At 69.9% G+C, this 56,172-nt stretch carries 55 protein-coding genes and 1 tRNA gene (1 of these 56 only partly in view); 25 read left to right on the forward strand and 31 right to left on the reverse strand.

All coding sequences use genetic code 11. The annotated features are described in order from the left end of the window. Positions 1-167: 167 nt before the first annotated feature. On the forward strand, positions 168-1,994 hold the full coding sequence (locus tag AB6V29_RS10870) for a long-chain fatty acid--CoA ligase (protein WP_369358595.1): 1,827 nt from the start codon (positions 168-170) through the stop codon (positions 1,992-1,994). A 490-nt stretch (positions 1,995-2,484) separates the two neighbouring features. On the opposite strand, the gene def is transcribed toward AB6V29_RS10870, so the two are convergent. The 3 genes from def to AB6V29_RS10885 are packed head-to-tail and all read right to left on the reverse strand — an operon-like array spanning position 2,485 to position 8,868. Further along, the gene (gene def, locus AB6V29_RS10875) at positions 2,485-2,976 is read right to left on the reverse strand and encodes a peptide deformylase (protein ID WP_369358596.1); all 492 of its coding nucleotides are present in this window, start codon (positions 2,974-2,976) and stop codon (positions 2,485-2,487) included. Beyond that, positions 2,973-5,414: a MinD/ParA family protein gene (locus AB6V29_RS10880; protein WP_369358597.1), complete on the reverse strand. Its 2,442-nt coding sequence runs from the start codon at positions 5,412-5,414 to the stop codon at positions 2,973-2,975. The genes def and AB6V29_RS10880 overlap by 4 nt, the downstream gene beginning before the upstream one ends. A 46-nt stretch (positions 5,415-5,460) precedes the next feature. Further along, on the reverse strand, positions 5,461-8,868 hold the full coding sequence (locus AB6V29_RS10885) for a pyruvate carboxylase (RefSeq protein WP_369358599.1): 3,408 nt from the start codon (positions 8,866-8,868) through the stop codon (positions 5,461-5,463). Between the two features lie 68 nt (positions 8,869-8,936). Here AB6V29_RS10885 and AB6V29_RS10890 point away from each other — a divergent pair, with 68 nt between their 5' ends. Beyond that, on the forward strand, positions 8,937-9,749 hold the full coding sequence (locus AB6V29_RS10890) for a ParA family protein (protein ID WP_055835478.1): 813 nt from the start codon (positions 8,937-8,939) through the stop codon (positions 9,747-9,749). Positions 9,750-9,965: 216 nt separating this feature from the next. Here the strand turns inward: AB6V29_RS10890 and AB6V29_RS10895 are convergent, their stop codons facing one another. The 3 genes from AB6V29_RS10895 to AB6V29_RS10905 form a co-directional block, all read right to left on the reverse strand. Then, positions 9,966-10,511: a MerR family transcriptional regulator gene (locus AB6V29_RS10895; protein ID WP_210076368.1), complete on the reverse strand. Its 546-nt coding sequence runs from the start codon at positions 10,509-10,511 to the stop codon at positions 9,966-9,968. A 95-nt stretch (positions 10,512-10,606) separates the two neighbouring features. Further along, positions 10,607-11,293, reverse strand: a complete 687-nt coding sequence (locus AB6V29_RS10900) for a MerR family transcriptional regulator (protein ID WP_210076370.1) — start codon at positions 11,291-11,293, stop codon at positions 10,607-10,609. Then, a complete protein-coding gene (locus AB6V29_RS10905) occupies positions 11,293-11,781 on the reverse strand; it encodes an FHA domain-containing protein (RefSeq protein ID WP_210076372.1) in 489 nt (162 codons plus the stop codon). The genes AB6V29_RS10900 and AB6V29_RS10905 overlap by 1 nt, the downstream gene beginning before the upstream one ends. 295 nt (positions 11,782-12,076) lie before the next feature. Between AB6V29_RS10905 and AB6V29_RS10910 the strand changes: the two genes are divergently transcribed. After that, positions 12,077-12,718, forward strand: a complete 642-nt coding sequence (locus AB6V29_RS10910; protein ID WP_369358602.1) for a copper resistance CopC family protein — start codon at positions 12,077-12,079, stop codon at positions 12,716-12,718. Between the two features lie 9 nt (positions 12,719-12,727). Further along, positions 12,728-14,125, forward strand: coding sequence for a dihydrolipoyl dehydrogenase (gene lpdA, locus AB6V29_RS10915; protein ID WP_210076375.1), 1,398 nt, complete (start codon positions 12,728-12,730; stop codon positions 14,123-14,125). A gap of 246 nt (positions 14,126-14,371) precedes the next feature. Here the strand turns inward: lpdA and AB6V29_RS10920 are convergent, their stop codons facing one another. Next, the gene (locus AB6V29_RS10920) at positions 14,372-15,016 is read right to left on the reverse strand and encodes a CYTH domain-containing protein (protein ID WP_369358604.1); all 645 of its coding nucleotides are present in this window, start codon (positions 15,014-15,016) and stop codon (positions 14,372-14,374) included. Then, positions 15,013-15,240: a response regulator gene (locus AB6V29_RS10925; RefSeq protein WP_267786713.1), complete on the reverse strand. Its 228-nt coding sequence runs from the start codon at positions 15,238-15,240 to the stop codon at positions 15,013-15,015. Before AB6V29_RS10925 ends, AB6V29_RS10920 begins: the two co-directional genes overlap by 4 nt. Positions 15,241-15,308: 68 nt before the next feature. Between AB6V29_RS10925 and AB6V29_RS10930 the strand changes: the two genes are divergently transcribed. Continuing rightward, positions 15,309-16,064, forward strand: coding sequence for a glutamine amidotransferase (locus tag AB6V29_RS10930; RefSeq protein WP_369358607.1), 756 nt, complete (start codon positions 15,309-15,311; stop codon positions 16,062-16,064). Between the two features lie 10 nt (positions 16,065-16,074). On the opposite strand, the gene AB6V29_RS10935 is transcribed toward AB6V29_RS10930, so the two are convergent. From AB6V29_RS10935 to AB6V29_RS10960, 6 genes are all read right to left on the reverse strand, one after another. Next, on the reverse strand, positions 16,075-16,806 hold the full coding sequence (locus AB6V29_RS10935) for an NAD(P)H-hydrate epimerase (RefSeq protein ID WP_307316212.1): 732 nt from the start codon (positions 16,804-16,806) through the stop codon (positions 16,075-16,077). After that, complete coding sequence (locus AB6V29_RS10940; RefSeq protein WP_267786709.1) at positions 16,799-17,869, reverse strand: YihY/virulence factor BrkB family protein; 1,071 nt, start codon at positions 17,867-17,869, stop codon at positions 16,799-16,801. The genes AB6V29_RS10935 and AB6V29_RS10940 overlap by 8 nt, the downstream gene beginning before the upstream one ends. Positions 17,870-17,936: 67 nt before the next feature. Then, on the reverse strand, positions 17,937-18,410 hold the full coding sequence (locus AB6V29_RS10945; protein ID WP_369358611.1) for a prepilin peptidase: 474 nt from the start codon (positions 18,408-18,410) through the stop codon (positions 17,937-17,939). A 9-nt stretch (positions 18,411-18,419) separates the two neighbouring features. Then, positions 18,420-18,716 (reverse strand): DUF1905 domain-containing protein, encoded by a 297-nt coding sequence (locus AB6V29_RS10950; RefSeq protein ID WP_369358612.1) that lies wholly within the window; start codon positions 18,714-18,716, stop codon positions 18,420-18,422. A gap of 90 nt (positions 18,717-18,806) precedes the next feature. Next, entirely contained in the window at positions 18,807-19,205 is a 399-nt protein-coding gene (locus AB6V29_RS10955) for a DUF2809 domain-containing protein (protein WP_369358613.1), read from the reverse strand. Between the two features lie 41 nt (positions 19,206-19,246). Next, positions 19,247-19,813 (reverse strand): mismatch-specific DNA-glycosylase, encoded by a 567-nt coding sequence (locus tag AB6V29_RS10960; RefSeq protein WP_369358615.1) that lies wholly within the window; start codon positions 19,811-19,813, stop codon positions 19,247-19,249. Positions 19,814-19,870: 57 nt separating this feature from the next. On the opposite strand from AB6V29_RS10960, the gene AB6V29_RS10965 reads away from it, so the two are divergent. Then, positions 19,871-20,662: an alpha/beta fold hydrolase gene (locus AB6V29_RS10965; RefSeq protein ID WP_369358618.1), complete on the forward strand. Its 792-nt coding sequence runs from the start codon at positions 19,871-19,873 to the stop codon at positions 20,660-20,662. 330 nt (positions 20,663-20,992) lie between these two features. Here the strand turns inward: AB6V29_RS10965 and AB6V29_RS10970 are convergent, their stop codons facing one another. Then, positions 20,993-22,990, reverse strand: a complete 1,998-nt coding sequence (locus tag AB6V29_RS10970) for an ArnT family glycosyltransferase (RefSeq protein ID WP_369358620.1) — start codon at positions 22,988-22,990, stop codon at positions 20,993-20,995. 92 nt (positions 22,991-23,082) lie between these two features. Beyond that, on the reverse strand, positions 23,083-24,714 hold the full coding sequence (locus tag AB6V29_RS10975) for a cellulase family glycosylhydrolase (RefSeq protein WP_369358867.1): 1,632 nt from the start codon (positions 24,712-24,714) through the stop codon (positions 23,083-23,085). Positions 24,715-24,937: 223 nt separating this feature from the next. Between AB6V29_RS10975 and AB6V29_RS10980 the strand changes: the two genes are divergently transcribed. From AB6V29_RS10980 to AB6V29_RS10995, 4 genes are all read left to right on the forward strand, one after another. Further along, the gene (locus AB6V29_RS10980; protein WP_369358622.1) at positions 24,938-26,914 is read left to right on the forward strand and encodes an ArnT family glycosyltransferase; all 1,977 of its coding nucleotides are present in this window, start codon (positions 24,938-24,940) and stop codon (positions 26,912-26,914) included. Between the two features lie 117 nt (positions 26,915-27,031). Further along, positions 27,032-28,507: a DUF3375 domain-containing protein gene (locus tag AB6V29_RS10985; RefSeq protein ID WP_267786702.1), complete on the forward strand. Its 1,476-nt coding sequence runs from the start codon at positions 27,032-27,034 to the stop codon at positions 28,505-28,507. After that, on the forward strand, positions 28,500-29,240 hold the full coding sequence (locus AB6V29_RS10990) for a DUF4194 domain-containing protein (protein ID WP_369358626.1): 741 nt from the start codon (positions 28,500-28,502) through the stop codon (positions 29,238-29,240). Before AB6V29_RS10985 ends, AB6V29_RS10990 begins: the two co-directional genes overlap by 8 nt. Further along, the gene (locus tag AB6V29_RS10995) at positions 29,237-32,587 is read left to right on the forward strand and encodes an ATP-binding protein (protein WP_369358627.1); all 3,351 of its coding nucleotides are present in this window, start codon (positions 29,237-29,239) and stop codon (positions 32,585-32,587) included. Before AB6V29_RS10990 ends, AB6V29_RS10995 begins: the two co-directional genes overlap by 4 nt. 82 nt (positions 32,588-32,669) lie before the next feature. On the opposite strand, the gene AB6V29_RS11000 is transcribed toward AB6V29_RS10995, so the two are convergent. The 6 genes from AB6V29_RS11000 to AB6V29_RS11025 all read right to left on the reverse strand — a co-directional run bounded on the left by AB6V29_RS11000 (position 32,670) and on the right by AB6V29_RS11025 (position 35,829). Then, positions 32,670-33,449: a hypothetical protein gene (locus tag AB6V29_RS11000; RefSeq protein ID WP_267786698.1), complete on the reverse strand. Its 780-nt coding sequence runs from the start codon at positions 33,447-33,449 to the stop codon at positions 32,670-32,672. Positions 33,450-33,451: 2 nt separating this feature from the next. Beyond that, complete coding sequence (locus AB6V29_RS11005) at positions 33,452-33,820, reverse strand: hypothetical protein (RefSeq protein WP_369358630.1); 369 nt, start codon at positions 33,818-33,820, stop codon at positions 33,452-33,454. Positions 33,821-33,855: 35 nt separating this feature from the next. Continuing rightward, positions 33,856-34,620 (reverse strand): hypothetical protein, encoded by a 765-nt coding sequence (locus AB6V29_RS11010; RefSeq protein WP_369358631.1) that lies wholly within the window; start codon positions 34,618-34,620, stop codon positions 33,856-33,858. Continuing rightward, the gene (locus AB6V29_RS11015) at positions 34,620-34,916 is read right to left on the reverse strand and encodes a hypothetical protein (RefSeq protein WP_094733593.1); all 297 of its coding nucleotides are present in this window, start codon (positions 34,914-34,916) and stop codon (positions 34,620-34,622) included. Before AB6V29_RS11015 ends, AB6V29_RS11010 begins: the two co-directional genes overlap by 1 nt. Continuing rightward, complete coding sequence (locus tag AB6V29_RS11020; RefSeq protein ID WP_369358633.1) at positions 34,913-35,152, reverse strand: SAV_915 family protein; 240 nt, start codon at positions 35,150-35,152, stop codon at positions 34,913-34,915. Before AB6V29_RS11020 ends, AB6V29_RS11015 begins: the two co-directional genes overlap by 4 nt. A gap of 260 nt (positions 35,153-35,412) precedes the next feature. Continuing rightward, positions 35,413-35,829, reverse strand: a complete 417-nt coding sequence (locus AB6V29_RS11025) for a hypothetical protein (RefSeq protein WP_267786695.1) — start codon at positions 35,827-35,829, stop codon at positions 35,413-35,415. Positions 35,830-35,848: 19 nt separating this feature from the next. Between AB6V29_RS11025 and AB6V29_RS11030 the strand changes: the two genes are divergently transcribed. Both AB6V29_RS11030 and AB6V29_RS11035 read left to right on the forward strand, forming a co-directional pair. Beyond that, positions 35,849-37,291, forward strand: coding sequence for a PLP-dependent aminotransferase family protein (locus AB6V29_RS11030; RefSeq protein ID WP_369358635.1), 1,443 nt, complete (start codon positions 35,849-35,851; stop codon positions 37,289-37,291). A gap of 112 nt (positions 37,292-37,403) precedes the next feature. Then, the gene (locus AB6V29_RS11035) at positions 37,404-39,182 is read left to right on the forward strand and encodes a Na+/H+ antiporter (RefSeq protein ID WP_267786693.1); all 1,779 of its coding nucleotides are present in this window, start codon (positions 37,404-37,406) and stop codon (positions 39,180-39,182) included. 29 nt (positions 39,183-39,211) lie between these two features. On the opposite strand, the gene AB6V29_RS11040 is transcribed toward AB6V29_RS11035, so the two are convergent. Beyond that, the gene (locus tag AB6V29_RS11040; protein ID WP_267786692.1) at positions 39,212-39,514 is read right to left on the reverse strand and encodes a hypothetical protein; all 303 of its coding nucleotides are present in this window, start codon (positions 39,512-39,514) and stop codon (positions 39,212-39,214) included. A gap of 123 nt (positions 39,515-39,637) precedes the next feature. Here AB6V29_RS11040 and AB6V29_RS11045 point away from each other — a divergent pair, with 123 nt between their 5' ends. The 5 genes from AB6V29_RS11045 to AB6V29_RS11065 are packed head-to-tail and all read left to right on the forward strand — an operon-like array spanning position 39,638 to position 42,755. Then, complete coding sequence (locus AB6V29_RS11045) at positions 39,638-40,033, forward strand: YbaB/EbfC family nucleoid-associated protein (RefSeq protein WP_369358639.1); 396 nt, start codon at positions 39,638-39,640, stop codon at positions 40,031-40,033. Next, positions 40,030-40,347, forward strand: coding sequence for a hypothetical protein (locus tag AB6V29_RS11050; protein ID WP_369358640.1), 318 nt, complete (start codon positions 40,030-40,032; stop codon positions 40,345-40,347). The genes AB6V29_RS11045 and AB6V29_RS11050 overlap by 4 nt, the downstream gene beginning before the upstream one ends. Beyond that, positions 40,344-41,639: a polymorphic toxin type 15 domain-containing protein gene (locus tag AB6V29_RS11055; RefSeq protein ID WP_369358642.1), complete on the forward strand. Its 1,296-nt coding sequence runs from the start codon at positions 40,344-40,346 to the stop codon at positions 41,637-41,639. The genes AB6V29_RS11050 and AB6V29_RS11055 overlap by 4 nt, the downstream gene beginning before the upstream one ends. A gap of 10 nt (positions 41,640-41,649) precedes the next feature. Then, positions 41,650-42,216, forward strand: a complete 567-nt coding sequence (locus tag AB6V29_RS11060; protein ID WP_170210601.1) for a GAD-like domain-containing protein — start codon at positions 41,650-41,652, stop codon at positions 42,214-42,216. Then, positions 42,213-42,755: a hypothetical protein gene (locus tag AB6V29_RS11065; RefSeq protein WP_369358645.1), complete on the forward strand. Its 543-nt coding sequence runs from the start codon at positions 42,213-42,215 to the stop codon at positions 42,753-42,755. The genes AB6V29_RS11060 and AB6V29_RS11065 overlap by 4 nt, the downstream gene beginning before the upstream one ends. 221 nt (positions 42,756-42,976) lie before the next feature. Here AB6V29_RS11065 and AB6V29_RS11070 read toward each other — a convergent pair whose 3' ends face one another. Further along, positions 42,977-43,372 carry a barstar family protein gene (locus tag AB6V29_RS11070; protein ID WP_267786685.1) on the reverse strand — a complete coding sequence of 132 codons (396 nt, stop codon included), beginning with the start codon at positions 43,370-43,372 and terminating at the stop codon, positions 42,977-42,979. Between the two features lie 509 nt (positions 43,373-43,881). On the opposite strand from AB6V29_RS11070, the gene AB6V29_RS11075 reads away from it, so the two are divergent. Further along, positions 43,882-44,094 carry an alternative tryptophan synthase beta-subunit gene (locus AB6V29_RS11075; protein ID WP_369358648.1) on the forward strand — a complete coding sequence of 71 codons (213 nt, stop codon included), beginning with the start codon at positions 43,882-43,884 and terminating at the stop codon, positions 44,092-44,094. 217 nt (positions 44,095-44,311) lie between these two features. Here AB6V29_RS11075 and AB6V29_RS11080 read toward each other — a convergent pair whose 3' ends face one another. Next, positions 44,312-44,974 (reverse strand): response regulator, encoded by a 663-nt coding sequence (locus tag AB6V29_RS11080; RefSeq protein WP_369358650.1) that lies wholly within the window; start codon positions 44,972-44,974, stop codon positions 44,312-44,314. Then, positions 44,971-46,179: a sensor histidine kinase gene (locus AB6V29_RS11085; protein ID WP_369358653.1), complete on the reverse strand. Its 1,209-nt coding sequence runs from the start codon at positions 46,177-46,179 to the stop codon at positions 44,971-44,973. Before AB6V29_RS11085 ends, AB6V29_RS11080 begins: the two co-directional genes overlap by 4 nt. Positions 46,180-46,311: 132 nt before the next feature. Between AB6V29_RS11085 and AB6V29_RS11090 the strand changes: the two genes are divergently transcribed. The 3 genes from AB6V29_RS11090 to AB6V29_RS11100 all read left to right on the forward strand — a co-directional run bounded on the left by AB6V29_RS11090 (position 46,312) and on the right by AB6V29_RS11100 (position 50,068). After that, positions 46,312-47,019 carry an ABC transporter ATP-binding protein gene (locus AB6V29_RS11090; RefSeq protein WP_369358656.1) on the forward strand — a complete coding sequence of 236 codons (708 nt, stop codon included), beginning with the start codon at positions 46,312-46,314 and terminating at the stop codon, positions 47,017-47,019. Next, on the forward strand, positions 47,016-48,308 hold the full coding sequence (locus AB6V29_RS11095; protein WP_369358657.1) for an ABC transporter permease: 1,293 nt from the start codon (positions 47,016-47,018) through the stop codon (positions 48,306-48,308). Before AB6V29_RS11090 ends, AB6V29_RS11095 begins: the two co-directional genes overlap by 4 nt. A gap of 92 nt (positions 48,309-48,400) precedes the next feature. Continuing rightward, entirely contained in the window at positions 48,401-50,068 is a 1,668-nt protein-coding gene (locus AB6V29_RS11100) for an FAD-binding dehydrogenase (protein WP_369358659.1), read from the forward strand. Here the strand turns inward: AB6V29_RS11100 and AB6V29_RS11105 are convergent. Then, positions 50,025-50,975, reverse strand: a complete 951-nt coding sequence (locus AB6V29_RS11105) for a LysR family transcriptional regulator (RefSeq protein WP_369358661.1) — start codon at positions 50,973-50,975, stop codon at positions 50,025-50,027. The genes AB6V29_RS11100 and AB6V29_RS11105 overlap by 44 nt on opposite strands. A 119-nt stretch (positions 50,976-51,094) precedes the next feature. Here AB6V29_RS11105 and AB6V29_RS11110 point away from each other — a divergent pair, with 119 nt between their 5' ends. Next, positions 51,095-52,057 (forward strand): NADP-dependent oxidoreductase, encoded by a 963-nt coding sequence (locus tag AB6V29_RS11110; protein WP_369358663.1) that lies wholly within the window; start codon positions 51,095-51,097, stop codon positions 52,055-52,057. Positions 52,058-52,060: 3 nt separating this feature from the next. Here the strand turns inward: AB6V29_RS11110 and AB6V29_RS11115 are convergent, their stop codons facing one another. Both AB6V29_RS11115 and AB6V29_RS11120 read right to left on the reverse strand, forming a co-directional pair. Continuing rightward, positions 52,061-52,996: an alpha/beta fold hydrolase gene (locus tag AB6V29_RS11115; protein WP_369358664.1), complete on the reverse strand. Its 936-nt coding sequence runs from the start codon at positions 52,994-52,996 to the stop codon at positions 52,061-52,063. A gap of 157 nt (positions 52,997-53,153) precedes the next feature. Further along, a complete protein-coding gene (locus tag AB6V29_RS11120; protein WP_267789386.1) occupies positions 53,154-54,233 on the reverse strand; it encodes an acyl-CoA desaturase in 1,080 nt (359 codons plus the stop codon). A gap of 341 nt (positions 54,234-54,574) precedes the next feature. Between AB6V29_RS11120 and AB6V29_RS11125 the strand changes: the two genes are divergently transcribed. After that, positions 54,575-54,727, forward strand: coding sequence for a hypothetical protein (locus tag AB6V29_RS11125; protein WP_369358665.1), 153 nt, complete (start codon positions 54,575-54,577; stop codon positions 54,725-54,727). A gap of 34 nt (positions 54,728-54,761) precedes the next feature. Here the strand turns inward: AB6V29_RS11125 and AB6V29_RS11130 are convergent, their stop codons facing one another. Together AB6V29_RS11130 and AB6V29_RS11135 are read right to left on the reverse strand one after the other, a co-directional pair. Further along, the gene (locus AB6V29_RS11130) at positions 54,762-54,920 is read right to left on the reverse strand and encodes a hypothetical protein (RefSeq protein ID WP_369358666.1); all 159 of its coding nucleotides are present in this window, start codon (positions 54,918-54,920) and stop codon (positions 54,762-54,764) included. A gap of 96 nt (positions 54,921-55,016) precedes the next feature. After that, a tRNA-Pro gene (locus AB6V29_RS11135) sits at positions 55,017-55,090 on the reverse strand. A gap of 123 nt (positions 55,091-55,213) precedes the next feature. On the opposite strand from AB6V29_RS11135, the gene AB6V29_RS11140 reads away from it, so the two are divergent. Next, a complete protein-coding gene (locus AB6V29_RS11140; protein ID WP_369358668.1) occupies positions 55,214-55,792 on the forward strand; it encodes a GNAT family N-acetyltransferase in 579 nt (192 codons plus the stop codon). 42 nt (positions 55,793-55,834) lie between these two features. Then, positions 55,835-56,172: the 5' portion of an RNA-binding S4 domain-containing protein gene (locus AB6V29_RS11145; RefSeq protein WP_369358669.1), read on the forward strand. It continues 46 nt past the right edge of the window; 338 of the gene's 384 nt are visible here — the first part of the coding sequence; the start codon lies at positions 55,835-55,837; its stop codon lies beyond the right edge, outside the window.

The raw sequence follows: 56,172 nt of genomic DNA on the forward strand, positions 1-56,172 counted from the left end.
CCCCCCCTTCCCCCGGCCCCCGCCGGCCCCCCCCGGCAGCAGCTCCCCCTCCCCCCCCCCCCCCCCCCACCCCCCCCCCCCCCCCCCCCCCCCCCCCGGGGCGAGCACGTCGATGCGGATAGACTCGTCCCACAGCTCGACGTTCTTCCGGTGCCAAAGGAGTTGCCGTGATCCAGTTCGATCAACCCGCCCTCATCCCCGCAGACCCCGACGCCAACGCGTCCGACCTGCTCGCCGACCGCGTCCGCGCCACCCCCGACCGGCCGCTGTTCGCGGTTCCCGACCGAGACGGATGGCGAGACGTCACCGCCGTCGCGTTCGAACGGCAGGTCATCGCCCTCGCGAAAGGCTTCGTCGCCGCCGGCATCCAGCCCGGCGAGAAGGTGGGGTTCATCGCCCGCACCACCTACGACTGGACCCTGATCGACTTCGCGCTGTTCTACGCCGGCGCCATCATGGTCCCGGTCTACGAGACCAGCTCGCCGTCGCAGATCTCGTGGATCCTGTCGGATTCCGGTGCGATCGCCGTGGTCCTGGAGTCCACGGAACACGCCGAACGTCTCGACGAGGTCCGCAGCGACCTCCCCCTCGTCCGCGAGGTCTGGGCGATGCACTCGGGAGCCCTCGACGCGCTCGTCTCGGGCGGCACGCACATCACCGACGAAGAGATCGAGCGCCGCCGCCACCTGGCGAAGGCCTCCGACGTCGCCACCCTCATCTACACCTCGGGCTCCACCGGCCGTCCGAAGGGCTGCGTGCTCGTCCACAGCAACTTCGTCGAGCTGGCGCGCAACTCCGCCAAGTCGCTGCACGAGGTCGTCGAGACCCCCGGCGCCTCGACCCTGCTGTTCATCACGACGGCGCACGTGTTCGCGCGTTTCATCTCGCTGCTCAACGTGCACGCGGGCGTGAAGACAGGACATCAGCCCGATACGAAGCAGCTCCTCCCGGCGCTCGGCAGCTTCCGCCCCACCTTCCTCCTCGCGGTCCCCCGCGTGTTCGAGAAGGTCTACAACTCCGCCGAGCAGAAGGCCGAGGCCGGCGGCAAGGGCAGGATCTTCCGCGCCGCCGCCGACGCCGCGATCGAGCACTCCCAGCGCCTGCAGGACGGAAAGTCGATTCCCCTGCTGCTCAAGATCAAGTTCGCGCTCTTCGACAAGCTGGTCTACTCCAAGCTGCGGGATGCCATGGGTGGCAACATCGTCTATGCGGTGTCGGGATCGGCCCCTCTCGGCCCCCGCCTGGGTCACTTCTTCCGCAGCCTCGGCGTCGTGATCCTCGAGGGCTACGGCCTCACCGAGACCACCGCCCCGGCCACGGTGAACCTCGCCACGAAGTCGAAGATCGGCACCGTCGGTCCCGTTCTGCCGGGTGTCGGCATCCGTCTCGCCGATGACGGCGAGATCCAGGTGCGCGGTATCAACGTGTTCCGCGAGTACTGGCAGAACCCCGAGGCGACGGCCGACGCCTTCGACGGCGAGTGGTTCAAGACCGGCGACATCGGCGCCTTCGACAGCGACGGATTCCTCGCCATCACGGGCCGCAAGAAAGAGATCATCGTCACCGCGGGCGGCAAGAACGTCGCTCCCGCCGCTCTCGAGGACCCGATCCGTGCGAACCCGATCGTCGGTCAGGTCGTGGTCGTGGGCGACCACAAACCGTTCATCGCGGCCCTGGTCACGCTCGACACCGAGATGCTCCCGACCTGGCTGGCCAACAACGGCCTGCCCGCCGACATGCCACTCGCCGAGGCGGCCGAGAACGACAAGGTGCGCGCCGAGGTGCAGGGCGCGATCGACCGCGCCAACACGCGGGTCTCGCGCGCGGAGTCGATCCGCAAGTTCACGATCCTGCCCACCGAGTGGACCGAGGCCAGCGGGCACCTGACGCCGAAGATGAGCATCAAGCGCAACGTCATCGTCGCCGACTTCGCCGACGCCATCGAGGACATCTACGCCGTGCCGGTGAACACGACCAACGTGTCGCTCCCCTGAGACGCGCGACGACGACGGCCCGGTCCCCCCGAGGGGCCGGGCCGTCGCGTATCCCCTCTCACGACGTCAGCGATCCGCACAACCTCAGCCCGGCACACAGCAAACCCACGGAAGTTGCGCAAATCGCGGAGAGTACGCCGACGCCGGCCACACCTCGGCGACCCGCACAACCTCGGCGACCAGCACAACCTCAGCGATCCGCACAACCTCAGCCCGGCGCACCGGAAACCCACGGAGGTTACGCAAATCGCCGAGGGTACGCCGACGCCAGCCGCACCTCAGCGACTCGCACAACCTCAGCGATCCGCACAACCTCAGCCCGGCACACAGGAAACCCACGGAAGTTACGCAAATCGCCGAACGTACGCCGACGCCGGCCACACCCCAGCGACCCGCAAAACCTCAACAATCAGCACGACTACGGCTCGACATGGCCGAGAACGGCGGAGGTTGCGCGAATCCCGGGGGAAGCGCGTGACCCGGCTCCGAATCAGAACCAGTCGCTCTCGCGCACCTGGCGCATTGCCTGGCGACGCGTCTCGGCGGACAGGCGCGAGAGGTACAGCATGCCGTCGAGGTGATCGGTCTCGTGCTGCAGGGCCTGGGCGAGCAGCCCCTCGCCCTCGAGCACGACCTCGTTGCCGTCGAGGTCCATTCCGACGACCTTGGCCCACGGATAACGCAGCGCATCGTGCCAGAGACCCGGCACCGAGAGGCACCCCTCCCCCACCGGCTCCGGCTCTCCGCGCGTCTCGACGAGCACGGGGTTGAGCACGTAGCCGATGTCGCCATCGATGTTGTAGCTGAAAGCGCGCAGACCCACGCCGATCTGCGGCGCCGCGACCCCCGCGCGCCCGGGCAGCTCGACCGTGTCGATCAGGTCTTGGACGAGGGCACGGATGCCGTCGTCGATCTGCTCGATGGGCGCACTGGGCGCGCGCAGGACGGGGTCGCCGAACAGGCGGATCGGGCGAACGCTCATGCCGCGACCGCCGGGGCACGCAGGCCCTCGACGACGGCGGCGGCGAGCTCGCGCGCGGCCTGTCGGGTCGAGGGCTGCAGGTCGCGGAAGGTGATGGCGCTGCCCGCAGCGATACGTGCGTCGTAGGGCATGCGGATCACGGTGCGCACACGCGAGCGGAAGTGTGCCTCGAGCTCGCTCTCGCGCACCAGCGGCGTGCCGGGGCGGGAGTTGTTCAGCACGACGACCGCATCGCGGACGCGCGCCGCGTAGCCGTTGGTCTCGAGCCACGTGAGCGTCTCGGACGCGAGGCGCGCCTCGTCGACCGACAGGCCCGCCACGATGACCAGGGTGTCGGCCAGTTCGAGTGTCGCGCCCATGACCGAATGCACGATCCCCGTGCCCGTGTCGGTGAGGACGATCGAGTAGTAGTGCGCGGCGACGTCGGCGACCTGGCGGTAGTCGTCGTCGCTGAAGGCCTCGGACACCCGCGGATCGGAATCGGATGCCAGCACGTCGAGGCGCGTGGCGTCGCGAGCGACGATCGACGAGACGTCGTTGTAGCCGACCATCTCGTCGTGCGAACGGACGAGGTCGCGGACCGTGCGTCCGTTCGGACGGCCGACGCGGTCTGCGAGCGTCCCGCGATCGGGATTGGCGTCGACCGCGATGATGCGGTCGTCGCGCGCGTCGGCGAGGGCCATGCCCAGGAGCGAGGTGACGGTGGTCTTACCCACACCGCCCTTGCGCGAGAGCACCGGCACGAACCGCGCGCCGCCCGCGAGAGGCGTAGCGATCCGGCGGTCGAGATCCTTGCGTTGACGGGCGCGACGACCGTCGCCGAGGTTGATGCGGTGACGCGAGACCGAGTACACCAGCTGCTGCCAGAGGCCCTCGGGCTCGGGACGCGCGATCTGACGCGGATCGAGCAGACGGTCGGCGGTGAGCAGGTCGGAGCTTTCGCGCGCGTCGTCGATCTGACCGATGCGCTTCGAGGTCAGTGTGACCTCCGGAGCGGGCGTGCGCACGCGCTCCAGCGAGTGGGCGCGATCGACGCGGGCGGCCTCGTCGGCGGCACGGGCGGCATCATCGGCCTGGTGGGCGCTGCGGCGCGTGAGCGGAATCGTTCCGATGACGCCCGTCGCGGCGCGCTCTGCGCGCGTGGTCGGCGCCGCTGCGGGGGCGACGACGGTCTGAGGCTCCGCCCCGGCAGAGTCGGCTTCGACCTCGGCGCTAGCCGGCGGTGCGGGCTGCGACTCGGCGGTGACCGGCGGGAGGGACGCGTCGACGGACTGTCGGGTGGGCTCGGGCGTATCTGCCACGGTCTCGGTCTCCTCGACCTCTGCGTCGTCTGCGTCGTCGGCGTCGTCGGCGTCGTCGTCGAAGGGTACGGTCGCGGCGAGCTCGGTCTCCTCGACAGCGACCTCTTCCGGCTCCGCGGGTGCGGGCACCGCGTCTTGCGGCCTCGCTTCTTCCGAGTCAATCTCCTCGGTGTCGCCGTGCTCAGGCTCGCCGACGGCCGCGGGGACCCACGGCGCGTGCGTGAGCGGCTCCGAGGTGTCCGCCGACACGTCGGACTCAACGTGCGTCTCGGGCTCGCGTTCATCGGCCGGTGCGTGGTCCGGCTCGAGGTCTTCCCCACCCCGGGACGCCGCATCCAGGGCTCCCCCCGTCTCGGCGGCATCGGCTTCGGTCACGAGGTCGTCGACGATCTCGGCATCGGCAAGGTCTTCGGCCCGCGGGTCGGACTCGGCTGCCCCGGCCAGGTCGTCTTGCGCCTGGTCGATTGGCGAGAGCAGGTCCTCACCCGGGAGGGCGTCAGCGGCGGTCGGGGCGTCGACGTCATCGTCCTCGTCGACGCCCACGGGCTCGTCGCCGGAGGCAAGCTCCTCGGCCTCTTCCGACGAGAAGGTCTCGCCCGAGCGGTCCTGGTCTTCGTCGATCTCGCGCGATTGCGCGGACGGCTCCGCCGCGGCATCCGCTGCGGTCTCGTCACCGACTCCTTCCGCGACGGCCGGGGGCTCGGCATCCGGCATCTCGTGCTCCGAGGCGTCGCGGGGCGACTCGTCGACGATCTCCGCATCGTGCACGTCGTCGTCGGAGAGCGGCTCCGTCGTTGCGTCCGTGTCATGCGGCTCGAGGATGATGTCGCCGGTCGGGAGCTGCTCGACGTGCGGGTCGTGCACGATCTCGGCGTGGTCGTCGATGCCGGCGGGTACGGCGGAGGGAACGCGCGGGGCGTCGAGGGCGGCGAGATCGGCCTCGTCGAGGGGGATCTCGTCTTCGATCACATCGTCATCGAGGTCGTCGTCGTCGCTGGCCACGGGCAGGTCGACATTGACCTGAGCGATGTGCCCGCCGAGGATCGTGATGCTGGCCGTGTCGAGATTCCCGCTCTCCTCGAGCACGCCGTGCTCGGCGTTCTCGTCGGGGTTCGCGTCGGTGCGGTCGGGGGTCACTGCAGTCTCCAAACGGGAAGAGGGCGCGAAAGCGCCCCCTTCTAGGTTACTGCGCTTGGCGGATTACCAGCAAAAGATCTCCTGCTTCCACCTGTTGTGTGGTACCGATGGCGACACGTTCGACCACGCCGTCGACGGTCGCGGTGATGGCCGCTTCCATCTTCATCGCCTCGATCGAGGCCACCGCCTGACCGGCCGAGACGCGGTCCCCCGCCGTCACCTTCATCGTCACGACGCCCGAGAACGGCGCTGCCATCTGCCCGGGTTTCGAGGTGTCGGCCTTCTCGGCCTGGCGGGCTTCGACGTCGATCGAACGATCGCGCACGAAGACCGGGCGCAGCTGGCCGTTCAGCGTCGTCATCACCGTGCGCATGCCCTTGTCGTCGGCCTCGCCGACGGCCTCGAGCCCCACGAACAACTGCACACCCCGCTCGATCTCGACGGTGTGCTCTCCGCCGGACTGAAGACCGTAGAGATAATCGGCCGTATCGAGCACGCTGAGATCGCCGTACGTCTCGCGGGTCTGCTCGAAGGTGCGTGTCGGGCCGGGGAAGAGCAGCCGGTTCAGACGCGCGCGTCTCTCGGAGGACTCCCCCGCCAGGGCGGCCTGGTCGTCGTCGGTGAGCGGCGTCGTGCCGGTCTTGGCATCCCGCCCGGCGAGAACCTTCGAACGGAAGGGCTCGGGCCACCCGCCCGGCAGGTCGCCGAGCTCGCCCGCCATGAACGAGACGACCGAGTCGGGCACGTCGTACTTCTCGGGGTGCTGCTCGAAATCGTCGGGGTCGGCCCTGACGGCGGCGAGGTGCAGGGCGAGGTCGCCCACGACCTTCGAAGAGGGTGTGACCTTCGGCACGCGGCCGAGGATGCGGTTCGCCGCGGCGTACATGTCCTCGATGAGCTCGAAGTCGTCGGCGAGCCCGAGCGCGATCGCCTGCTGGCGCAGGTTCGACAGCTGCCCGCCCGGGATCTCGTGCCGGTACACGCGTCCGGTAGGACCGGCCAGTCCCGATTCGAACGGACGGTACAGGTGACGCACCGCCTCCCAGTACGGTTCGAGGTCGCTCACGGCCGCGAGGTCGAGACCGGTGTCGCGATCGGTGTGCGCGAGGGCCGCGACCAAGGCCGACAGAGACGGCTGGCTGGTGGTTCCCGCCATGGGTGCCGACGCCGCGTCCACGGCATCCGCTCCCGCAGCCGACGCGGCCAACAGGGTCGCGAGCTGCCCGCCCGCGGTGTCGTGGGTGTGCACGTGGACCGGCAGGTCGAACCTCTCGCGCAGAGCCGAGACGAGCTTGGCCGCGGCCGTGGGGCGGAGCAGCCCCGCCATGTCCTTGATCGCGAGCACGTGGGCGCCCGCATCGACGATCTGCTCGGCCAGACGAAGGTAGTAGTCGAGCGTGTAGAGATCCTCGGCGGGATCGAGAAGGTCGCCGGTGTAGCAGACGGCCACCTCGGCGACGGCGGTGCCGGTGCGCAGAACCGCGTCGATCGCCGGGCGCATCTGAGACACGTCGTTGAGCGCATCGAAGATGCGGAAGATGTCGACACCGGATGCCGCGGCCTCGGCCACGAACGCATCGGTGACCTCCGTGGGGTACGGGGTATAGCCGACGGTGTTGCGGCCGCGCAGGAGCATCTGGATGGCGACGTTCGGCAGTGCCTCGCGGAGAGCGTCGAGGCGCTCCCACGGGTCTTCACCGAGGAAGCGAAGGGCGACGTCGTAGGTCGCTCCGCCCCAGGCTTCAACGGAGAGGAGTCCGGGCGTCAGGCGTGCGACGTAGGGGGCGACGCGCGCGAGGTCGCGGGTACGCACGCGCGTGGCGAGCAGTGACTGGTGCGCGTCGCGGAACGTCGTCTCGGTGACCGCGAGAGCGGTCTGCTCGCGCAGCGCCTTCGCGAAGCCGGCGGGTCCGAGCTCCCGCAATCGCTGGCGCGAGCCGGCGGGCGCCGCGGCGGCCGGGTCGAGCGTGGGAAGCTTCGCGCCCGGATCGATCGAGAGCGGGTTCTCACCGTTGGGGCGGTTGACGGTGGTGTCGACCAGCCACGAGAGGATCTTCGTTCCGCGGTCCTTCGACTCGCGGCCCTTCAACAGCTCGGGGCGTTCGTCGATGAACGAGGTGCTCAGGTCGCCGGCGACGAAGGCGGGGTCGTCGAGCACGGCCTGCAGGAACGGGATGTTCGTGGAGACACCTCGGATGCGGAACTCGGCGAGGGCCCGACGGGCGCGCGACACGGCGGCCTCGAAGTCGCGGCCGCGACACGTGAGCTTCGACAGCATCGAGTCGAAGTGCGGGCTCACCTGCGAACCGGCGGCTGTCGTGCCTCCGTCGAGACGGATGCCGGCCCCACCGGGCGACCGGTAGGTCGTGATCTTCCCGGTGTCGGGGCGGAATCCCTGGGTGGGGTCCTCGGTGGTGATGCGGCACTGCAACGCCGCGCCGCGCAGGCGGATGTCCTCTTGCTGGAGATGCAGGTCGGAGAGGGTGGCTCCGGCAGCGATGCGCATCTGCGACTGCACGAGGTCGACGTCGGTCACTTCTTCGGTGACCGTGTGCTCGACCTGGATGCGCGGGTTCATCTCGATGAAGACGACCTCCCCGGTGCGCGGGCCCGCGGTCTCGAGCAGGAACTCCACCGTTCCCGCGTTCTGATAGCCGATCGAGCGCGCGAACGCGACGGCGTAGCGATGCAGGTCGTCACGGACCGACGGGTCGAGGTTCGGCGCGGGCGCGATCTCGATGACCTTCTGGTGGCGCCGCTGCACCGAGCAGTCGCGCTCGAACAGGTGCACGGTCTCTCCCGCGGCATCCGCGAGGATCTGCACCTCCACGTGACGCGGACGCTGGACAGCCTGCTCGAGGAACATGCGCGGGTCGCCGAAAGCGCTCTGCGCCTCGCGCATGGCCTCGGCCAGGGCCGGGGCGAGCTCGCCCTTGGATTCCACGCGGCGCATGCCGCGCCCGCCCCCGCCGGCGACGGCCTTCGCGAACACGGGGAACCCGATGTCGTCGGCCTGAGCGAGCAGTTCGTCGATGTCGTCCGACGCCGGGGTGGAGCGCAGCACCGGAACGCCCGCCGAGATCGCGTGCTCCTTCGCCGTTACCTTGTTGCCGGCCATCGCGAGCACTTCGGCGGGAGGACCGATGAAGGTGATGCCGTGAGCGGCCGCCTTCTCGGCGAGCTCCGGGTTCTCGGACAGGAAGCCGTAACCCGGGTAGATGGCATCCGCCCCGCATTCGCGGGCGACGCGGATGATCTCGTCGACGTCGAGGTAGGCGCGGACCGGGTGGCCGCGCTCGCCGATCTGGTAGGCCTCGTCGGCCTTCAGGCGGTGGAGCGAGGCACGATCTTCGTACGGATAGACCGCGACGGTGCGGGCGCCGACCTCGTATGCCGCGCGGAAGGCGCGGATCGCGATCTCCCCGCGATTTGCGACCAGGATCTTCGAGAACATGCGCACCTCACGTCAAGCTGGCGGAGCTGAATGTGCTCACAGCCTAGGGGACGGTAACGTGGACTCTCGTGCACGTACTCTCCGTCAGCTCTCTCAAAGGCGGGGTCGGCAAGACGACCGTGACACTCGGGCTGGCTTCCGCAGCCTTCGCACGTGGCGTTCGCACTCTCGTCGTCGACCTCGACCCTCAGTCCGACGTGTCGACCGGGATGGACATCCAAGTCGCCGGTCGGCTCAACATCGCCGATGTCCTGGCCAACCCCAAAGAGAAGGTCGTCCGACAGGCGATCACCTCCAGCGGGTGGGCGAAGGTTCATCCGGGCACGATCGACGTGCTCATCGGCAGCCCCTCGGCCATCAACTTCGACGGTCCGCATCCCAGTGTCCGCGACGTCTGGAAGCTCGAAGAGGCTCTGGCGACCATCGAGGCCGACTACGACCTGGTGCTGATCGACTGCGCGCCGTCGCTGAACGCCCTCACGCGCACCGCGTGGGCCGCGAGCGACCGCGTCGTCGTGGTCACCGAGCCGGGCCTGTTCTCCGTCGCCGCAGCCGACCGTGCCCTGCGCGCGATCGAGGAGATCCGCCGTGGACTCTCGCCGCGCCTGCAGCCGCTCGGCGTCGTGGTCAACCGCGTCCGCCCGCAGTCGATCGAGCACCAGTTCCGCATCAAGGAACTCCGCGACATGTTCGGCCCCCTGGTCCTCAACCCGCAGCTGCCCGAGCGCACCTCGCTCCAGCAGGCGCAGGGCGCGGCCAAGCCGCTGCACGTGTGGCCCGGCGACTCCGCTCAGGAGCTCGCTGCCGACTTCGACGCGTTGCTCGACCGGATCGTGCGCACCGGCCGTATCCCCGTCGAGAACGAGGCACCCCAGGCCTGACCGCAGTCCTGTCCGACGCCGCCCCGCTGCCTCGCAGTCGGGCGGCGTCCGTCATTACGGCGCTCCGCGAGACCCCTGAGCACATCGAGGGGCCGAGATCCGTGCCGGCATCGGCGCTGTCGACGCACCCGCCGCTCCCCTACTGGTCGTCGGCCGAGAGGAGTCGGAGCACGACGCATTGCCGGATGCCTTTGCATCCGACGAGAACGGGCGTGTCTACGCGGTGCGGGCGGCGCGGCGCGCGGCGAGTTCGTCGACGGCCTCGGGGGTCGCCTTCTCGAAATCGACCAACGTCGACTCGACCTCGCGGAGGACCTTGCCCACGGCGATGCCGAAAACGCCCTGTCCGCGGCTGACCAGGTCGATGACCTCGTCGTTCGAGGTGCAGAGATACACCGATGCCCCGTCGCTCATGAGCGTGGTGCCGGCGAGGTCGCGGATGCCCGCGGCGCGGAGCTGGTCGACCGCCGTGCGGATCTGCTGCAGCGAGATGCCCGTGTCGAGAAGGCGCTTCACGAGCTTGAGGACGAGGATGTCGCGGAAACCGTAAAGACGCTGCGATCCCGAGCCGCTCGCTCCGCGAACCGTCGGAACGACGAGCTCGGTCCGAGCCCAGTAGTCGAGCTGGCGGTAGGTGATGCCGGCGGCGCGTGCCGCGACGGCTCCGCGGTAACCGGTGTCGTCGTCCATCTCGGGCAGACCGTCGGTGAAGAGGAGATCAGCGGCGAACCGAGGTTCACCGAGTGCGTCGCCAGCGTTCATGCTCGCGTCCTCCTCATCGGTTCGTTTCCTCCACGCTAGATGAGCGGAGGTCCCCCGGCAATGACATCCGCTCCGAGGGCTGCGGCGTGTCGCGATCAGGACAGGATTCGCTCGAGAGCGTCTCGCACGAACATCGTGCGCACCTCGTCGAGACGGGCCGCGAGCTCGGGTGCGAGCTCACTCGCGCGAGCCCGAGAAGGCGCGTCGGGACGACGCAGCAGAGCCGACAACGCGGACTCCACCAGTGAGACCTCGCGCTCGGCGCTCTGGCGGAGCGAGCGGATGTGACGCGGCTCGATGCCGTGGCGATCGAGCGCGACGAGAGCCCGCAGCAGAGTGACGGCCTGCTCGGAATACGTGTCGGCACCGGCGATCACCCCCGTGCTGACCGCGTCGTTCAGCAGCTGGGGACGCGCGCCTGCGGCGGACAGGAGTTCTTCGCGACGATAGCGGCGCGGAGCGCTCGTCATCGACGGGATCGATGTGGGCGGCGCCGGGTTGCGGCCCGCGTCGAGGTCGGCGAGGTAATCGCGGATGACCACGAGCGGAAGGTAGTGATCGCGCTGCAGAGTGAGCGCGAGGCGCAGGCGCTCGAGGTCGGCGGGCGAGAACTTGCGGTACCCCGACTCGGTGCGGGTCGGCGACACGATGCCCTGCACCTCGAGAAAGCGGAGCTTGCTCGAGGTGAGCGCCGGGAAGTCGGGGGTCAGACGCGCGAGCACCTGGCCGATGCTGAGCAGCCCCGCAGCCGTCTGTCGACTACGGGAGGGGGCTGCCGCCATCAGCGCTCTGCCGCGGGCAGGTCGACCGGCGAGCCGAAGAAGTTCAAGCGGAACTTGCCGATGCGCACCTCGGCGCCGTTGACGAGAGCCGAGCGATCGACCCGCTCGCCGTTGACGTAGCTGCCGTTCAGCGAACGCTGGTCGACGATCTCGAACGAACTGCCGGAACGCAGGATCTCGGCGTGACGGCGCGACACGGTCACGTCGTCGAAGAAGAGGTCGGCCTCGGGGTGACGGCCGACGGTGGTCACGTCGGTGTCGAGCAGGTACCGGGCGCCCGTGGTCGGACCGGAGCGCACGATGAGCAGGGCCGCCCCCGAGGGGAGGGCCTCGATCGCCTCGAGCTCGGCCTCGGTGAGATCGGCACCGAAGGGCACGAACGACAGGTCGGCGTCGTGGGTCTGGGTCGTGTCGTGCGACGCGCCGGCTGCTGCGGCGTCGGCCGCGCGCCGGATCTCGTCTCGCTCGAATCGGCTGGTCTCGTCCACGGCTTCTCCTTCATATTCACCATAACCGATCGGTCGCCAACGGCGGGGTCGACCGACTTCGAGCAGGTCATGGTGAGGCGTGATGTGTCTGTATTCGCCGAAACCGGGACACCGCGGTTTGGGGGATGCGGAGGCGGCCGACGAGACACTCGAACCTATCGACCCGGACCTACCCCTGTCGAGTCCGCATCACCCGCTGTCGGCGCGCCGTCTTCACCCCGGACCGCTACGCAGGACGCCGAGACCCTGCGCATGCCCCCCGTCCGGCCGCTTTCACCCTGGTTAGGGTCGGAGAATGACTTCCTCCGAGACGCCTCGCCGCCGCACTGTTCCCGCTGTCCTCGCCGCAGGCCTGCTGGCCGCCGCCGCACTTCTCGTGCCGGCACTGCCGGCCGCGGCCCACGACGAACTCGTCTCGACCGACCCCGCGGCCGGCGCGACGCTGGAGTCGCTCCCCTCCCAGATCACCCTGTCGTACAGCGCCGACATCCTCACCGACGCGGGAGCGACCGTGATCGAGGTCACCGACTCCGCCGGAGCCTCCCTCGCCAACGGCGCCCCGACCGTCTCGGGAACCGAGGTGACGCAGGCCCTGGCGGGGCCGGCATCCGGGACCGTCACCGTGAAGTGGCGGGTCGTCTCGAGCGACGGGCACCCCATCGACGGCGACTTCGCCTTCGCGGTCCCCGCGGCCGCTCCCACCCCCACCGCGACCGCGACCCCCACCGCGTCGGCGAGCCCCGCGGCGACCGAGAGCGCCGCCCCCTCGGCGACGTCGGAGGCCACTCCGCTGCCCGCCGAGGACAGCTCCGGCGCCTCGCCCCTGCCCTGGATCCTGCTCGCGGTCCTGCTCGTGATCGTGGCGGGCGTCCTCGTCTACGTCCTCGCCTCGCGCGCGGGCCGCAAGACCGCCGGCGGCGACACCACCGGGCGATAGGCTGGAACCATGCCTCATTACGATCTGGTCATTCTTGGTGCGGGTCCCGGCGGGTACGTCGCCGCCGTCCGCGGCGCACAGCTCGGACTGTCGGTCGCGATCGTCGAAGAGAAGTACTGGGGCGGTGTGTGCCTCAACGTGGGCTGCATCCCCTCCAAGGCGCTGCTTCGCAACGCCGATCTCGCGCACACCTTCCACGCGAAGGCCGACCTGTTCGGCATCTCGGGGGACGTCACCTTCGACTTCGGCAAGGCGTTCGACCGCTCGCGGTCGGTGGCCGCGGGCCACGTCAAGGGCATCCACTACCTGATGAAGAAGAACAAGGTCACCGAGTACGAAGGCCGTGGCTTCTTCGCCGACGACCACACCCTCGACGTGACGCTGACCGACGGGTCGAAGGAGCAGGTCACCTTCGACAACGTCATCATCGCCACCGGCTCCACCGTGCGCCTGCTCCCCGGCGTCAGCCTCTCCGAGAACGTCGTGACGTACGAGGAGCAGATCCTGACCCGCGAGCTCCCCGAGTCCATCGTCATCGTCGGCGCCGGGGCCATCGGCATGGAGTTCGCCTACGTCATGACGAACTACGGCGTGAAGGTCACGATCATCGAGTTCCTCGACCGTGCGCTGCCCAACGAAGACGCCGAGGTCTCGAAAGAGATCCAGAAGCAGTACAAGGGCTACGGCGTCGACATCCTCACCTCCACGAAGGTCGACTCCGTCACCGACCACGGAGACAAGGTCACCGTCGCCTACACCGCGAAGGACGGCTCGACCGGGTCGATCGACGCCGACCGCGTGCTGATGTCGATCGGCTTCGCCCCCAAGGTCGACGGCTTCGGTCTCGAGAACACCGGCGTGAAGCTCACCGAGCGCGGTGCGATCGACATCGACGACCACATGCGCACCAACGTGCCGCACATCTACTCGATCGGCGACGTCACCGCCAAGCTGCAGCTGGCCCACGTGGCCGAGGCGCAGGGCGTCGTGGCCGCCGAGACCATCGCCGGTGCCGAGACCCAGACCCTCGGCGACTACCGCAACATGCCGCGCGCCACCTTCTGCAACCCGCAGGTCGCCTCGTTCGGCCTCACCGAGCAGCAGGCCCGCGACGCCGGTCACGACATCAAGGTCGCGAAGTTCCCCTTCTCGGCCAACGGCAAGGCCAACGGCCTGGGCGAGCCCGTCGGCTTCGTCAAGCTCGTCGCCGACGCCGAGACGCTCGAGCTCATCGGCGGTCACCTCATCGGCCCCGACGTGTCGGAGCTGCTGCCCGAGTTGACCCTCGCCCAGAAGTGGGACCTCACCGCCCTCGAGGCGGCCCGCAACGTGCACACCCACCCGACGCTGTCGGAGGGTCTGCAGGAGGCCTTCCACGGTCTGACGGGACACATGATCAACCTCTGATCGTGTGACGTACGAAGGCCCGCCCGGTTCGCCCGGGCGGGCCTTCGTCGTCCCCGCGGGCGACCTCGGCGCGAACGCGAAACGGCACTCCGCCGACGGTCGGTCGCACGTGGCGACCGTGTCGTCGGCGGAGTGCCGTATCTCTTCGCGCGGGCGGAGAGGTCAGTGCCCGAGAGCGCGAGCGGAGAGGTCGGTGCCCGAGAGCGCGGGCGGAGAGGTCAGTGCCCGAGAGCGCGGGCGGAGAGGTCAGTGCCCGAGAGCGCGAGCGAGCTTGGACCCGGATGCCGCGTGGCGGCCCCCCGCAGCGAACACCGCCGCGTCGACCGCGGCGAAGAACGCCGCACGCGCGTCGTCGTCGGTCGGCGCGGCAGGACCGAGTTCGACCTCCCACTCGCGCCAGACGGACTCTACCCCGCGGCGCTCGTCGCGGGCGTGGACGCGGTCGTCGACGAACTCGGCGACCTCGTTCCCGACCTCGTCGAGCAAGGAGTAGGCGGTGCGATGGTTGCGCACCCGCGCGAGGGGGGTGAACGGAGGCGCGGCGACCGAGGCGACGGCATCCTGAATCGCTTCGGGCACCACCGGATCGGCGTCGGGGTCGATGTCCCCCTCGAGCGGCCACTGCCTCTCGGTGCGACCAGCGCCCTCGACGGGACCCTTGATGTGCCAGCCCTCGTCGGGCCCTCCGGTGCGGCGGCGGACAGCGATCCCCGCGCGAGCGAGGTCGGCGTCGGCCGTATCGAGGTAGCGTGCGTCCAGGTCACGCGGCTCGGGCTCTCCGACCCGTGTCACGCCCGGGAGGGCCGCCCAGTCGGGAAGAGGCGTCTCATCGTCGACGTCGTACTTCGACTCGATCTCGACGTTCGACGACCCGCTCGGGGCTGCGCTCAATCGTCGCGGCCGTCGGCGTCGGGGTTGATGTCCTCGGTCTCCTCCGAGAAGACGAAGACGGCCTCGGTCGGCCCGTCGGACTCGCCCTGGTTCGCCAGGCCGCCATCGCGGCGGTAGACGAGCTGGCCCTCGCTGTAGGGCATGATCAGCGTGTCGTCGGACTCGTTCTCGAGCGGGAGCACCTGCCCGTCGAGCGGGCCTCCGGTCAGTCGTGCAATAGCCATGACGCCAGCGTAGACCGCGGCACCGACACCGCCCGGTGCCTTGACAGCGCTCACCTACAATCGCTGGAGTGACCTCGACCGACCTCCCCGGCGACCGCCCCTTCGTGCTGCTCGCCACGCGCGCCGAAGACCGCCCGGCCGACGAGGAGTACGCGCTGTTCCTGCGATTCACGCGGCTGCCTCCCGAGCGGCTGCTGCGTGTGCGGCTCGAGCGGGACTCGATGCCCGCCTTCGACCTCGACGCGGTGTCGGGGATCCTCGTCGGCGGCAGTCCTTTCAACGCGTCCGACCCGCCCGAGCGCAAATCCGCCGTCCAACGGCGCGTCGAGGCCGAGATGGCCGCCCTGGTGGACGAGGTCGTCACCCGGGACGTCCCCTTCCTCGGCGCCTGCTACGGGGTCGGCACCCTAGGGACGCACCTGGGGGCACCCACCGACGGGACGTTCGCGGAGCCCATCAGCGTCGTCGACATCTCCCTCACCCCCGAGGGACGCGACGATCCTCTCGCAAAGGGACTGCCCGCGACCTTCCCCGCGTTCGTCGGGCACAAAGAGGCCATCAGCGCGCTCCCGCCATCGGCGACCCTTCTCGCGTCGTCACCGACGTGCCCCGTGCAGATGTTCCGTGTGAAGCAGAACGTGTACGCGACGCAGTTCCATCCCGAGCTCGACCTCGACGGCATCGTCACGCGCATCCACGCCTACGCCTCGTACGGCTACTTCGCGGCGGACGAACTCGACCTGACCCTCGCCGCCGTCCGCCGCGCGCCCGTGACGGCTCCCTCACTCATGCTGCGGACCTTCGTCGAGCGCTACGCCCGCTGAACCCCTCTCGTCAGGAGCGGTCGCGGGGAGTCACCCGCACGACCTGGACGGGAGCGGTCACCGCGGGATGCGCGAGCCGGAGGTAGGGTTCGAGCCCCAGGTCGACCAGGTGCACGAGTCCGGACAGCTCCGGACCCCGTCCACGGACCAGGCCCGCCTTGAGGGCCCCGAAGGTGACCGTGACGTCGGCGGCGAGCACGGCGGCATCCGCCGTCCCGTCATCGGGATCGAGGCCGCTGGGGAGGTCGACCGCGACGACGAACGGTTGCTCCCGAAGGCCGCGGACGCCTTCGACGAGAGCGCGCGCTCCCCCGCGCAGGCGCCGGTCCGCCAGACGACCGATGCCGAGGATGCCGTCGAGCACGAGCGCGTACTCGGCCAGCTCACCGCGGACCTCCGACGCCGACCGCACGCGCGCTCCCGCGGCGACCGCGGCATCGAGCGCCGCCCGGTGCACGCGATCGCGCACGAGCACCAGATCGACGCGCTCGGCGACGGCGCCGAGCTCGGCCGCGGCGTACAGGGCGTCTCCCCCGTTGTCGCCCGCGCCCACGAGGACGAGAACTCTTCCGGGTCGCGCGACGAGCTGCTGCGCGACGATGTCGGCCAGGGCCGCGGCGGCCCAGCGCATGAGCGGCCGCCCCTCCGCCAGCAGAGGCTTCTCGGCGGCACGGACGGCGTCGGCGCTGTACGCGGCGACGCGTTCCCCCGAGGCCAGCAGCCCGCTCGCGGACTCACTCATCGGGGGACCCCGCGCGAGCCTCGGCGCGGTCCTCGCGAGCGGCCGCCGCAGGGTCGTTCGTCGCGAGGTTCTCGCGCTCCTTCGTCTCTGCGGCGCGGGCGGCGTCGAGCTCACCGGTCGCAGCGCGCACCGCCTTCTCGGCTCGGCGGACGCGGAACTGGATCATGGTCGACGCGCCGTACTTCGCGCGGACGCGGTCGTGGTCCTCTTCGGTGGCGACGGTGATGTACGCGCCCGCGATGAGGATGACCTGGCTGGAGAGGTTCAGCCACAGCAGCAGAGCGATGAGCGAGGCGAACGTCGCGAGCAGCGGGTTGTTGCCCGCTCCGCCGACGAACAGCCCCGACAACTGCTGCAGGACGACGAGTCCCACGCCGCCGAGAAGGGCACCCCGTAGGAGCGTGGGGCGGCGCGTCTTCACGCCCGAGAGGGCGGCGAAGGCCACGGCCACGGCGGCCGTGTCGAGCAGCAGGACGACGAGCGTCGAGACCAGCCAGGTCAACACCGCGGAGATCCAGGAGTCGGCGGAGATGCCCAGCAGCTCCCGCACGAACGTCAGCCCGGCGGTGGCGAGGAAGGTCACGACGGCCGCGCCGACGAGAGCGACGCCGATGCCGATCGCGACGGCGAGGTTGCGCACGATGACGAGGATGGGGAGTGTGTCGTCGGTGGCGACGCCGGCGATCTGTCGAAGGGCCGAGCGCAGCGAGCCGATGGCGCCGATCGCTGCGCCGAGCAGACCGATGGTTCCGATCACCCCCGCGACGGTGAACTCCCGCGGGGCATCGAGCTTGCTCACGTCGAGCAGACCATCAGGTCCGACGAGACCCGGCACCACGTTGTTGACCGCTCGCTCGAGCGCCGAGAACGCATCGGGGTTCCCCGACAGCCAGATCGCCGCGAACGAGAACCCGATAAGCACCGCAGCGAACAGGCTGAACAGGGTGCGATAGGTCACGCTGTCGGCGAGCATGGGGCCGCGCGCCCCCGAATAGACGAGGAACGCGCGCACGAGACGGAGCCGCAGCGCCCACGCCGTGACACGACGTATGAGGTCAGCCATGCGCTCAGGGTATCGGCGCGGCGGGGCGTGCCCCACGGGCTTGACCGCGGAGGTGCGCAGCGACAGGTCAGCCCGACGGCATCCCCTCTCCCGGCCCGCCCACCAGACGCAGCCACGCGCCCGAGAGAAGCCAGGGGCCGTAGGCGATCTGCGTGCGTCGCTCACCCGCGAGCAGAACACCGGTGGCGGCGACGCCGCCGAGAACAAGAGCGAAGAGCAGGCCGGATGCCACGGCCTCGGGCCCGTACCACCCCAGCGGCGCCCCGACGAAGGCGGCGAGCTTGACGTCTCCTCCGCCGAACGCACCGGGACGCGACAGGTGCAGCGCGAGAGCGACGGCGAACGCCGCCGCCGACCCCCCGACGACGCCGAGCGCGCGCCCCGGTTCACCGGTGCGCAGGGCTTCGGCCGTCAGCAGCGCCGCGACCACGAGCAGCGCCGGAAGCACAACCGCATCGGGCAGCCGGTGGGTGCGGACGTCGACCACGGCGAGCGCGATACCCGCCACGGCGAACACTCCGGCGGCCAGTGCGCTCAGCATCGGCACGGCTCAGGCGTCGATCACGAAGAGGTCGACGCGCACGACCGACCCGGGGTCGATGGCTTCGACGTCGCGCACCGCGCGCTTGAGGGGCAGGACGTAGACGCCCCCGGCCTGCGGGAAGATCGAGGTGCGGAAGGTCGTGGCGCCGATCGTGGCGTCGACCCGCACCCCGCCGAAACCGCGCCGATACGTCTGCGTCTCGCGAATCTCCGCGCTGAGCTCGGGCGGCAGCGCGACGAAGTACCAGTCGCTGTCGCTGCGCGCCTCCCACCGGAAGACGTCGCCCTCGAACCGCACTCTCATCGCCGCTCCCCTCCGTCGTGCGAGGTGGTCACGATACCGGTGAGCGGCTGACGGCGGGCCGCGTCATCCCCTGGGGAGGAACGTCGGCGCTCATCGTTGCGGTTCGCGCCTCGGCGAGCGTCCGACGGCGACATCCGCGCCGACGGCGACGATCGCCGCGCACACGTAGACGACGATGTCGCGTGCGTCGAACCCGGTGCCGAGCACGAGCGCGATGGGACGGAACCGTTCCGCCAGGTCGACGGGGATTCCCGTGGCCTGGAAGAGTTCCACGGCCACGCTCCATCCCCCGGCGATCAGGCCGACGACGAACGGCCGCAGGCGCGGGAGCACCATCACGACCGCGGCGTAGACCGCGACCGTGTAGAGCGCGTCGCCGGCGATATCGGTCGCGGTGTTCGAGGGCAGCACGAGGTGGACGACGAGCCCGGCCGCGACCACCGCGGCCAGGGCGAGAAGGGCGGTCGTGCGGCGTCGAGTGGGCGGCATCCTGCCATCGTGACACCTTCCGCCGCGGCGTGAGACGCGCGTCAGCGGATGACCCCCGCGGCCCGCGCCGGGTCGGCGTACGCGCGAGAGAGCGAGTCGACGGTGTCGTGGGCGTTCAGCCCGCTGGGGTTGGGCAGCACCCAGGTGGGGACGTCCGCGATCGACTCCTCCTGTCGCCCCGCGGTCGCGCGGGGCCGCTGGAAGCCCTGGCGGTAGGCGGTGAGCCCGACGACCGCGACGGCCCGAGGCTGCCACCCGGCGACCCGCTCGACGAGCGACGCCGCACCCGCCCGGAGCTCCTCCCGTGACAGCTCATCGGCTCGCGCGGTCGCTCGCGCGACGAGGTTCGACACGCCGACTCCCGCGTCGAAGATCATGCGGCGGTCCTCGTCGCCGAGCGGCTCGGAGTAGGCGGGCAGACGCGGAAGGATCCCCGCCCTCACCAGCGCCGGCCAGAAGCGGTTGCCCGGGCGTGCGAACGGGGTCCCGGTCGCCGCGGTCCACAGGCCCGGGTTGATGCCGACGAACAGCAATCGCACGCCCGGCTCGACGAGGTCGGGCCTCGTGGCATCCCGATAGGACTCGAGTTCGGCGCGCGTATACCCCATGAGACCACTATGACCACTACGCGGTGCGGGCCGGCGCGCTCTGCCAGGATCGGAGGAATGGATGCCGTTCCCGCCCTGACCGAGGTCCCTCCCGCGCAGTTCGTCATCGTCGGCGACAACGTGCGCCTCGCGACCTACTCGTGGGGCGACGTCGAGGCAGATCCCGTCCTGTGCGTCCACGGCTTCGGTTCGAGCACCCGCGACAACTGGGTCAACACCGGGTGGGTGCGCGACCTGCTCCGCGCCGATTACCGCGTGATCGCGGTGGATCAGCGCGGTCACGGCGCCAGCGAGAAACCGCACGACGCCGCGTCGTACACCATGCCCACGCTCGTCAGCGACCTCGTCGCCGTGCTCGACACGTACCTCCTCGATCAGGTGCGCTACCTCGGCTACTCCCTCGGCGGGCGGGTCGGCTGGCAGCTCGCCGTCGACGCCCCCGAACACGTGGAGCGCGCGGTTCTGGGCGGCATCCCGGACGGTCGTCCTCTCGCGCGGCTGCAGGTCGACCAGGCTCGGGCATTCCTCGACCACGGTGAACCCGTTCAGGATGCCACGACCCAGCGTTACGTCTCGCTCGCCGAACGCGTGCCGGGCAACGACCTGCGTGCGCTCGTCGCGATTGCAGAGGGGATGCGCCTGGGCGAGACCGATCCCGACCCCTCGTCGCCCCCGCAGCAGCCCGTGCTCATCGCCACGGGAACGGAAGACCCCATCCACGACCAGTCGAAGCACCTGGCGGGGCTCCTCCCCCAGGGTGAGTTCGCCGACATCCCGGGCCGTCACCACGTGAATGCTCCCGGCGCTCGGGCGTTCCGCGAAGCGGGCATGGAGTTCCTGGGGCGCTGAGCCGCGAGCCGCGGTGCGCGGAGTTGCCGCGGCGCCGTCCCGACAGCATCCCGCGTTCTCTCGCGGGGTGTGCCGCTCCCGCTCCCGCTCCCGCTCCCGCTCCCGTTCCCGCTCCCGCTCCCGCTCCCGCTCCCGCTCCCGCTCGTTGAGTGTCCAGAAAACCCGGAGAGATCTCGAATTCGTCCGGATGTTTTGGACACTCGACGCGCTCGGGCTGAACGTGCGCGAGATTCACGGGCGGCGGTTGCCCTCCGTCGAGTGTCCAAGGCACGCCGCACGCGCGTCCCGGGACCCGGCGTGCGTGGACGCTCAACCGGAGAAAGCGCCGTCTCAGCCGCAGTCGTAGACCGTAGAGGGGGCGGAGCTGTCGGTGGCGCAGTGCTGCGTCACCCAGGTGCGGATCTGCGACGACGCGGTGGTCGTGGCCGCGGCGGCCATCGACGTGCCCCCGCCGCGCTGGTCGCCGCCGACGACGTATCGCACCTGGCCCGAGTCGACCATGGCGGTGAAGGCCTGCAGGGTCGGCACATCGTCGGTGCCGTTGAAGCCGCCGATCGGCAGGAACGAACCGCCGTCCGAGGCGATGATCAACTGCGCCGCCGACTGCGCCCCGAAGGTCGCGGCCAGATACGTGGATCCCGTGCCGCGGGCCTGCAGCCACGAGACGAGAGCGTCGCTGTTCTCGCTGCCACCGGCGCCGAAGCCTGCGCCGCCGGTCGGTGCTCCGCCCGCTCCCCCGCGCGCGTGCCCCGAGGCCGAGCCGCCGGGCGCCGTCGCAGGGCCGGATCCCGGCCCGAACCCCTGGCCCGGCGTTCCTCCTCCCCCACGTGCGGCGCCGAGTCCCTGGCTGCCGCGTCCGCCGGTCGGCATCCCGCCGGCGAAATCTCCGCCGCCGAAGCCCCGCCCACCGAAACCCGAGGTCTCCGATACCCCTCCCGCGACGGGATTGATCGAGTTGGGGTGGGCGACGGTGACCGCCGACCAGACGGCCGGGGTCAGCAGCAGCCCGATCATCAGCGCGACGGTGGTGACCGGACGCCCACGGTGGCGTGTCGACAGCAGCACGATTGCAATCACGGCGGCGATGGCCTGAGCGATCGAGACGGGCACGCTGTATCCGCCGGTCGAGATGCCAATGCCGAGAGCCGTCGCCCCCGCGGAGGCGACGATCGCGATCTGCGGCCACACCCTGCCCGCGCGATGAGCCACGGCGAGCGCGGTACCGATGGCGAGGGCGAGGGGTATCGCGAGCGACGCCGTGTAGAACTGGTGCATTCCCGCGACGGCGGAGAACATCGCGGCGAAGGTGGCGAGCCACACGGTCAGCAACACCGTGAGCGGTCGCGAGAAGCGCAGCACCCACAGGACGACGAGAGCGACGACGACGGCCGGAACGAGCCACGCCACCTGCCCCGCGAGCTCGGCGTTGAACAGGCGCAGCACCCCGGGCTCACCCGAGAACGGAGGGGTGAACGACTCGTACGCACCGCTGTCGGCGGTCGCCGAGAACCGGCCCAGGCCGTTGTAGCCGAACACCATCTCCCACGGGTTGTTCGTGAGTGTGCTGCCGATATAGGGCCGGCTCCCCGCGGGGATGAGCGACACGATCGCGACCCACCACAGCGAGGCCGCGAGGCTCACCGTTCCCGCGAGCGCGAGGTGGCCGATGCGTCGAGACCACGACTGCCGGGTACACAGGTACGCGGCGGCCAGTGCCGGCCAGACCGCCCAGGCCTCGAGCTCGTAGAACTGGAACGACAGGCCGATCAGGGCGCCCGCGGCAATGAGCCACCCGAGACTGCGCGCCTGAACGGCGCGCACCGCCGCCCAGGCCGTCAGCGACAGACCGAGCACGAAGAACGTCTCGGGCTGGTTCGAGCGCGCGACCGCGACCAGGATGGGCGTCACGGCCACCACCGCGCCGGCGATGAGCCCGGCGCGCTCCCCCGCCACGCGTCGTGCGGCGAAGGCGGCGACGAGTGCCGCAGCGACCGCCGCGAACGCGTTCGGCAGGATCACCGCCCACGCCGAGTACCCGAAGGCGCGCACGAAGAGCGCCGGGATCCAGAACGACCCGGGGATCTTGTCGAGCGTCACGGTGCCGGCGGGGTCGACGGCGCCGAAGAAGAAGTTCGACCACGAGCGACTCATCGACAGGGCGATGGAGGCGTAGTACTCGCTCGGAGCCCCCGCCCATACCTGCCACCCCGTGAGGGCGAGCGCGACGAGTCCGACGGCGGCGAGGCCGACGGTCCAGCGTCGAGGTCGACGCAGACCCGACGTCAGCGGAAGCGTCGGGGTGGGAACGGGAGGAAATGCAGCGGCCACCGGCGCATCGTAGGCAGTGCTTCCCCCATCGCAGCCCTGGGTACCCTATGCGCCAGCGATGGATGCGAGGTCGTCCCCCTCGCAGGAGGACCTCAGGATGCCGTGACGATGAGCTTCGGAGCGGACGGTGCCCGCGTGGCCGCCGCCTGCAGGCCCACCCGCACGCTCTGACCGGGAGCGAGCGCAGCCGCCCAGGCGCTTCCGGTGCACGTGACACGGCCCGCGGCCACGGAGCAGCTCATGCCCCACGCGTTCGACACCGCGGTGGTGCCGGGGGCGTCGAAGGATACGGACCACTTCTTCACCGGCCCGGTGGCGGTCACCGTGAGCTCGGCGACGTATCCCTCGCCCCAGGTGCTCTGCGGAACCCAGGTAGCGGTGATGCCAGCCGCCGCGCTCGCACCCGGCTTCGGCGTGGGTGCAGGGGTGGGCGACGCGGTGGGCGACGGGCTGGGAGCCGCCGGTTTGGGAGACGCCGTCGGCTTCGGTGACACCGTGGGAGACGCCGTCGGCTTCGGCGTGGCCGTCGGCGCGGGGTTCGGCTGCGGCGCCGGCGAGGCGACCGGTGTCAGGATCGGCGCGAGAGCGGCGAGTTTGGCCTTCTGCGGGGTTCGCCAGTCGTCGCCGACGAGCCCACCGGTGTCGCCGCTGTTCGGGTTGAACGACCAGTAGGCGTAGCTGATCTTGGTCTTCGCGAGGTACCCCACGAGCGCGTCGAGCCAGGCGCGGTCGCTCGCCGTCTCGAGCTTCGTGCCGAACTCTCCGAGCAGCACGGGAGCGATGTTCCCCCGCACGAGGTAACCCCAGTTGGCATCCCACACCGCTTCGAGATTGGCGGGATAACCGGATGCCGAGAACCAGGTCTGCGCGTAGACGCTCGCCGGGTAGTCGTGCGGCGAGTAGACCACGCGGTTCTTCACCTCGAGAGCGACCGGTGCGGCGCCCGCGTCTTTCAGGCCGCCGCCCCACCACGTGCTCGATCCGTCGTTCTGGCGTTCGACGCCCTCGACGATGATGAGCAGGTTCGGGTTCACCGCCAGCACCGCATTGCCGGCGCGGGTGGCCGCCGCGCGCCAGTCGCGCGCGGGGTCGCCGCAGTTCCAGCAGGCCGACCCGTGAGGTTCGTTGTGCAGATCGACGCCGATGACGGCGGACTCGTTCTTGTAGCGAGCGGCAAGCATCTTCCAGTCGTCGATCCACCGCTGTTCGCTGTACTGCGCGGTGTACCAGAGCTCGCTCTGGGCCGCGGAATCAGGACGGTGCCGATCGAGGATCACCGAGAGACCGTGCGCCTTGGCCCGCGCGATCACGGTGTCCATGAGCTGCAGGGGCGTGAGCGAGACCAGTCCCGGGTTGACCGCGGCGTTGATCGAGTTCGATGCCGTGGCGGCGAGGCACTCGTTCGAGAAGGGGAGGCGGATGGCGTTGAACCCCATCCCCGCGATCGCGGCGAGGCCGTCGTCGAGGGGAATCGACCACAGCCCGTGCGGGGCGCAGTTCGAGGTCTCCATGCCGAACCACGCGGCCGCCTTGATGGTGAACGGTGCACCGGATGCCGTGACGATCGTCGACCCGTTGGTCGAGAGCCAGCCGGGCAGCGCCGTCGCGGCAGACGCGGGAGAGGCGATCGCCCCCGCGGCGACGAGGGTTGCGCCCGCGACGATAGCCGCAGCGCGCCGCAGCGCAAGACGCGTGAACGAGCGGTTCTTGCGCCAAACGGACATGGGCACCTCCGCGATCATCGTAGGGGGCGCGAGCGCTGCGGCGGAGCGGATCCGGCGATCTTCTCGGCGCGGCGACGCCGCCCGCCGCGGTCGTCTCGGAAGGCGGTCCTCGGTGCGTGCCCCAAGACGATCGCACGCGCGGTTCTCGCCGGTCGTGTCACCCACAGCGGCGGCATAGCCGATTGATACCCGCTCCCGTTCTCACCGAGGGAATCTGTGCGTCGTGACCTCTCCCGTCCCTCTCGCGCGCTGGTGGCGCGAACCCCGGTGGGCACGGATCGCGCTGACGCTGATCGTCGCGGGTTTCGTCGTGCTGACCTGCTGGAACCTCTCGCGCGGAGGTGACTTCTCCTTCTACGAGGCTTCGGCCCGGTCGATGTCGCAGTCGTGGCACGCGCTCTTCTTCGGGGCCTTCGATCCGGATGCCACGGTCACCCTCGACAAGCTCAGCGGCTTCGCCGTACCCCAGGCGCTGAGCATCCGCCTCTTCGGGATGTCGATCTCGGCCATCGCCCTCCCCCAGGTGATCGAGGGTGTCGTCACCGTCGTCGCGTGCGCGGTGCTGGCCCTCCGCTGGGGAGGACGCGGCGCCGGGCTGCTCGCCGCCGCCACGACGGCCTCGACCCCGATCTTCGTGTCGATGTTCGCCCACCCGATGGAGGACGGGCTGCTCACGATGGCCCTCGCCGTGGCCCTGGTGTGGTGGCAGCGCGCGGTGCTCACCGCGAGATGGTGGCCGCTGTTGCTCTGCGCGGTGTTCATCGGCGTGGGCTTCCAGGCGAAGATGATGGCCGCGTGGTTCGTCCTTCCCGCCCTCGTCGCGGGCACCCTCATCGCGACCCCGGGATGGCGTCGTGGCCTCGTTCGCGCCGGAGCTGTCACGGGCGCCGCGCTCGCGGCATCCGTCGCCTGGATCACCGTGGTCGCCCTCGTTCCCGCCGACGCGCGCCCCTATATCGACGGGTCGACGACGAACGACGTTTTCGCGATGGTCTTCGGATACAACGGCCTCGACCGCTTCGTGCCCGGAGCAGTCCCGGGCTCGGTGGGCTCCTCGAGCTCCACGGGCGGGCTCGGCGCAACCCTCGCCGCCCTCGGCCATGCGCTCACGACGCCCGCCCCCTCCGGCTCGGGAGGCTCCCCCACCCTCACAAAACTGCTGGAGCTGCCTCTCGTGAGCCAGATCGGCTGGCTGTACCCGGCGGCGCTCGCCGGTATCGCCCTGGGCCTCTGGCGGTATCTGCCCCGACGCGGCCGCCCGCGCACGCCGCTGAGCACAGCCCGCCTGCCGCTCGTCGTCGTCGCCGCGGTGTGGTTCGCGACTGCCGCGGCCGTCCTCTCCTTCACCCACGTGCCGCACACGGCGTACGTCGCTGCCCTCGGCGTCCCGATGGTTCTGCTCGTCGCCGTCGCCTGGGTCGAGGGGGTACGGCTGCTTCGTGCGCCCCTCAGACGGTGGCGGCTCGCGCTGCCGGCCGTCGTCGTGGTGCAGGCCGCCTGGTGGGTCGCGCTCATCGGCCAGGCGCGTCTGCCCGCGGTGCTGCTGGTCCCCGCGATCGCGATCGGAGCGCTCGGGCTCGCGGTGGGCGTGACCGCCGCCCTGGCATCACCCGGTTCGCTCCCCCGTCTCGGCCGTGCCGCCCCGGCCGCTCTGGCCGTCGCCCTGATCTGCCTGCCCGTGGCGACCAGCCCCCAAGTGCTCGACGACGCGCGAGACGGCAGCGGAGGCGACGCCTACGTCGGCGTCACCGCGCGCGGCGGCCACCCCGACGAGACGTTCACGGTCTCGTCCCCCTCGATCTGGGGCGGAACCCCGCAGATGAGCCCCGCGGTCGCGCAGATCGCCGAGGCTGCCCGTCAACACGGCGGCGGCGAGAACGGCACCCCGCTCTTCGTGACCGACTCGTGGGCCCTGTCGTCGCAGGTGATCGACGCCACCGGCTCGAGCGTGCTCACCGACGGCGGCTACAGCGGGCACGTGCCCGTGTTCACGACGGACGACCTCGAGCAGATGGTCCAGACGGGTCACGCGCGGGTGTTCGTCGTGGCATCCGGTGCTCCCGAGGGCGACCCCGTGAGGCGCGTGGCGACCGGCCCCGGCTGCCACGAGGTGAAGGAATGGGACTTCAGCCAGTCGAAGGAGGGCGGCGAGATCAACAAGGTCACCGGAGCCACTCTCTATCAATGCACGGATGGGTGAACGGCTGCGGCCGGGCCGCCTCGCGTGCAGGCCGCCGGAACAGGCGGACGAACGGCGCGGTCTCGCCCCGACAGGTCGCGCCACGGCGCTCACTGCGCCGCCGGTAGACTTCAGCCAGTGAGCAGCACCCGAACCGAAGCCGCGTACCTGCGCTCGGTGACGGCGTTCAAGAACCCGACCCTCGACCTGCTGCACGGACGCTTCGCGCCGTTCGTCGTCGCGGTGCTGTCGATCGTCTTCACCCCCGACCGCCCCGCCGTCGCGGTCGCCGACGCCCACGTCGAGGTCGCGGAGGCGATCGAGGAGCTGCGGGCCGCGGGCATCGACACCGACGACGACCGGCGGATCCCCGCGGGTTCCGCTCGAGAGATCTGCCGCGGATGGGTGCGCGTGGGGTGGCTCGGTCTGCAGATCGAAGACGACGTCGAGGTGTACCGGCTCTCGGCGCACGCGGTCGGCGCCCTCGAGATCGCCGGTCGCGCCGGCGGCGGGCGCGCGCGCGTCTCGCGCTCTCGCGTGCGGACCCTGCTCGATGCCGTCGACCGGCTCGCGCGCGACGCCGAGAGCGACCCCGCCCGTCGCCGCGAGGCCCTGCTCGAAGAGAGAGCGGCCCTGGACGCCGAGATCGCCGCTCTCGACGAGGGGATCGTCGAACCGCTCGACGACGATCACCTGCTCGAAGAGGCCGAGAACGTCATCCACCTCGCGCGAGAGCTCCCCGCCGACTTCTCGCGCGTGGCCGAGTCGATCGCCGCGATGCAGCGCGACGTGGTCGCCGAGCTGCGTCGCGACGTGCGCCCCACCGGCGAGGTGCTGCGCGAATACCTCGAGCGCGGGCGCCAGGTGATGCAGGCCACCCCCGAGGGCCGCGCGTTCCAGGGCGCGCTGCGTCTGATCGGCGACCCCGAGAACATCGACGACCTCACCGACCAGCTGCACGCGGTGCTCGCCCAGCCCTTCTCGCGCCTCATGACGCCCGAGCAGCGCGGCGAGCTCGACGCGATCGCGCGCCGCGTCGAGGCCGGCGTGCAGGAGGTGCTCACCGCCCAGCGGCGGGCCTCGCACGTCATCACCGCGCAGGTGCGCACCCACGACCCCATCCGCGACCGCCAGGTCGACGATCTGCTGCGCGCGGTCATGGCGGGCCTGCACCGCTGGAGCCAGACCCGCTCCCCCGGCCGCGTCGAGCCCGTGCGGACTCTCCCCCTCGCCGACATCGGGCACCTGCGCCGGTCTCTCAGCGACGTGCGTCCTCCCGGGGCGCCGGAGCCCCTGGCATCCGGAGACGAGGACGTCGAATTCGTCGACGCCGACACGCGCGCGTGGGGCGGGCCGCACTACCCCGAGCTCGAGGCCTACGTCGCCACCCTCGGCGAGGGCTTCGACCTCGCGACCGCGTTCGCCGCAGCCGGGGCCGACACCCGGCGCCCGGTCGACCTCGTGGGCCTGCTCGAGATCGTCCACCGCGGAGGACTGATCGAGACCGACGACGTCTCGATCGTCGAGGCCGTCCGCCCCGACGGCACGACCCGTCGCTTCGCCTTCGGGGCGGTCACCGCCTCCCGCACGACAGAAACGGATGCCGATGACTGACATCGCCCCGTCCGCCCCCGACACGGACACCCCCGCGTTCATCTCGCCCGTCGCGATGGAGAACGATCCCGACGCGCTGTTCGCCGGGGACCGCGGCATCCTGGACGCCGACGTGCGGCGCGTGCTGGTGCGCATCCTGCAGCGGCGCTTCCTCGTCGCCGAGAACTCCCCCGCCGAGTGGAAGCTGCTGCTCGAGCACCAGCAGATGATCGAGTCCCGCCTGAACGATCTGTTCGTGCGGCTCGTCGTCGACCACGCGCGCGGGGTCGCCTACAAGGAACAGGTGCGCAGCGACGACGTCGACGTGCCGATCCTGCTCAAGGACGAGGCGTACTCTCGCGCCGAGACGCTCGTGCTCGTCTATCTGCGGACCGTGTTCCAGCGCGAGACGACCGCCGGCACCGCCTCGGCCCGCGTCGACGTCGAAGAGGTCGAGCAGACCGTGCTCACCTACTTCAGCGAAACGGACGGCACGCGCGCGAGCCAGCAGCGGGCCGTCCGCACCGCCATCGCCCGTCTCGATCGCGAGGGCATCATCGAGGAGGAGTCCGAGGGGCGCTACCGCATCGGCCCGCTCATCGAGATCGTGCTCAGCGCCGAGGTCCTCCGCGAGCTCCAGCGCTGGCTGGAAGAGCAGATCCCGGATGCCGGCACCCCGGCGGCAGTGCTCGACGAGGCGGACGCCGACACCGAGGTCGTGGCATCCGGAGAATTCGAGGAGGAGAGCGCATGACGATGCTCGAGACGCTGTTCGGGCTGATCCCCGCGGCATCGCGTGGGCAGCAGTGGGTCGCCGAAGACCTCCAGCTCATCAACTGGGGCGGGTACGACGGCACGCACCGTGTGCGCTTCGCGCCGACCGCGACGCTGCTGTGCGGCGGGTCGGGCTCGGGCAAGTCGACGCTCATGGACGCCTACGTGGCGCTCATGATGCCGCACACCACCCCCTTCAACGGCGCGTCGAACGGCGCGGTCGTGGGGCGCCCGCGCGGGCAGGAGCAACGCAACATCCTCTCGTACGGCCGCGGCAAGCTCGACGAGTCGCGCACCGACGAGGGCACCAAGGTGCGGGTGCTGCGCGGCGACGGCGTCGACACGTGGACCGCGATCGCCATGACGTGGGCCGATCACGACGGCGCCCGGTTCACCGCGGTGCGCGCCTGGTACATCCCGGCGGCAGCGCGCACGCTCGACGACGCGGTGAAGGTGCGCGCGACGGTGCACGGAGCGTTCGACCTGCGCCAGCTCGAGCGGGCGGCGCAGAGCCACCTCTCCGACTCCGCGGTACGGGCCACGGGCCTCGACACCCTCGCGACCGACCGCGAGTTCTCGGCGCGGCTGCACGCGGTGCTCGGCATCGGGGCGGCGGGCGCGGGAACGAAAGCCATGAGCCTTCTCGCGCGCATCCAGGCCGGGCAGCAGATCACCACCGTCGACGACCTGTACAAGCGCATGGTGCTCGAGGAGCCCGAGACGCTCGTCGTCGCCGACGCCGTCGTCACGCACTTCGACGGGCTCGAGTCGACGCGTACGCGCATGCTCGAAGCCCGCCAGCAGGTGCGTGCGCTGCAGCCCATCCGCGGGATGAAGACGCGCATCGACGACGCCGCCGAGCGCTTGCGCCTGATCGACGCGCTCGGCCGTCTGGGCGACCCCGACTCGCGCGCCTCGCTCTGGCGCGCCCAGCGCCGGGTCGATCTGCTCGAAGCGGTCGAGGCCGAGCTGCGCGAGCGCACCCACGCCACCGACGCGCTCGTGCGCGAACGCCAGTCCCTCGCCGACGCCGCCGAAGCGGAGCGCGAGGGACTCGGCGACGTGCTGCGCGCAGCCGGCGGTGACCGGCTCGACGCCGCCCAACGCGAGCTCCGGAACCTCGAGCGGCGCCTCGCCGGCATGCAGCGCGACCGCGAGCGATTCGAGGCGGCGCTGGCCGTGCTGTCGGTCGAGGTCGCCACCGAGAAGCAGTTCGCCGCCCTCGTCGCCGAGGCGCGTCGCACCCTCGCCGACACGGATGCCAAGAGCGCGGTGCGCAACGCCTTCGTCGCCGCCAGCAGCCGGCACACCGATCTGCGCCAGCAGCTCGCCGCCCTCGAGACCGAGCACCGGCGCACGCAGACCCGCGACGACAACATCCCACAGCGTCTGCACGAAGCCCGCGAAGCTCTCGCCGAGGCCGCGGGACTCACCGCCGCCGAGCTGCCCTTCGTCGCCGAGCTCGTCGACGTGCGCACCGAGTTCGAGCCGTGGCGCGGGGCGTTCACCCTCGCCCTGGGCGGATTCGCGACGACGCTGCTCGTCGACGCCGCGCACCTGGCATCCTTCCGCTCCGCGATCGACGGCGTGCGCCTCGGTGAGCGACTGCGCTTCGAGGGAGTTCCCACCGACCTGCCCGAGCGCGGCGGGCTCGACCCCGCGACCCTTCCCGGGCGCCTCGAGTTCCGCCGCTCCCCCTTCACCGGGTGGCTGCAGGACCGGCTCGAGCAGCAGTTCGCCTTCGTGTGCGTCGATTCCGTATCGGAGCTGTCGCAGCACCGCATGGCCCTGACCATCTCGGGACAGACGAGCCAGGGCGCACGCGGCGCTCACGGCGGGTCGGCGCGTCAGAGCATCCTGGGATTCTCGTCGCGTGTACGCCTCACCGAGCTCGGCGAGCAGATCGTCACCGTGCGCCGCGACCTCGCCACCGCCAAGACCGCGGTCGATGAGGCCGCCGCCGCCCTCGACGCCTTCGACAACCGGCGCGGTGCCCTCGAGAAGATCGCCGATCTGTCGTGGGACCAGGTGGACGTGGCATCCGTTCAACGCGAACTCGACCGCTGGAACGAGACCGTGGTCGACATCACCGCGGGCAACCCCCGCATCGCCGAGCTGCAGGAGCAGATCTCGGGCGCGAAGGCCCGCGTGGCGCGCCTGCGCGAAGAGATCGGCGGAGCCAAGACCGAGCAGCAGGCGCTGGCCGCGCGCTGGGCCGAGATCACCGACGACGTGGATGCCGCGCAGATCCTGCTCGAACGGGCCGAAGACCTCGAGATGACGCTCACCCCCGATGAAGTCGCCTATCTCGACGGGCTGTTCGTGGCGCCCTCCGGCGACGACCTCTCGCCGTCGCAGCGACTCGCACGCTTCGACGCGGCCCTCGAGTCCGCGTCGAAGCGCCTGCTCGAGGAACAGCGGAGCGCGCAAGAGATGTGGAGCGACCAACGCGAGAGCCTCCGCCGCACGATGACCGCGTTCACCGACCGGTGGCCGAGCCCCAACCTGCTCGCCGACCCCGACGACTCGCTCGGCGACTTCGAGCGGATCCTCGCCGACCTCGAGGCCAGCGGCCTGCACGAGCTCGAAGCGGAGTGGCGCGACTCGCTGCTGCGCCTGTCGGGCAACGACCTCACCAGCCTCGACTCCGCTCTCACCCGGGCCCTGCGCGAGATCCGCGAACGCATCGCGCCGATCAACGACATCATGCAGGATCTGCCGTTCTATGACGACGAGCACCGGCTGCAGATCGTGCCGCGCGAGAGCCAGTCCGAGGTGCGCAAGCGCTTCCGCCGGGAGCTCCGCGACGTGCGGGCCGCGATCGACGCCGCCTCATCCGATGAGGAGCGCGAAGCCGTGTACGGGCGGATGGCGCGGCTCATCGGCCGCATCCGGCCGACCGCACCCGACTTCGCCGACCTCGTCGACGTGCGTAATCACGTGCGGGTCAGCGCCGAGCGCTTCCGCGCCGACACCGGCGAGCACGTCGCCCTCTACGACCACATCGGCGAGAAGTCGGGAGGCGAGTCGCAGGAGCTCATCGCCTTCATCGTCGGCGCCGCTCTGCGGTATCAGCTCGGGGATGCCGGTGCCGAACGGCCGCGGTATGCCCCGGTGTTCCTCGACGAGGCGCTCATCAAGGCCGACGCCCACTTCACCAAGCGCGCGATCGGCGCGTGGCGCGGCCTCGGCTTCCAGCTCGTCATCGGGGCCCCGAACGACAAGTACAGCGCGATCGAACCGCACGTCGACGTCGAGTACGACATCCTCAAGGACACGCGCGGGCGCTCGTGGGCGAAGGCGAAGGTGGGGCTGGCGGCGGAGTGAGCGCCGCGCCTCGCGCTGGTGGCGGTGCGGGGGCTTGCGAGGTCCGCACTCGCGGCATCGCGGGATTCCTGCGCGCCGTCGGTCAGCGCTCGAGAGCGCGAAGAGAGTCGTCCACTCGGCGAAGGATCATGGGACCCTTCTCGCTCAACTGCGAACGAGCCGCAGGGTCGTCGCGGAAGTACCGGACCACAGTGGCGACCTGATTGGGGTCTGAGCCGAGCGCGAGCATCGGCGCCTCGACGCGCGGGCCCGCGCCCGTCGCGATGAGGTGAAGCTTGGCGACCGGCCCCGAACCGACCCCGACCTCGGCGAGCTCATCCCACGACCAGTTCACTCGACCGCGGCCCCGGATGCCTGTGAGACCTTCCTGCGCCAGACGCAGACCGGCGGGCTCGCGCAGACGCAGAGCACTCACGACGATTACGCCGACGCCGAAGAGGCCCAGGGCATAGGGCGCGCGAGTCAGGAGGAACGACGGCATGGTGGCCAGGTTCCCGGCATCCACCACGATCTGGGCGATCGCGGGAAGAAGGAGCAGGGCTCCCAGCACGAAGGGCACCGCGGTCGCCGCCGGAGCCGGACGGAACCAGATCCCGGATGCTGAGGCGTCGACGCGCAGCAGACGTTCCTGAATCGTTCCGAAGAGCACGTTCAGACATATCGCGGCCCCGAGGATGGTCACGGTGAGAGCGCCCATGACGAGGCGGAGCCCGAGTCGGTCGTCGGCGGCGACCATCAGAACGGGGAGGACGGCGAACAGGGCGATGACGACGACGAGCCACGACGGGCGTCGACCATTCGGGAACACGGGGACGCGGGGCGCGGTGGACGGGAGTCTCGGCGACGACGTATTGATGGCCACTGTCAGTTCGCTCCTACGTATGGCCGTGACCGGGGAGACGGGGGCACGTACCCCTCCAGCCGCGGCGGGCTACCGGTGAAGAAGTCGTCGATGCTCTCGCGCGACTCGAGGGGGACGGCGGCCTCCCAGAGCCACCTGGCCCCGGCACCGACGGCCAGACCACCGAGCACGGTGCCGCCGATGACCCAGCCGACCGGGTTGCTGCCCAACGCAGCCGCCGCGGCACCGCCGACCGCAGCGCCTCCAGCGCCTCCGGCCACGCCCCCGGCGATCTCTGCGACGCCCGAGCTGAGGGACCCACCGTCGGCGACGTCCGCGGCGAGGGAGACGACGTCGATGACGTTACCCGCGACGGGGAGAACACGCGTCACCCGCGAAACTCGACCTATCTGCTCTGCCAGCTCTTCTACCCCTGCGCGCATCCCGTGCGGATCCGCTGCCTCAGCCGCGCACGGAGAGCAGGGTTACCGGAGCGCAGCTGATCGCGGAACGTCTCGGCCGCCGACTGCAGAGCGTCGTGATCCTTACGCCAGGTGCTCAGGGTCTGATCGTAAAAACTCTCGTATCCGTCGAGCACCGACGTCGCGAGCGACTCGTTCCCCTTTGCGGCAAGGGCGGAAACCGTGCCCGCGAGCTTCTGAAGTGTGTCCACCCGGGCGACAAGAGGAGCCATGTGCTCAGCGACCCACTCGTCCAGTTCTCCGATCATCGTGCCGATCTGAGTACCGAGGTCGTTGTAGCTCGCAACCAGCGAGATGTATCTGTCATATGCCTCGAGATCGGCGGAGGGCGCACCGGGACCGGGGCAGTAAGAGAGCGAGGTCGTCGGAGGGAGAACGTTGGTACCGATGACCTCGAGCCCCACGGAGTCCGCTTGAGAGCGCAGCGTCGCCACATCATCCTGGGCTCGCTCCAATCGCGCGGCGTACGCGCGGAAAACCTCTACCGCATCCCCGAGATAACCCCGCACCTCGTCCGCGCGACTGCGGATGTCGCCGACCGCGGACCTCCACGCATGACCCGCTTCGCCCGTCCAGTAAGAGTTCGAGTCGCTCCAGAGGGAGGTGAGTTCGAGGTCGGCACCCGTGTACGCCTCCTTGACGCGATCGAGCCAGTCGGCAGTCGCGCGCACACTCGCCGGGTCGCCGGGAATTCTCGCATCGATCGGCATCAGTCTTGGAGCCCCTCCTCGAGTTGCGAGATCTCGCTCTGGATCTGCTCTTCGGTCGCTCGTACGTCGTCGAGGACGCTGTCGGTCACGGCACCCACGAGGCGCACCGCGCCGGCGTACTCGTTCGCCGCTTCCGCGGCGGCACCAGCGATGAAACCGATGAGCGCGGAGGCGGCCCCGCCGTCCGCGGCACCGGGAAGGGAAGCCAACGCATCATCGACACGATCCACCTCGTCGACGACGAGACCCATCCGGCGCGTCATGTTCTCTCGGTCAACATAGATGGGGTCACTCATCCGAGCCGCCCTCCCCGACGAGAATGTGGTGGCACATCGATGTCGAAGGCGACGACATCGAAGGGCTGGACCTGCCGGATCCGATCGAGCTGCGACGTCATCAACAGCATCCAGGGCTGTTCATGACCACATGCGTCGGCAAGCCTGTCGAGTGCGGTGTAGGCGAGCAGTCCACGCCGACCATCGGCGAGCTTCTGAACGACCGCGAGCTGGCCCTGACCGTCGGGATCATCCACGAGGGGAAGGTACAGGGCCGGCGGAACGAGGATCTCTTTGCGCATCGTGTCTTTCAGACTTCCGCCCAGTGACATCCTCGCCCCCCACGTCGAGTTCGTCCGACGAGACTAGTAGGACCCTCGTGTCCGCGTCCAGCCGGTCAAGGGCGAGGCGCCGCGACACCATCGCCCACCGACCGCGCGCTCGCTTCCCTTCGGTGCACGCCGCCCTGTCCCGATGCCTCGCACTCGCCGCCGCGTCGCCGTCCCCTCACGCGGTACTACAACGCCGGCACCGCGGGAGCGGGTATCGCCGGCACGGCCCTCGCCATCAGGGGCTGGGCCGCCGCCACGATCGTCGCGACGGACGCGACGGCGAGCGGGGCACTGCTCTCGCGATCGCCGCGACGGTGGACGGCGGCGACGGTCAGCTCGGCCAGTCGTCGTCGTCCCACTGCGGGCTCCTCCGACACCCGCACCGCGACCTCCCGCACGAGTGAAACCGTGCTGGACGGCGATCCGGCCGCGCGCGGCGACCCGGGACGCAGCGCCGAGAGCACGGCATCCAGAAGCTCCGCCAGCCCCTCGTCGTGACAGCGCGCATCTTCGGCGCCGATCCACGCGAGCAGCTCGCCAATGGTCCAATCGAGGGTCAGTGGACTGAGAACGAACGGTTCGGCTGATTCACGACGGGTCATTGGTCCAGAATCGGGGGCTATGACCCTCGTCGACAGAGCCACTTTCGCCCTGGTGGACCACCGGACGGCTGTCGTGTCGGCCGAAGCCCTCGCCGCGCGGCTCGGACGCTGGGCGACGACCGACGCGACCTTATCCGCAAGTCTCGCCGACGGCATCGCCCGCCTCGTCCGTGAGGGAGAACTGCGCGGTGGAGACCGCCTCCCCTCGGAACGCACCCTCGCCGCGACCGTCGCCGTCTCGCGCGGCACGGTCGTCAGCGCGTACGCGCGGTTGTATGAGGACGGCATCCTGGACCGCCGGCAAGGCAGCGGGACGCGGATCGCGGGGGCGGCGCCCACCGCCGCGCGCTCGCGGGCCGGGCGCGGCGAGGCCCTCTACGCGTCGCTGTCGTCAAACATCGATCTGCTGCGCGCGGTACCGGCGATCGCGCCGCGCGCCGTCGAGATCGTGCACCGTCACCGACCGGTGCTCGACGCCACCACCGCCGAGGCCGACCCCGCGGGCCTGCCCGCCCTGCGCGAACTGATCGCCCAGACCGTGACCGACGACGGAACGCCCACCACGCCCGCGCAGATCCTCGTCACGCACGGCGGCCAGCAGGCACTCAGCCTCCTCGTGGAAGAGCTCGTCTCCCCCGGCGACACCGTGCTCACCGAGAACGTCAGCTGGCCCGGACTCACGGACGCGGTGCGCCGCCGCGGCGGCCTGGTGCACGGCATCCGCCTGACCGCCGACGGGATCGACGTCGCAGAGCTCGAGGCAGCCATCGTCGTGCGCCGCCCCGTGCTCATCGCCTTGAACCCGCACAATCACAATCCGACCGGCATCCAGACCCACCCGCTCGTCCGACAGCGGATCGCCGACCTCGCGGCCGAGCACGGTATCACCGTGGTGGAGGATCGCGTGCTCGCGCACCTGTCCTTCGACGGCGTCACTCCCCCCTCGCTCGCGGCCCTGCGGCCGGACGCGCCGATCATCGCCGTCGAGTCGCTGTCGAAGTGGGCCTGGGAGGGTCTGCGGGTGGGGTGGGTGCGCGCCGATCCAGTACTCGTGAGGCGCTTACGGGGCCTCCGCCAGACGACGGATCTGTCGACGAGCGTGCCCGCCCAACTGCTCGCGCTCGATCTGCTCGCCGAGGCGCCCGCACTGCGACGGGACGCCGTCGTGACGCACCGCGAGGCCGCCCTGCGCGCCGGCGCCCTCCTGACGTCGCACCTGCCCGACTGGGAGTGGCGACCCCCGCGCGGTGGCCTCTGCATCTGGGCCCGGATGCCGGTGGGCTCGGCCGCGGCGTTCGCGCGGCACGCTGCGGCTTTCGGCGTCTCGGTCGCCGGGTCGGCCGCGTTCTCGTCCGACATCGACACCGACGATCGGATTCGTGTGCCGATCACCTCGCCCCTGCTCGATGAAGGACTGCGGCGACTCGCCGACGCGTGGGAGGGATATCGAGATCGCGACTGAAGACGACGCGCGCACGGGGACGTCGGCCCTCCCACCCCGCGGCTGACGCCGCTCGGGAATTCTCCGCACGCTCTCTACGCTGTGTCCGGGGGCACGACGAAGGGCGGCAGGCATGCAGGGACTCGAGATCACGGTTCTGCTGGGCCTCGCGATGCTCGTGGGCACGGTCCTGGCACCGCGACTGCGCGTGGCCACACCGCTCGTGCTGCTCGTCATCGGCCTCGCCCTGGGCTTCATCCCGGAGCTCCGTCAGATCGAGCTCCCGCCCGAGACCGTGCTGCTGCTCTTCCTGCCCGTCATGCTGTTCCGCGAGGCGTGGACGACCTCTCTGAGGTCGGTGCGCCGGTCGCTGCGCTACATCATCCCCATGAGCACGCTTCTCGTCGTGGCATCCGCTTTCGCCGTCGCCGGGGTCGCGACGTGGATGGGGGTGCCGTGGGAAGCAGCCCTCGTGCTCGGTGCCGCAGTCGCTCCGCCCGACGCCACGGCCGTCGCAGCGCTCGGACGACTGTTGCCCGCCAAGACCTTCATGAAGCTCAAGGCCGAGAGCCTCACCAACGACGGCACCGCGCTCGTTCTCTACGCGATCGCCGTCGCCCTGCTGCTCGGTGACCAGATCACGCCGCTGCAGATCACCGGCATGGTGCTGCTGTCGTACCTCGGTGGCGCGGCGGCCGGTGTCGCGGTGGCGGCCGCCGCCTTCTTCGCCCTGCGCCGCATGCAGTCGACGCTCACGATCAACCTCACGATGGTGCTCGTCCCGTTCGTGTCGTTTCTCATCGCCGAACTCGTCGAGGCCTCGGGAGTGCTCGCCGTGGTGTTCGCCGGCCTCATCATGGCGTGGGTGTCGCCGCGCATCACCACCGCGATGTCGCGACGAGCGGCGGATGCCACGTGGCCCTTCGGCGTCTACCTGCTCAACGGTGCGCTCTTCGTGCTGATCGGGCTCGAGGTGCAACTCGTGCTGCACGAGATCTCGGGGTCGGAGATCGGTCTGCTGCTCCTGGTCACCGTTGCGGCGTGGGTCGCTCTCTTCGTCGTGCGGTACCTGTTCCAGTGGCTCTTCTCGCCGTTCTCGCGACCCGCCGCCGGATCATCGCGGTCGCTGAGGCATCGATCTCGCGTGGTGAGTACGGTGGCGGGATTCCGCGGCGCCGTATCGCTAGCGATCGCGTTGTCGGTGCCGGTTACCACGGCCGAGGGCGCACCCGTGGCCGGTCGCGACGCCATCGTGTTCGTCACGGCGGGCGTGATCGTGCTCACCCTGCTCGTCCAGGGTCCCCTGCTGCCCGCCGTGATCCGGTGGGCGAAGCTTCCGAACGACGACGCCGCGATCGAGGAGTACGAGCTCGCCGAGCGCGCGATCTCGGGTGCCGCCCTAGCCGCCCTCGACGACCTGGCGACCGAGCACGGCATCAGCGATCGCGTGCGCGACCGTGCGCGACGGGAAGGCTACGAGCGTCTCGAGCTGGCGAACGCCCGCGCGATCGCGCGGCAACGCGCGATCGAAGAGCGCGACCTCGCCGAGCTCGACGCGTCACTCGGCGATGAGCCCTCCTCCACGGGACCGGTGCCGCCCGACGTGCCCGAAGCCGAGCGTCGCCGCGCGGGCGCCGACAGCACGGCGGACAGCCCCGACGAGGCAGCGGCCTTCACCGGGCCCCTGCAGATGATCGCCGTGAGCGACGACATCGACGTCACCCAGCGCTCTCCCCTGCTTCGCCACAAGGAGGCGCAGCGACTGCGGCTGGCGGTGCTGGACCGCAAGCGCGAGGTGCTGCTGCGACTGCGCCGCGAGGGCACCATCGACGACCTCGTCGCGCGGAAGATCCTCGCGGGCCTCGACCTCGAGGAGATCCGCACGCGGGGGCTCGAGAAGGCGAGCGAGTAGGGGGATCGGCGGGATGTCCCGCGTCGTAATCAGCCCCCGACGGGACGGAGCACGTCTGCTGCGCGGTTGAGCGCCGCCTCTCCCCCGGTCTCGAGCACACCGCGCTCTTCGGGATGGTCGCGGAAGAAACGGACGATCGCCGCTACCTGATGGGGATCTGCGCCGAGGTAGCGCATCGAACACGTGACCGGCACGTACCCGTCGACCATCGTGAGCGACAGCGTCGCGGGCGGCCCGGCGACGGTGACCTCGCCCACCAGGTCCCACGGCCAGTCGACGTCGCCGCGCGCGCGGGTGCCCTGCAGGCCGTCGTCTGAGCCAGGCGCTCGCACGCGGATGAGACGATTCTCATCCTGTTCGACGGCTTTCCGACCTACCCTCGTCTGTGGATAAGTGACGATTGCCGCGCGTTGTGGAGGAACGTCTGCCGCGTGTGGCCTGGGTGGGGGCGCAGCGTGTACGGATCACCGGAAGAGACGCTCGCGCGGATCGAAGAAGATACGCGTCGGGCGCAGGAACGCGGCGAGAAGCTGCCCGTGCTGCAGGCCGCCATCGCCGATGTACGAGCGAAGGCCGTGGCACGCACCCGGGACATCTCGGTCGAGGTGGACGCGGCGGGGGTTGTGCGCGACCTCGAGATTGCCGACTCGGCCCTTGAGCGCGGGGGCCGACGCGTCAGCGCTGAAGTGATGGAGCTGATCGCGAAGGCGACGAAGAACGCCCGCGTTCGCACCCTGGAGGTGACCACCGAGATCATGGGCGAATCCGACCCCATCGTCGGCGTCGTGGCCGCGGAGCTCATTCCCGACCAGGAAGACGACGGAGTGACGCGCCGAGGAGGGCTGCGATGAGCCAGCAGATCCGGATGGATGCGGACATTCTGCTGCAGCACGCCTCGCGCGTGCAGCAGCTGGCCTCGGATGCTGCCGAGGCCGCATCGGCGATTCAGAGCGTCAACCTCGGCGGAGGGGCGTTCGGCGTTCTCTGCGCCTGGATCGTTCCCCCTGTCGGAATGGTGTCGGGGGCGGTCTCTCAGCACATCAGCGGCGCGGAGGGCGTCCTCGAACGCACGGGGCAGGAGTTACGCGCGGTCGTCACCGACTTCGACACGTTCGAAGAGACCGTCATCCAGGTGACGAAGCACCTCGAGGGAGGCCTTGGATGAGCAACTCGCTCGTGGCGGCTCCCGTGGATACGACATCCGCGTTCTCGGGAGCCTTCCTCGTCACCGATGGGCAGGCTCTGGCCGATGCCATCCAGAGCGGCAACTGGGTCGAGGGAGGGATCGCGGGATTCTCGGCCGCGATGAACACCGTCGCCGCCGTGATGGACCCCATCGGCACGCTGATCGCCAACGGCCTGGGGTGGCTGCTCGACCACATCGAGCCGCTCAAGGGATGGCTGAACGATCTCACGGGGAACGCGGCCGAAGTCCAGGCATTCGCCGCAACCTGGAGCAACGTGGGCGCCCGGATGAGCGAGCTCGGCGTCACCGCGCAGAACCGGCTCGCTGACCTCGACGGGCTATCGGGTGAGACCATCACCGCGTACACGGCGCACGTGCAGGGGCTGTCGCAGCACCTCACGACCTCGGGCCAATGGGCGGGGGCGATCTCGACGGGCTTGTCGATGGCGTCGTCGCTCGTGCAGATGACCCATGATCTCGTCCGAGACGCCATCAGTCAGATCGTCGGCATGGCGATCTCGGCCGCCATCACCGCCGTCGCAACCGTCGGTCTCGCAACACCCGTGATCGCGGCGCAGGTCGGCTCGCGGGTCTCCGCGCTCGTCCCGCGCATCAGCAAGACCATCACCACCGTCGTGAACGCCTTCACGAAGCTCCGCGGGCTCGTCGACGAGCTGAGCGGCATGGCGGGCAAGGCGTTGCAGTTTTTGACGAAGTGGGCCGGGGGCGGCAAGGGCTCCAGCACGGTACACGCCGCGGAAACTGCAGCCGAGAGCCTCGTGCGCCATCCGACTCAGTTGGACGTCGACTTCACGTACAACCCGAAGCACAGTCGCCCCGAGTGGGATCGTCAGATCACCAACGCTCAGGACGTCTTGGACAACACGACGTTCGAGACATGGCTGCAGCGGAGGGATGAGTTCACCGGGGACCGCTCGAGCGCAGTGAAGGCCGAACAGGCCGCGGTGAGAGAGGTCGCCCTGAGTGACGCGATCGCCCAGCGCGTGCGGTCTGGCATGCCGTACGACGAGGCGGAGCAAGCTGCCCTTGAGTGGATGAAGTCTCAACATGCCATCCATCGGTTGGATGCTGTGGCTGGCGGGGATCCCCTCGACTTCGACGGAGTCGGGGATGCCGCTGTCAACTCATCAATCGGTTCTCAATGGCGGTCACGCGTCCCGGATCTCGAGCAAGCGGTTAGAGACATCGCTGCGACTATGACGCCGGAGCAACTCCGGAACACCCTCCTCAACATCAAACTCGGCGGATAGGATTTCGATGATGAGTGTCGAACTGTTTAGAGATTTCGTGCCGGTTGCCCCGGTTCCCGAGGCGGTCATCGACCGATACCGCCCGTCGGTAGAGCCGGCTCTCGTCGAGCTGTGGCAGGCGCAAGGATTCGGCCTGGCTGCCGACGGGTTCCTGCGCGTGGTGAACCCGGATTACTACACCTCGATGATCGGAGAATTTCTTCCCCGGTCGGACATGATTCCGGTCCTCGCCACGGCCATGGGGGACGTGGTGGTCTCGTTCGACGGGAAGTACCGCGTCCTGCAGTTCCGCTATGCCCGGGCAACCGGCGGAGTCGGATCGAGTCTGGACCTCATCGGACTGTTCGCAGCCCAGGAGAGCTGGCTCAACAGATTCATGGACTACGCGCCGTACGCCGAGGCTGCCGTGACGTATGGCTCACTCAACACCCTCGAGGATTTCGATTACATCTATGCGTACAAGCTTCCGTTGCCTGCAGGAGGTCCAGAAGGGGTCGAGTACCTGACCCGTTCCCGCATTTTCGAGCACATCGCGTTCACCACGCAGCTTGCGGGGCCGATTCCGTTTGCGAGTTGATCATCGAACTCTTCGCGACCGCCTCTAGGGAACCCGCACGCACCTTCTTTTCACTCTTTCGCCCCGGCGACGCTCAAAAGGTGGACGCGAGAGGACGTGGGCTCCTGCTGCAGGCACTCGCCAATAAAGACCTGCCGAGTAGATACAGCCTCGGCCACTTCTTGCTCGACGAGGGCGCCCCCCTCACGGCTGGTGATGGTGGGGCAACCGCTCTTCACGTCCTCTTCGGTCAGGTCTCCCACGACGTCGGAGAAGACGCGCGCATCGCGCGACGTCTGATCGATGCCGGCGCCGATATCAACGCGCTGGACGATAACGGACGCGTCCCTTTTCTTGAAGTCCTCAACATGAAGTACAGCGACGAGGACCTGAATCCGATCTACGACCTGTGGTTCGAGCGTGAAGATGCCGATTTCACGTTGGTATCGGTACACGGAGTGTCCCCGATCAGTTTCGCCAAGAAGCTCCCGTTCCGCGGCTCCGTCGTGGACCGGATGGAGAGCTATGTCCACTCGCATTCGTCGCCGTCCTCGCCATGAAATACTCCGACGACCAGCCCTAGACGGTCTATAACCTCTGGTTGGCGCAACCGAACCCCGACTTCACTACGGCATCGCGCTTCGGGCTCTCCTCTTTGACCGCCGCCAAGAAGCTCTCGTATCGGAGCGCGATCCTGGCTCGGATGGAAGCGTCTCTGCGCGACCACGCATGATTGCGGCAGGATCGCACTCTCCCACCGGAACCGGATCACCCTCCCCCGTCAGTCGAGCACCAGCTCGATGTTCCGGTGATCCCGGAAAACCCTCACCACCAGCTCGAAGTACGTCTCCCCTGCCCCCGACTCGAGCGCAGCGAGGGCGCGCTGAGCGGTGGCCGCGGAGTAAACCTCCGGCCGGGCGAGCTTGGCGCGGTAGTACTCGCGCGTCGCATCGATCCCCAGCGCTTCCCGCGCGATGTCAGCCCGCTTCCACACCACCAGCGCCGACTCCGCCCCGTTGAGCACCCCGAACCCGCCGTACAGCAGGTCGTCGAGGGCATCGAGGCTCTCGCCCAGCGTCCACTCCTCGTCGGGCATGAACACGCGGTTAAGTTCGGCGTAGAGCGACGGGATGCCGTGGATCGTCGTGCCGTCGATCTCGATGGTGCGTGGGGTCATGGAATCCCTTCTTCTGGACGGTGGGAGCGAACGACGAAGGGCCGGACGCCCACGGCATCCGGCCCTCTCGTACGAACCTCGCTCGGAGGTTCCGGACGACTAGTTGCCGCCGTTGATCACCGACAGGTACGAGCCGAAGGGGCGCGAGGTGTCGAGATCGGCGAAGTCGTCGGCAAGGCCCTCGTGAGGCGTGTTCTCGTTCTTCATGGATCAAGTGTCCGCGAGAGGCCGTCGCCACGGAGGGCGCTTGACAAGCGACCAATATTTCGCCTAGCTAACTACTCATCCCTCTAGAGATTGGATGCGCCGCTCCAGGTAACCGACGACGTCGACCGCGGCCAGAGCGAACAGGATCACGATGCGCGCGGTGGTCATAGCGACATTGTCCGGGGGCGCTTCGGCTCCGATCGTGACCGACCGGGTTACGCCGGAAAACCGGCAGATGACGGGTGCAAGACATTTGGGATGAGTGCGATTCACGGGCGCTACGGTTCCCTCAGGAGGCATCCATGACTCGACCCCGCACGGTGACCCACACCTACACGCTGGCGGGCGGATGGCAGAAAGCGCATCACGCGCCCTTGACGGCAGAACTCGCCGAGAATCTGCGCCGCTCCGGCGTGACCATGGTCCGCGCGCGTCGAGGCATGTTCGGCAGCCGCGAGATCTCGCTTCGCGACTACCCACCGCGGCGAGCGGGAGCGCCCGTCGTCCCGCGCTGAGAACCGGCAGCGAGCGGGACGGAGGCGGCCGACCCCGGGGGCCTGGATGCTCGACGCGAAGACCCGCCCGGCCCCGGCGAATGAGTGCGCGCATGATCCGCACACGGGCCTCCGGGTCAGTGCGCCTCGCTGCGGACGCGCGGCTGCTCCACCGCTGGCGAAGTTCACCGATCTGTTTCGCCGTGATCACCACCACCAGTCCTACGAGCGAGAACCGTCAGTGACCGGGGCGGAGCAGCCCGCTCTCGTACGCCGCGATCACCAGTTGCGCGCGATCGTGGGCCCCGAGCTTGAGCATCGTGTTCTTCACGTGCGACTTCGCCGTGTGCGGAGAGATGAACAGCTGGGCGGCGATCTCGTCATTCGAGTGCCCGCGCGCGATGAGCAGCAAGACCTCGCGTTCGCGATCGGTCAATGCCTCGAGCGACGGGGGCGCACCCACCGGCGCGGGAGCCGCGCGCACCCAGGTCTCGATCAGCGCGCGCGTGGCCGTCGGAGAGAGCAGGGCTCCCCCCTCGTGCACCGCTCGCACCGCCCGCACGATGTCGTCGGGCTCGGCGCCCTTGCCGATGAACCCGCTCGCCCCGGCCCGCAGAGCCGAAACGACGTACTCGTCCTCCTCGAAGGTGGTCAGGATGAGCACCCGGGTGTCGGTGAGGGCCGGGTCGGCGCAGATCACCGCGGTGGCGTCGATGCCGTCCATCCGCGGCATCCGGATGTCGCACACGACCACATCGGGTCGGAGGTGCCGGGCGAGCGCGACAGCAGTCTCGCCGTCGACGGCCTCGCCCACGACCGTGATCCCGTCGGCTGCGTCGAGCAGATCGCGAACGGCGGAGCGGATGAGCGACTGGTCGTCGACGACGATCACGGTGGTCACGGGGCGGTCTCCGATCGAGCGGCGGCGGGGAGGGGAAGACGCGCGGCCAGCCGGTAGCCGCCGGGGGCGAGGCCGGCGTCGAGCTCACCGCGCACGGCGTCGACGCGCTCGCGCAGACCGACGAGCCCGAACCCCGACGTCGGCGGTGCGTCCTCGGGGTCGGGCATGCGATCCAGGGGGTTCGTGACGACGACTTCGAGAACGTCCCCGTCGCGACGCATCAGGACGTGCGCGCGGCGCGTGCTGCCGTGCTTCATCGCGTTCGTGAGGCCCTCCTGCACGACGCGATAGGCCACGATGCCGATTCCGATCGGGATGCCGGAGGCCTCGGCATCCGTTCCGATCTCGTCGCGCACCACGACGTCCCACCCCGCCACGCGCACCGACTCGACCACCTCGGTGACGCGTGCGAGCCCGGGCTGCTCGAGGGCCACGGCCTCGTCGGGGGTGCGGAGCACGCTGAGCATCCCGCCGATCTCGCCGAGCACGTCGCGCGAGGTGGTGCGGATGGTGGCGAGCGCCTCACGTGCCTTCTGGGGGCGCGTCTCGAGAGACGACGACGCGACGCCGGCGTTGAGGCTGATGACCGAGATGCGGTGCGCGACCGCGTCGTGCAGGTCGCGCGCGATGCGCAGGCGCTCCTCGGTGACGCGCCGACGGGCCTCGGCCTCACGGGTCTCTTCGGCCCGTCGTGCCCGCTCCTCCACCGCTTCGACGTACGCGCGTCGCGATCGGGATGCGTCGCCGACGGCGCCCGCGAGGGCGAGGGCGAGGGCCACCTGAAGAAAACGCGTGTCCATGCCGGTGACGAGCGTGATGGCGATGCTCACCCCCGCCACGACCATCACGGCCACGAGGCCAGCCGGGACCGACACCCGCCGGGTCGTGCGCTGGGCGACGGCGTACATCGAGACGATCAGCGCGAGGGTCGCGCCGGGAGAGAGGGTTCCCAGGCTCAACGCCCCCAGGTACAGCGCCGCGCACGCGGCGAGCGCGACCCGGGGACGCACGCGCCGCAGCGGCAGCACCGCGGCCGGAAGCAGCACCAGGACAAGGGCGAGGGTGTTCGCCGGACGCATCTCGGCGACGGGGATGGGCGCGAACGCGGGCCCGACGATGAGGAAGGCGAAGCCGAGGTCGACGAGCCACGGACGCGCCACCCGCATCGCGCGACGCGCGGGCATCGTCGATCCGGGGGCGCTCACCCGACCAGTCTGTCCCCTCCCTCCCCTCCCGGCGATCGCCCCGGCGGGTCATTGCCGAATACCCCCGTAGGGGGAGGCGTCTTCCCCGGCGGTGGGACGCGGCATCCGGGGTCCGAGCGCGAGGGTGAGGTCATGGCATCCGATCCTGCTCCCCCACTCCTCTCGGTCACCGACCTGCACAAGTCGTACGGCCGAGGTTCCGCCCGCTTCGACGCGCTGCGCGGGGTGACCCTCGACATCCAGCGCGGCGAGAGCATCGCGATCCTCGGTAAGAGCGGCTCGGGCAAGTCCACGCTCATGCACCTCTTGGCACTGATGGACGCACCTACGCGCGGCACCGTGCGCCTCGACGGAGTGGATGCCACGACCCTGCGCGGACGCCGGCTGAACCGCACGCGCAACAAGACCTTCGGTTTCGTGTTCCAGCAGTTCTTCCTGACGCCGACCGCGTCGGTGTTCGACAACGTCGTGCTGCCGCTGAAGATCGCCGGGGTGGGACGCGCCGAGCGCAAGCGTCGAGGGCTGGCCGCCCTGGCCGAGCTCGACATGGGCGACAAGGCCCGCAACAAGGCCACCGCTCTGTCGGGCGGACAGAAGCAGCGCGCGGTGATCGCGCGGGCGCTCGTGAACGACCCGCAGGTGATCTTCGCCGACGAGCCCACCGGCAACCTCGACTCGGCGACCGGAGCGGTCGTGGAGGACATCCTCTTCCGCCTCAATCGCGAGCACGGCATCACCCTGATCGTCGTGACGCACGACGAAGACCTGGCGGCGCGGTGCGACCGCCGCGTGCAGATCCGCGACGGCCTGATCGTCGCCGAAGAGCGGAGCGCGGCGTGAAAATCCTCGACCTCGTCGGCACCGCCGTCGCCAACACCTTCCGCTCGAAGACCCGCACGATCCTGACGGTGCTGGCGATCTTCGTCGGCGCCTTCACCCTCACCATCACCAACGGGCTCGGAACCGGCATCAACGCTTTCATCGACAGCACCGTGAGCGCGATGGGCGCCTCGGACGCGCTGACCGTGACGAAGACGAGCACCGACGCCGCGGCATCCACGGGTCCTCAGAAATACGATCCGGATGCCATCTCGTCGGGGCGTCAGGCGGGCCCTCCGAGTACCTCGACCGAGGTCACGGCGCTCACCGATGACGACGTCGCGGCGATCGGGGCGCTCCCGGGCATCTCGCACGTGGAGCCGGTGAGATCTGTGACGATCGACTACGTTCAGGCGGCGGGCGGGGATCCGTACGTCGCACGGGCCGGGAGCCTCGTGGCGGGACAGACGCCGCAGCTGGGAGCGGGGGCAGCGCCCGACGACGGTTCCGAGACGTTGGAGGTCGCCCTGCCCGACGCCCTGGTGGCGCCGATGGGCTTCGCCGACGCCGAAGCGGCCGTGGGTGCCACCGTGACCATCGCGGTCACCGATCCGGTGCGCACGCGACACACGGTCGAGGCGACGGTGACCGGGGTGACCGAGGAGGCCTTCGGCAGCACCACGACGCTCACGACGAACGCCGCGCTCGAGAATGCCCTGTCGGCCGCGCAGAACACCGGCGTCCCCGCCGACCAGCTCGACCGGTACGCCTCGGCGAGCGCGACGATGGCAGCGGGTGCGAACGTGACCGACGTGAAGGCCGCGCTCACCGACGCCGGCTACACCGGCACGACGGTCGCCGATCAGCTGGGCACCTTCGAAGCGGTGATCAACGGGATCGTGCTGGTCCTGAACGCCTTCGCGATCATCGCACTGCTGGCCGCGAGCTTCGGCATCGTGAACACCCTGCTCATGTCGGTGCAGGAACGCACGCGGGAAATCGGCCTGATGAAGGCGATGGGCATGGGGAGCGGACGCGTGTTCACGCTCTTCAGCCTCGAGGCGATCTTCATCGGTCTGCTGGGCAGTGCGCTCGGCGCGGTCGTGGCGATCGGGGTGGGGACGGCGGTCAGCGCCCAACTCGCGACGAGCCTGTTCAGTGACCTACCCGGCCTGCAGCTCATCGCCTTCGATCCGGTGTCGATCGTCGTGACGACGCTGGCGGTGATGGGGATCGCTTTCCTCGCCGGAACATTGCCGGCGGCGCGTGCCGCGCGCGCCGACCCGGTCGAGTCGCTGCGATACGAGTGAGACGAGGGCCGGTGCGCGGGGACTCCCCGCACCGGCCCTCGACGCGTCGACCGGCGTAGCGTGGGTCCCGCCACTCGACGCCGAGGGAGAACATGGACGCCGACGTCATCATCATCGGAGCAGGGCTCGCGGGCCTCGTCGCCAGCAATGAGCTCGTGCGTGCGGGAAAGCGCGTGATCATCGTCGAGCAGGAGAACGCCGCCAACCTGGGCGGGCAGGCGTTCTGGTCGTTCGGCGGGATCTTCCTCGTCGACTCCCCCATGCAACGCCGTCTCGGGGTCAAGGACTCGTTCGAGCTCGCCTGGCAGGACTGGCAGGGCTCCGCCGGCTGGGACCGCCTGGACGGCGCGCACCCCGAGGACGAATGGGCGCAGAAGTGGGGGCGGGCGTACGTCGAGTTCGCCGCCAGCGAGAAGCGCGCCTGGCTCCAACAGCAGGGCGTGAGGTTCACCCCCGTCGTCGGCTGGGCGGAACGCGGGTCGCTCAGCGCCGGGGGCCACGGCAACTCCGTTCCCCGCTTCCACGTGCCGTGGGGAACGGGCACCGGGATCTCGGAACCCTTCGCCGAAAAAGCGAGAAAGGCGGATGCCGTCGACCTGCGGTTCCGCCACCGGGTCGACGAACTGGTCTTCACCGACGGCGCCGTGACGGGCGTGCGCGGCGCGATCCTCACCCCCGACGATTCCCCGCGCGGGGTGTCGTCGTCACGTGAGGTGGTCGGCGAGTTCGAGCTCTCGGCGCAGGCCGTCGTCATCGCCTCGGGCGGTATCGGCGGCGACCACGAGCGAGTGCGCCGCTGGTGGCCCGATCGCCTCGGCACTCCCCCGCGCACGATGGTCACCGGCGTCCCCGCGCACGTCGACGGACGCATGCTCGACATCGCCGCCGACCAGGGCGTGCGGCTGGTGAACCGCGATCGTATGTGGCATTACACCGAGGGGCTGCAGAACTGGAACCCCGTGTGGCCGGGTCACGGCATCCGGATCCTGCCCGGTCCCTCCTCGATGTGGCTCGACGCGCGCGGTCGCCGGTTGCCCCTCCCGGGGCTGCCCGGGTACGACACCCTCGGCACGCTGAAGATCCTGCGCTCGACGCCCGACCTCGTCGACTACGACTACTCGTGGTTCGTGCTCGATCAGACGATCATCAAGAAGGAGTTCGCGCTGTCGGGGTCGGAGCAGAACCCCGACATCACCGACCGCGACCTGGCTCTGCTGCTGCGCACGCGGCTCGGGCGTGCCGCTCCCGGCCCGGTCGAGGACTTCAAGCGGGAGGGAGCCGACTTCGTCGTCGCCGACACCCTGGCCGAGCTCGTGCGCGGAATGAACGCCCTCACCGGAGACGACGTCCTCGACGAGGACTCGATCCGCCGGCAGCTCGAGGCGCGTGACCGCGAGGTCGTGAACCCGTACTCGAAAGACGCTCAGACCATCGGCATCCAGAACAGCCGACGTTTCCGCGGCGATCGACTCTTCCGCACGGTCCCCGCCCACGCGATCCTCGACCCCCGCCACGGCCCACTCATCGCCGTACGGCTCTGGATCGTCACGCGCAAGACACTCGGCGGCATCCAGACCGACCTCGACGGCCGCGCCCTGAACGGATCCGGGATGCCGATCCCCGGGCTCTACGCGGCCGGCGAGGCCGCGGGCTTCGGCGGCGGCGGCGCCCACGGGTACAACGCACTCGAGGGGACCTTCCTCGGCGGGTGCCTGTTCACCGGGCGGACGGTGGGGAGGGCGTTGGCGGGGCGTCTGTGAGCCGGAGTTCACCGACCGCCTCCTGCGTCATCGCGCGCAGCCAGAGCGATGCCGGATCGGCTTCGACCCGCTCGTGCCACCGTTGCTGCACGGTGGCCTTCGGCAGGTCGACGGGAACCTCGTGCACGCGCAAGGGCACCCCGCGCTCGGTCAGGTGCCGGGCGAGCACCGAGGGGATGAGGCACAGCACGTCGTCCTCGAGCGCCATCAGCGCACCGACCGCGTAGGTCGGGACCACAGCGACGACGCGCCGGCTCCGCCCCCGCGCTTCCAGGGCCTCATCGAGCGGACCGCGGTCGAGTCCGCGGCGCGATGCCGAGACGTGCGGCACCGCGCACAGCTCGTCGAGATCGAGCCGCGGCATTCGTCCGATTCTCGATGCCGCCGAGACCACGGCGACGAAGGTGTCGGCGAAGAGGACGGATGCTCGCACGTCGGGCGGACCGGGATCGACGACGCCCACGTCGAGATCGAGGGTGCCATCGCGCAGGAGTTCGACCGTCTTGGACTGCTGCGCCACGAACCGCAGCTGGACGTGCGGGGCACGGGTGGCGACCAGACGCGTGAGCCGCGGCGCGAGCACGGGCGACAGGGCGTCGTTGATGCGGATCGAGAACGTTCGGTGCCACGCGGACGGGTCGTCGTCGGCGGGGCGCCGGAGGCGTTCGATCTCCTCGAGGAGAGACCGCACGCGCGGCGCCGTCCGCAGCGCGAACGGGGTGGGAACCATGCCGCGGCCCGCGCGCACGAGCAGCGGGTCGTTCATCGTCTGACGCAGACGCCCTAGCGCCCGACTGGTAGCGGGCACGGAAAGATGCAGACGCTCCGCGGCCAGCGACACGCTGCCCGTCCGCAGGAGCGCGTCGAGTGCGCGCAGGAGATTGAGGTCCATCTGTTCGATCGCCACCTTCGTCATTGTGTCTGACGCAATGACAGTTTGCATATGTTGCGCTTTCTGAAACCCACTCCCAGGGCGACGATGGATCCGGCGCGAGATCGAGCCGCCCCCTGATCCCGGAGGTCCCCATGTCCAGAGTCATCCGCCCCCGCGCCTTCGGCGGTCCCGAGGTCCTCGAGGTGGTCGAGATCGACACCCCCGAGCCCGGCCCCGACGAGGTCGTCGTGCGCGTGCGCGCTGCCGGTGTGAACCCGCTCGACTGGAAGCTCTACAGCGGAGCCTTCCACGACGTGGACGACGACGAGAAAGAGGAGGCCGGATTGACCGAGACGCTTCCGGCGCTCGGCATGGATGCCGCGGGAACGGTCATCGCGGTCGGCTCGAGCGTCGAGGGCACCGCGGTGGGCGACGATGTCATCGTCTATCCCGCGCACGCGGCGTATGCGGATCACGTCGTCGCACCCGTGGCATCCCTCATTCCCAAACCCGCCGCGCTGGGCTGGGCGGAGGCCGGGTCGCTCATGCTCGCGGGCCTCACCGCCGCCCACACCCTCGCGGCGACCGGGCTCGTCGCACGAGAGACCGTGCTCGTCCACGGCGGCGCGGGCGGAGTCGGACTCATGGCCGTGCAACTCGCGAGGCAGCTCGGCGCGCGGGTGATCGCCACCGCCTCAGCCCGTCATCACGAGCTGCTGCGCGAACTCGGCGCGATCCCCGTCGAGTACGGTGCGGGACTCGCCGATCGAGTGCGCGGCGTCGCGCCGGACGGAATCGACGCCGCGATCGACACCGTCGGCACCGACGAAGCGCTCGACGTCTCGCTCGCGCTCGTCGCGGATCCCGCCCGCATCGCCTCGATCACGGGCTCGGACCGACGCCACGGCAGCGGCATCAAGCTCCTCGGCTATGGACCGGGTCAGGATGCCGGCACCGCCTACCGACTCTCGTTCCGGGAACGCCTCGCCGAGCTCGCGGCGAGCGGCCAGGTGCGTGTGGTCGTCGCGAAGACGTTCCCCCTGTCCGACGCCGCGGCAGCGCACGCGTTCGGGCAGGCGGGGACGGGGACGGGAAAGATCGTTCTCGTGCCCTGAGCCTCAGCCGCCGACGAAGCGGCGCGTACCCTCGGCGATCTCGCGCGAGAGCGTGTGGTGCAGGTAGTGCTCGCCCGCCATCGGCACCATCTCGCCCCGGTCGACGGATGCCGCCTGGGCGCGGTGAAGGTCGACCCATCCCTCGACGTCGTCGTCGGCCTCGCGCGCGAACAGCAGCACCGGGAGGTCGGCGGGGAAGCGTCGACCTCCCGCGTCGGCGAAATTCGTCGATGCGTGGGCCATCTCGTCGAGCACGGTCGGCGCCGCGGAGTTCGCGTTCGTGAGCAGACGCATCTGCTCCCTCTCGTTCGCGCCGTAGGGCAGTCCCTCGTACGGGTCGGGGGCGAGCGCTCGAAGGGCGCGGGTGAGGCCGAGAGTGTTCAAGAGGGCGAGGGAGTCGGTCGCGATCGGTTCGTCACCGCCGGGTTGGTCCGGCACGCTGCTGTCGATGCCGACGAACGCCGTCACCTCATCGCGATACGCCTCGACGTAGGTCAGCGCGTAGATGCCCGAGATCGAGTGCCCCATGAGCGCGTAGCGGTCGACGCCGAGGTACTCCAGCGCCGTGTGCACCTCGCTCGTGATGTTCGCGGCCGTGCGCGGTACGTCGGTCTGATCGCTCAGCCCGGTTCCGAACGGCTCGACGGCGACGACGCGGTACGTGTCGTCGAGCTGGTCGATGAGCGGGGCGAAGTCGAGGCCGGGTGCCGCGGTGCCCAGGCCCGGCAGCAGCACGATGGTCTCCGCGTGGTCACCGCTCACGACGACGTTCATCGAACGACCCCCCACGGGAACCCGCTGGCCGTACGGGGTGATCTCCGCGGCCTCGGCGCGGGTGGCCACGGCGTTGACGGCGGCCGTGGTGGCCAGCGTCGCCGCGAGGACGCCGACGATCACGACGGGTGGGAGCAGGAGGGCGAGGCGGGTGGACTTCTTCACGGGGATCCTTCGGGTCGAGGTTCCTCCAGTCGACCAGTGGCTGCCCGTGGGCGGGAGAGCCGTCGGTCACCACTCGCGGTGACATTTGTCACCGAAACCACGACAGAGGGCCCCGCGCGATGCGGGGCCCTCTGTGAAATGGCTGGTCGTGTGGGCGTCAGGCCCGCGCGGCCGCCGAAGTCATGGGGCACTCGAACGGGTCGCGAGCGGCGAGCCCCACCTGGTTCAGGTAGCGGATGACGATGCCGTACGACTCGAACAACGTGGTCTCGACGTAGGGGACGTTGAGCGTCTGGCTGTGCTCCTTGACGATCGCACGGGCCTTGCTGAGGTGCGGGCGCGGCATGTTCGGGAACAGGTGGTGCTCGATCTGGTAGTTGAGCCCGCCCATGAGCCAGGTGGCCCACCAGCCGCCGGTGATGTTGCGCGAGGTGCGCACCTGCTTGCTGAAGAAGTCGAGCTTCGCATCGGGAGCGATGACGGCCATGCCTTTGTGGTTCGGCGCGAACGACGCGCCCATGTACAGACCGAACACGGCGAGCTGCACGCCGACGAAGGCGAAGGCCATGCCGAGCGGCAGGAAGACGAACACCGGAGCCACGAAGACCGCGAAGCGCAGGGCGATGAGGCCGAGCTCCGTCCAGCGGCCCTTGACCGGCTCCTTCGAGAGCAGGTGGCGCAGACCGATGAAGTGGAGGTTGGCGCCCTCGAGCGTGAGCAGGGGGAAGAACGCCCACCCCTGGCGCTGGGTGATCCAGCGCTGCAGGCCGCGTGCCTTGGCGGCATCGACCTCGATGAACGAGATCGTGTCGATCTCGATGTCGGGGTCTTTGCCCACGCGGTTGGGGTTGGCGTGGTGGCGGGTGTGCTTCGAGGTCCACCACGACAGGCTCATGCCGACGACACCGGCCGCGAGCCACAGCGCGAGGCGGTCGTTGGCTTTACCCGAGGAGAAGATCTGCTTGTGCGCGGCCTCATGGGCGAGGAACGCCACCTGGGTGAACAGGATGCCGAGGGCCGCGGCGATGAGCAGCTGGAACCAGCTGTCGCCGAGCAGGACGAAGCCGGTGATCGCCCCGCCGAACCCGAGGGCGAGGACGGTCCCGACCAGGGCGTAGAACCGTCTGGCGCGAACAAGCAGGCCCGTCTCACGGACGACCTGCGACAACTCCGTGTAGGCCTTGGCCATGGGCGGGAACTCCGTCGTTCCCTTGTAGGTCTGACGGATCGGTCCCATCCGGGACTCGATGACGGGTGCAGCCAATGCGTGCTCCTCGGTGGGGGTGACCGAAGTCTCGAAGCCGGGGGCAGATGCCGACGACTTGTTGGCCACGCTACGGGGGGCGTATGCGCTCAGGCGTATACGGCGACGCCGTGATCCCCGGAATTCCGCATGTTCCGGGTCGATGGCGGTGGCGTTGCCCAGGCGATTGCCAGTCTCGGGCCGTTTTCGGGGCTGCTGCGCGGTGGGTGAGCTGGTCGTGAGGGTCGACGTGGATCTCGAGGAGGACGGCGGGGCCGGGGGCTCCCTAGGCTGACGGGCACTGGCATTTCGTCGGCCACGTTCGCGTCCTGGCTGTGTCTGACGACGCGGCGGTGGCCGACGGCCGCCCGTTCCAGTTCATCGCGGCGACGTCGGGGTACCCCTGGCGATGGCACGGCGCCGACGCGATCCTGCTGTTCTTCGAACCCGAGACGCGTACGGCGGTGTTGACGTTCGACTTCTCGTGATCGGGCGGACGGGGGTGGTTCGACCGGCCGCGCCTCAGAGCTGGTCCGAGTGCCCCTCGATCTGCTCCCGGCGGTACGTGCGCTGTGCGGAGAGGACTGCGCCGCGGATGACTAGCCACGACACCAGGGCCGAGATCCCACCGATGATCACGATGGACGGAAGCGCGATCATGAACTCGTCGAAATCGAACATGAGGCTCACCCGATGGGCGCTGCGGTGACGAGCTCTCGGACATCCCCCGAGAAAAGACGAAGGGCCGGAAACTTTTACGAGTTCCGACCCATTCCGTCGGGATGACAGGATTTGAACCTGCGACCCCTTGACCCCCAGTCAAGTGCGCTACCAAGCTGCGCCACATCCCGTTACCCGCGAGCGGGCAACTCCCCTATATTAGCCCCTCGCCGACTCCCCCGCGAACCAACGGCCACCCCGGGCGTGTGCGCACTCCCTTGTCGATGTCGGAACCCCTCGCTACGGTCTCGGGCATGACGATCGAGATCCTCCCCGCCACCGGCGACCGCTTCGACGACGCCGAGACGGCGCTCGACAGCGGAGACGGTCCCGGCTGCCAGTGCCAATGGTGGCTGCTCACGAACGCCGAGTTTCAGAAGACCTCGCGCGACGACCTCACCGCGCGATTTCACGCCGAGATGCACGGCGATCGCGCTCCCGGACTCATCGCCTACGTCGACGGCGAGCCCGCGGGCTGGGTACGCGTCGGTCCCCGCATCGACCAGGCGCGCCTCCTGCGTACACGCGACGTCACGACCGCGACGGACGAGCCCCTCGACGCCGACGACGTCTGGTCGATCTCGTGCTTCGTCGTTCGCACGACCCACCGCGGTCAAGGCCTGATGAAGAGGCTCCTGGATGCCGCGGTCTCCACCGCCCGCGAGGCCGACGCCCGCGTCATCGAGGCGTATCCCCTCGACACCACCGTCACGAAGCGCTCCGCCAACCAGCTGTATCGCGGCACCGTGTCGATGTTCGAGAAGGCGGGCTTCGACATCGTCGATCGCCCCAAGCCCGATCGCGCCCTCGTCTCGCTGAGCCTGCGCGAGTGAGAGCCCGTCCTACGATGGAGGTTCGCCGACGAAAGACCTGACATGACGGATGCCGCGACCACCGCACGCGTCGATGCGTGGCTCTGGGCGGTGCGCGTCTACAAGACCCGGTCTGCGGCGACCACCGCGTGCCGCGCGGGGCACGTCCGGGTCAACGGTGAGCGGGCCAAGGCCGCCCAACCTGTGCGCCCCGGCGATGAGTTGCGTGTGCGCATCCAGGGCTTCGACCGGATCCTCGTCGTGAAGAAGACGATCGCGAAGCGTGTCGGCGCGGCCCTCGTCGCGGAGTCAGTGGACGACCGCACTCCCCCGCCGCCCTCGAAAGAGAGCATGCCGTTCGTTCCGGTGCGCGATCGCGGCGCCGGTCGCCCCACCAAGCG

It is taken from the genome of Microbacterium sp. 20-116 (assembly GCF_041079415.1).
Lineage (GTDB): Bacteria > Actinomycetota > Actinomycetes > Actinomycetales > Microbacteriaceae > Microbacterium.

What these genes read in the sequence shown, in the direction of transcription:
- AB6V29_RS10945 (WP_369358611.1), bottom strand. Translation starts at nt 18,410, where the DNA reads ATGCTGAGCGCACTGGCCGCCGGAGTGTTCGCCGTGGCGGGTATCGCG.
- lpdA (WP_210076375.1), top strand. Translation starts at nt 12,728, where the DNA reads ATGCCTCATTACGATCTGGTCATTCTTGGTGCGGGTCCCGGCGGGTAC.
- def (WP_369358596.1), bottom strand. Translation starts at nt 2,976, where the DNA reads ATGAGCGTTCGCCCGATCCGCCTGTTCGGCGACCCCGTCCTGCGCGCG.
- AB6V29_RS11030 (WP_369358635.1), top strand. Translation starts at nt 35,849, where the DNA reads ATGACCCTCGTCGACAGAGCCACTTTCGCCCTGGTGGACCACCGGACG.
- AB6V29_RS10950 (WP_369358612.1), bottom strand. Translation starts at nt 18,716, where the DNA reads ATGAGAGTGCGGTTCGAGGGCGACGTCTTCCGGTGGGAGGCGCGCAGC.
- AB6V29_RS10960 (WP_369358615.1), bottom strand. Translation starts at nt 19,813, where the DNA reads ATGGGGTATACGCGCGCCGAACTCGAGTCCTATCGGGATGCCACGAGG.
- AB6V29_RS10990 (WP_369358626.1), top strand. Translation starts at nt 28,500, where the DNA reads ATGACTGACATCGCCCCGTCCGCCCCCGACACGGACACCCCCGCGTTC.
- AB6V29_RS11075 (WP_369358648.1), top strand. Translation starts at nt 43,882, where the DNA reads ATGACTCGACCCCGCACGGTGACCCACACCTACACGCTGGCGGGCGGA.
- AB6V29_RS11090 (WP_369358656.1), top strand. Translation starts at nt 46,312, where the DNA reads ATGGCATCCGATCCTGCTCCCCCACTCCTCTCGGTCACCGACCTGCAC.
- AB6V29_RS11010 (WP_369358631.1), bottom strand. Translation starts at nt 34,620, where the DNA reads ATGCCGATCGATGCGAGAATTCCCGGCGACCCGGCGAGTGTGCGCGCG.
- AB6V29_RS11060 (WP_170210601.1), top strand. Translation starts at nt 41,650, where the DNA reads ATGAGTGTCGAACTGTTTAGAGATTTCGTGCCGGTTGCCCCGGTTCCC.
- AB6V29_RS11055 (WP_369358642.1), top strand. Translation starts at nt 40,344, where the DNA reads ATGAGCAACTCGCTCGTGGCGGCTCCCGTGGATACGACATCCGCGTTC.
- AB6V29_RS10900 (WP_210076370.1), bottom strand. Translation starts at nt 11,293, where the DNA reads ATGGCGGCAGCCCCCTCCCGTAGTCGACAGACGGCTGCGGGGCTGCTC.
- AB6V29_RS11070 (WP_267786685.1), bottom strand. Translation starts at nt 43,372, where the DNA reads ATGACCCCACGCACCATCGAGATCGACGGCACGACGATCCACGGCATC.
- AB6V29_RS11025 (WP_267786695.1), bottom strand. Translation starts at nt 35,829, where the DNA reads ATGACCCGTCGTGAATCAGCCGAACCGTTCGTTCTCAGTCCACTGACC.
- AB6V29_RS11120 (WP_267789386.1), bottom strand. Translation starts at nt 54,233, where the DNA reads ATGGGACCGATCCGTCAGACCTACAAGGGAACGACGGAGTTCCCGCCC.
- AB6V29_RS10940 (WP_267786709.1), bottom strand. Translation starts at nt 17,869, where the DNA reads ATGGCTGACCTCATACGTCGTGTCACGGCGTGGGCGCTGCGGCTCCGT.
- AB6V29_RS10885 (WP_369358599.1), bottom strand. Translation starts at nt 8,868, where the DNA reads ATGTTCTCGAAGATCCTGGTCGCAAATCGCGGGGAGATCGCGATCCGC.
- AB6V29_RS10910 (WP_369358602.1), top strand. Translation starts at nt 12,077, where the DNA reads ATGACTTCCTCCGAGACGCCTCGCCGCCGCACTGTTCCCGCTGTCCTC.
- AB6V29_RS11015 (WP_094733593.1), bottom strand. Translation starts at nt 34,916, where the DNA reads ATGAGTGACCCCATCTATGTTGACCGAGAGAACATGACGCGCCGGATG.
- AB6V29_RS11050 (WP_369358640.1), top strand. Translation starts at nt 40,030, where the DNA reads ATGAGCCAGCAGATCCGGATGGATGCGGACATTCTGCTGCAGCACGCC.
- AB6V29_RS11100 (WP_369358659.1), top strand. Translation starts at nt 48,401, where the DNA reads ATGGACGCCGACGTCATCATCATCGGAGCAGGGCTCGCGGGCCTCGTC.
- AB6V29_RS10975 (WP_369358867.1), bottom strand. Translation starts at nt 24,714, where the DNA reads ATGTCCGTTTGGCGCAAGAACCGCTCGTTCACGCGTCTTGCGCTGCGG.
- AB6V29_RS10955 (WP_369358613.1), bottom strand. Translation starts at nt 19,205, where the DNA reads ATGCCGCCCACTCGACGCCGCACGACCGCCCTTCTCGCCCTGGCCGCG.
- AB6V29_RS11035 (WP_267786693.1), top strand. Translation starts at nt 37,404, where the DNA reads ATGCAGGGACTCGAGATCACGGTTCTGCTGGGCCTCGCGATGCTCGTG.
- AB6V29_RS10925 (WP_267786713.1), bottom strand. Translation starts at nt 15,240, where the DNA reads ATGGCTATTGCACGACTGACCGGAGGCCCGCTCGACGGGCAGGTGCTC.
- AB6V29_RS11110 (WP_369358663.1), top strand. Translation starts at nt 51,095, where the DNA reads ATGTCCAGAGTCATCCGCCCCCGCGCCTTCGGCGGTCCCGAGGTCCTC.
- AB6V29_RS11140 (WP_369358668.1), top strand. Translation starts at nt 55,214, where the DNA reads ATGACGATCGAGATCCTCCCCGCCACCGGCGACCGCTTCGACGACGCC.
- AB6V29_RS10965 (WP_369358618.1), top strand. Translation starts at nt 19,871, where the DNA reads ATGGATGCCGTTCCCGCCCTGACCGAGGTCCCTCCCGCGCAGTTCGTC.
- AB6V29_RS10935 (WP_307316212.1), bottom strand. Translation starts at nt 16,806, where the DNA reads ATGAGTGAGTCCGCGAGCGGGCTGCTGGCCTCGGGGGAACGCGTCGCC.
- AB6V29_RS10995 (WP_369358627.1), top strand. Translation starts at nt 29,237, where the DNA reads ATGACGATGCTCGAGACGCTGTTCGGGCTGATCCCCGCGGCATCGCGT.
- AB6V29_RS10895 (WP_210076368.1), bottom strand. Translation starts at nt 10,511, where the DNA reads ATGAACGCTGGCGACGCACTCGGTGAACCTCGGTTCGCCGCTGATCTC.
- AB6V29_RS11130 (WP_369358666.1), bottom strand. Translation starts at nt 54,920, where the DNA reads ATGTTCGATTTCGACGAGTTCATGATCGCGCTTCCGTCCATCGTGATC.